At 63.0% G+C, this 51,942-nt stretch carries 55 protein-coding genes and 1 pseudogene; 37 read left to right on the top strand and 19 right to left on the bottom strand.

Going from position 1 to position 51,942, the window contains the following annotated elements; translation table 11 throughout:
* The 5 genes from BV071_RS25890 to BV071_RS25865 all read left to right on the top strand — a co-directional run.
* Positions 1–207, top strand: a 207-nt coding sequence (locus BV071_RS25890) for a hypothetical protein (protein WP_035613504.1), incomplete at its 5' end; no start/stop codon positions are given.
* Positions 208–348: 141 nt separating this feature from the next.
* The gene (locus BV071_RS25885; protein WP_035613502.1) at positions 349–1,392 is read left to right on the top strand and encodes a hypothetical protein; all 1,044 of its coding nucleotides are present in this window, start codon (positions 349–351) and stop codon (positions 1,390–1,392) included.
* Between the two features lie 82 nt (positions 1,393–1,474).
* Positions 1,475–2,584, top strand: coding sequence for a hypothetical protein (locus tag BV071_RS25880; protein WP_035613500.1), 1,110 nt, complete (start codon positions 1,475–1,477; stop codon positions 2,582–2,584).
* A 445-nt stretch (positions 2,585–3,029) separates the two neighbouring features.
* Complete coding sequence (locus tag BV071_RS25875; RefSeq protein ID WP_035613499.1) at positions 3,030–3,575, top strand: hypothetical protein; 546 nt, start codon at positions 3,030–3,032, stop codon at positions 3,573–3,575.
* Positions 3,576–3,909: 334 nt separating this feature from the next.
* Positions 3,910–5,451 carry a hypothetical protein gene (locus BV071_RS25865; RefSeq protein ID WP_265594896.1) on the top strand — a complete coding sequence of 514 codons (1,542 nt, stop codon included), beginning with the start codon at positions 3,910–3,912 and terminating at the stop codon, positions 5,449–5,451.
* 33 nt (positions 5,452–5,484) lie between these two features.
* Here BV071_RS25865 and BV071_RS25860 read toward each other — a convergent pair whose 3' ends face one another.
* The 3 genes from BV071_RS25860 to BV071_RS25850 all read right to left on the bottom strand — a co-directional run bounded on the left by BV071_RS25860 (position 5,485) and on the right by BV071_RS25850 (position 8,852).
* Positions 5,485–6,804, bottom strand: coding sequence for a hypothetical protein (locus BV071_RS25860; RefSeq protein WP_265594895.1), 1,320 nt, complete (start codon positions 6,802–6,804; stop codon positions 5,485–5,487).
* A gap of 8 nt (positions 6,805–6,812) precedes the next feature.
* Positions 6,813–8,327, bottom strand: coding sequence for a hypothetical protein (locus tag BV071_RS25855; protein WP_035613492.1), 1,515 nt, complete (start codon positions 8,325–8,327; stop codon positions 6,813–6,815).
* A gap of 87 nt (positions 8,328–8,414) precedes the next feature.
* Positions 8,415–8,852, bottom strand: a complete 438-nt coding sequence (locus BV071_RS25850) for a hypothetical protein (protein WP_035613490.1) — start codon at positions 8,850–8,852, stop codon at positions 8,415–8,417.
* A 194-nt stretch (positions 8,853–9,046) separates the two neighbouring features.
* On the opposite strand from BV071_RS25850, the gene BV071_RS25845 reads away from it, so the two are divergent.
* Positions 9,047–9,751: a hypothetical protein gene (locus BV071_RS25845; RefSeq protein ID WP_035613488.1), complete on the top strand. Its 705-nt coding sequence runs from the start codon at positions 9,047–9,049 to the stop codon at positions 9,749–9,751.
* A 108-nt stretch (positions 9,752–9,859) separates the two neighbouring features.
* Here BV071_RS25845 and BV071_RS25840 read toward each other — a convergent pair whose 3' ends face one another.
* Positions 9,860–10,426 (bottom strand): hypothetical protein, encoded by a 567-nt coding sequence (locus tag BV071_RS25840; protein ID WP_035613486.1) that lies wholly within the window; start codon positions 10,424–10,426, stop codon positions 9,860–9,862.
* A gap of 419 nt (positions 10,427–10,845) precedes the next feature.
* A complete protein-coding gene (locus BV071_RS25835) occupies positions 10,846–13,338 on the bottom strand; it encodes a hypothetical protein (RefSeq protein WP_035613485.1) in 2,493 nt (830 codons plus the stop codon).
* A 687-nt stretch (positions 13,339–14,025) separates the two neighbouring features.
* Here BV071_RS25835 and BV071_RS25830 point away from each other — a divergent pair.
* A complete protein-coding gene (locus tag BV071_RS25830) occupies positions 14,026–14,661 on the top strand; it encodes an HAD family hydrolase (protein ID WP_052573897.1) in 636 nt (211 codons plus the stop codon).
* 256 nt (positions 14,662–14,917) lie between these two features.
* On the opposite strand, the gene BV071_RS25825 is transcribed toward BV071_RS25830, so the two are convergent.
* Positions 14,918–16,285: a hypothetical protein gene (locus tag BV071_RS25825; protein WP_035613483.1), complete on the bottom strand. Its 1,368-nt coding sequence runs from the start codon at positions 16,283–16,285 to the stop codon at positions 14,918–14,920.
* Entirely contained in the window at positions 16,282–17,784 is a 1,503-nt protein-coding gene (locus BV071_RS25820) for a hypothetical protein (RefSeq protein ID WP_035613482.1), read from the bottom strand. Before BV071_RS25820 ends, BV071_RS25825 begins: the two co-directional genes overlap by 4 nt.
* 221 nt (positions 17,785–18,005) lie before the next feature.
* On the opposite strand from BV071_RS25820, the gene BV071_RS25815 reads away from it, so the two are divergent.
* On the top strand, positions 18,006–18,569 hold the full coding sequence (locus BV071_RS25815) for a PEP-CTERM sorting domain-containing protein (RefSeq protein WP_035613480.1): 564 nt from the start codon (positions 18,006–18,008) through the stop codon (positions 18,567–18,569).
* Positions 18,570–18,690: 121 nt separating this feature from the next.
* Here the strand turns inward: BV071_RS25815 and BV071_RS35780 are convergent, their stop codons facing one another.
* On the bottom strand, positions 18,691–18,978 hold the full coding sequence (locus BV071_RS35780; RefSeq protein WP_265594894.1) for a hypothetical protein: 288 nt from the start codon (positions 18,976–18,978) through the stop codon (positions 18,691–18,693).
* Between the two features lie 973 nt (positions 18,979–19,951).
* Between BV071_RS35780 and BV071_RS25805 the strand changes: the two genes are divergently transcribed.
* The 4 genes from BV071_RS25805 (at position 19,952) to BV071_RS25790 (ending at position 24,446) form a co-directional block, all read left to right on the top strand.
* Entirely contained in the window at positions 19,952–21,745 is a 1,794-nt protein-coding gene (locus BV071_RS25805; protein WP_035613476.1) for a hypothetical protein, read from the top strand.
* A gap of 229 nt (positions 21,746–21,974) precedes the next feature.
* Positions 21,975–23,012 carry a hypothetical protein gene (locus BV071_RS25800; protein WP_035613474.1) on the top strand — a complete coding sequence of 346 codons (1,038 nt, stop codon included), beginning with the start codon at positions 21,975–21,977 and terminating at the stop codon, positions 23,010–23,012.
* Positions 22,978–23,865, top strand: coding sequence for a hypothetical protein (locus tag BV071_RS25795; protein WP_035613472.1), 888 nt, complete (start codon positions 22,978–22,980; stop codon positions 23,863–23,865). Before BV071_RS25800 ends, BV071_RS25795 begins: the two co-directional genes overlap by 35 nt.
* Before the next feature lie 191 nt (positions 23,866–24,056).
* Positions 24,057–24,446, top strand: a complete 390-nt coding sequence (locus BV071_RS25790) for a hypothetical protein (RefSeq protein WP_035613470.1) — start codon at positions 24,057–24,059, stop codon at positions 24,444–24,446.
* Between the two features lie 225 nt (positions 24,447–24,671).
* On the opposite strand, the gene BV071_RS25785 is transcribed toward BV071_RS25790, so the two are convergent.
* A complete protein-coding gene (locus BV071_RS25785) occupies positions 24,672–25,208 on the bottom strand; it encodes a DUF1003 domain-containing protein (protein ID WP_035613468.1) in 537 nt (178 codons plus the stop codon).
* Positions 25,209–25,350: 142 nt separating this feature from the next.
* Between BV071_RS25785 and BV071_RS25780 the strand changes: the two genes are divergently transcribed.
* The 4 genes from BV071_RS25780 to BV071_RS25765 all read left to right on the top strand — a co-directional run bounded on the left by BV071_RS25780 (position 25,351) and on the right by BV071_RS25765 (position 27,244).
* Positions 25,351–25,572: a hypothetical protein gene (locus BV071_RS25780; protein WP_035613467.1), complete on the top strand. Its 222-nt coding sequence runs from the start codon at positions 25,351–25,353 to the stop codon at positions 25,570–25,572.
* Positions 25,573–26,039: 467 nt separating this feature from the next.
* A complete protein-coding gene (locus tag BV071_RS25775; protein WP_035613464.1) occupies positions 26,040–26,366 on the top strand; it encodes a hypothetical protein in 327 nt (108 codons plus the stop codon).
* Between the two features lie 139 nt (positions 26,367–26,505).
* Positions 26,506–26,805, top strand: coding sequence for a hypothetical protein (locus BV071_RS25770; protein WP_265594893.1), 300 nt, complete (start codon positions 26,506–26,508; stop codon positions 26,803–26,805).
* A 73-nt stretch (positions 26,806–26,878) separates the two neighbouring features.
* The gene (locus BV071_RS25765; RefSeq protein ID WP_035613460.1) at positions 26,879–27,244 is read left to right on the top strand and encodes a hypothetical protein; all 366 of its coding nucleotides are present in this window, start codon (positions 26,879–26,881) and stop codon (positions 27,242–27,244) included.
* 21 nt (positions 27,245–27,265) lie between these two features.
* Here BV071_RS25765 and BV071_RS25760 read toward each other — a convergent pair whose 3' ends face one another.
* Positions 27,266–27,574, bottom strand: coding sequence for a hypothetical protein (locus tag BV071_RS25760; RefSeq protein WP_265594892.1), 309 nt, complete (start codon positions 27,572–27,574; stop codon positions 27,266–27,268).
* Between the two features lie 638 nt (positions 27,575–28,212).
* On the opposite strand from BV071_RS25760, the gene BV071_RS25750 reads away from it, so the two are divergent.
* Positions 28,213–28,803, top strand: a complete 591-nt coding sequence (locus BV071_RS25750) for an outer membrane beta-barrel protein (RefSeq protein ID WP_035613454.1) — start codon at positions 28,213–28,215, stop codon at positions 28,801–28,803.
* Positions 28,804–29,007: 204 nt separating this feature from the next.
* Here the strand turns inward: BV071_RS25750 and BV071_RS35775 are convergent, their stop codons facing one another.
* From BV071_RS35775 to BV071_RS35770, 3 genes are all read right to left on the bottom strand, one after another.
* Entirely contained in the window at positions 29,008–29,217 is a 210-nt protein-coding gene (locus BV071_RS35775) for a hypothetical protein (RefSeq protein ID WP_265594891.1), read from the bottom strand.
* Positions 29,218–29,871: 654 nt separating this feature from the next.
* Positions 29,872–30,765: a hypothetical protein gene (locus tag BV071_RS25745; RefSeq protein WP_035613452.1), complete on the bottom strand. Its 894-nt coding sequence runs from the start codon at positions 30,763–30,765 to the stop codon at positions 29,872–29,874.
* Positions 30,762–31,004 carry a hypothetical protein gene (locus BV071_RS35770; RefSeq protein ID WP_265594890.1) on the bottom strand — a complete coding sequence of 81 codons (243 nt, stop codon included), beginning with the start codon at positions 31,002–31,004 and terminating at the stop codon, positions 30,762–30,764. The genes BV071_RS25745 and BV071_RS35770 overlap by 4 nt, the downstream gene beginning before the upstream one ends.
* Positions 31,005–31,514: 510 nt before the next feature.
* Between BV071_RS35770 and BV071_RS25735 the strand changes: the two genes are divergently transcribed.
* Positions 31,515–31,838 carry a hypothetical protein gene (locus BV071_RS25735; protein ID WP_035613448.1) on the top strand — a complete coding sequence of 108 codons (324 nt, stop codon included), beginning with the start codon at positions 31,515–31,517 and terminating at the stop codon, positions 31,836–31,838.
* Between the two features lie 157 nt (positions 31,839–31,995).
* Positions 31,996–32,352: a hypothetical protein gene (locus BV071_RS25730; protein WP_265594889.1), complete on the top strand. Its 357-nt coding sequence runs from the start codon at positions 31,996–31,998 to the stop codon at positions 32,350–32,352.
* Positions 32,353–33,599: 1,247 nt separating this feature from the next.
* Here BV071_RS25730 and BV071_RS25715 read toward each other — a convergent pair.
* Positions 33,600–34,499 carry a YihY/virulence factor BrkB family protein gene (locus BV071_RS25715; protein WP_035613441.1) on the bottom strand — a complete coding sequence of 300 codons (900 nt, stop codon included), beginning with the start codon at positions 34,497–34,499 and terminating at the stop codon, positions 33,600–33,602.
* A gap of 117 nt (positions 34,500–34,616) precedes the next feature.
* Positions 34,617–35,192 (bottom strand): hypothetical protein, encoded by a 576-nt coding sequence (locus BV071_RS25710; protein WP_035613439.1) that lies wholly within the window; start codon positions 35,190–35,192, stop codon positions 34,617–34,619.
* 258 nt (positions 35,193–35,450) lie between these two features.
* Here BV071_RS25710 and BV071_RS25705 point away from each other — a divergent pair, with 258 nt between their 5' ends.
* Positions 35,451–36,131 (top strand): EF-hand domain-containing protein, encoded by a 681-nt coding sequence (locus BV071_RS25705; RefSeq protein ID WP_265594888.1) that lies wholly within the window; start codon positions 35,451–35,453, stop codon positions 36,129–36,131.
* A gap of 673 nt (positions 36,132–36,804) precedes the next feature.
* Here the strand turns inward: BV071_RS25705 and BV071_RS25700 are convergent.
* Both BV071_RS25700 and BV071_RS25695 read right to left on the bottom strand, forming a co-directional pair.
* On the bottom strand, positions 36,805–37,383 hold the full coding sequence (locus tag BV071_RS25700; RefSeq protein ID WP_035613435.1) for a hypothetical protein: 579 nt from the start codon (positions 37,381–37,383) through the stop codon (positions 36,805–36,807).
* A 202-nt stretch (positions 37,384–37,585) separates the two neighbouring features.
* Positions 37,586–37,936 (bottom strand): hypothetical protein, encoded by a 351-nt coding sequence (locus tag BV071_RS25695; RefSeq protein ID WP_035613433.1) that lies wholly within the window; start codon positions 37,934–37,936, stop codon positions 37,586–37,588.
* Between the two features lie 291 nt (positions 37,937–38,227).
* Between BV071_RS25695 and BV071_RS33680 the strand changes: the two genes are divergently transcribed.
* On the top strand, positions 38,228–38,881 hold the full coding sequence (locus BV071_RS33680; protein WP_052573896.1) for a hypothetical protein: 654 nt from the start codon (positions 38,228–38,230) through the stop codon (positions 38,879–38,881).
* Positions 38,882–39,109: 228 nt separating this feature from the next.
* Positions 39,110–39,706, top strand: a complete 597-nt coding sequence (locus BV071_RS25680) for a hypothetical protein (protein ID WP_265594887.1) — start codon at positions 39,110–39,112, stop codon at positions 39,704–39,706.
* A gap of 12 nt (positions 39,707–39,718) precedes the next feature.
* Here the strand turns inward: BV071_RS25680 and BV071_RS25675 are convergent, their stop codons facing one another.
* Positions 39,719–40,312, bottom strand: coding sequence for a hypothetical protein (locus BV071_RS25675; protein WP_035613425.1), 594 nt, complete (start codon positions 40,310–40,312; stop codon positions 39,719–39,721).
* Between the two features lie 112 nt (positions 40,313–40,424).
* Between BV071_RS25675 and BV071_RS35765 the strand changes: the two genes are divergently transcribed.
* Both BV071_RS35765 and BV071_RS25670 read left to right on the top strand, forming a co-directional pair.
* On the top strand, positions 40,425–40,640 hold the full coding sequence (locus tag BV071_RS35765) for a hypothetical protein (RefSeq protein ID WP_265594886.1): 216 nt from the start codon (positions 40,425–40,427) through the stop codon (positions 40,638–40,640).
* Between the two features lie 12 nt (positions 40,641–40,652).
* Positions 40,653–41,096 carry a hypothetical protein gene (locus BV071_RS25670; RefSeq protein WP_035613423.1) on the top strand — a complete coding sequence of 148 codons (444 nt, stop codon included), beginning with the start codon at positions 40,653–40,655 and terminating at the stop codon, positions 41,094–41,096.
* Between the two features lie 141 nt (positions 41,097–41,237).
* Here BV071_RS25670 and BV071_RS35760 read toward each other — a convergent pair whose 3' ends face one another.
* Positions 41,238–41,393, bottom strand: a complete 156-nt coding sequence (locus BV071_RS35760) for a hypothetical protein (protein WP_265594885.1) — start codon at positions 41,391–41,393, stop codon at positions 41,238–41,240.
* 114 nt (positions 41,394–41,507) lie between these two features.
* Between BV071_RS35760 and BV071_RS25660 the strand changes: the two genes are divergently transcribed.
* From BV071_RS25660 to BV071_RS25595, 13 genes and pseudogenes are all read left to right on the top strand, one after another.
* Positions 41,508–41,900, top strand: a complete 393-nt coding sequence (locus BV071_RS25660) for a hypothetical protein (protein WP_035613420.1) — start codon at positions 41,508–41,510, stop codon at positions 41,898–41,900.
* Positions 41,901–41,958: 58 nt separating this feature from the next.
* Positions 41,959–42,369: a hypothetical protein gene (locus tag BV071_RS25655; RefSeq protein ID WP_265594884.1), complete on the top strand. Its 411-nt coding sequence runs from the start codon at positions 41,959–41,961 to the stop codon at positions 42,367–42,369.
* A 47-nt stretch (positions 42,370–42,416) separates the two neighbouring features.
* Positions 42,417–42,914 (top strand): hypothetical protein, encoded by a 498-nt coding sequence (locus BV071_RS25650; RefSeq protein ID WP_265594883.1) that lies wholly within the window; start codon positions 42,417–42,419, stop codon positions 42,912–42,914.
* Entirely contained in the window at positions 42,911–43,633 is a 723-nt protein-coding gene (locus BV071_RS25645; RefSeq protein WP_035613414.1) for a hypothetical protein, read from the top strand. The genes BV071_RS25650 and BV071_RS25645 overlap by 4 nt, the downstream gene beginning before the upstream one ends.
* Before the next feature lie 138 nt (positions 43,634–43,771).
* Positions 43,772–44,041: a hypothetical protein gene (locus BV071_RS25640; RefSeq protein WP_265594882.1), complete on the top strand. Its 270-nt coding sequence runs from the start codon at positions 43,772–43,774 to the stop codon at positions 44,039–44,041.
* A gap of 60 nt (positions 44,042–44,101) precedes the next feature.
* A complete protein-coding gene (locus BV071_RS25635; RefSeq protein ID WP_265594881.1) occupies positions 44,102–44,374 on the top strand; it encodes a hypothetical protein in 273 nt (90 codons plus the stop codon).
* A 1,034-nt stretch (positions 44,375–45,408) separates the two neighbouring features.
* Positions 45,409–45,987 (top strand): NucA/NucB deoxyribonuclease domain-containing protein, encoded by a 579-nt coding sequence (locus BV071_RS35755; protein ID WP_265594880.1) that lies wholly within the window; start codon positions 45,409–45,411, stop codon positions 45,985–45,987.
* A complete protein-coding gene (gene comJ / locus BV071_RS25625) occupies positions 45,984–46,505 on the top strand; it encodes a competence protein ComJ (protein WP_035613408.1) in 522 nt (173 codons plus the stop codon). Before BV071_RS35755 ends, comJ begins: the two co-directional genes overlap by 4 nt.
* 241 nt (positions 46,506–46,746) lie before the next feature.
* A complete protein-coding gene (locus BV071_RS25620) occupies positions 46,747–47,337 on the top strand; it encodes a hypothetical protein (protein WP_035613406.1) in 591 nt (196 codons plus the stop codon).
* A 71-nt stretch (positions 47,338–47,408) separates the two neighbouring features.
* On the top strand, positions 47,409–47,984 hold the full coding sequence (locus tag BV071_RS25615) for a hypothetical protein (protein WP_035613404.1): 576 nt from the start codon (positions 47,409–47,411) through the stop codon (positions 47,982–47,984).
* A gap of 47 nt (positions 47,985–48,031) precedes the next feature.
* Positions 48,032–48,616, top strand: coding sequence for a hypothetical protein (locus BV071_RS25610; RefSeq protein ID WP_035613402.1), 585 nt, complete (start codon positions 48,032–48,034; stop codon positions 48,614–48,616).
* Positions 48,617–49,201: 585 nt separating this feature from the next.
* Positions 49,202–50,020 (top strand): hypothetical protein, encoded by an 819-nt coding sequence (locus tag BV071_RS25605; protein ID WP_265594879.1) that lies wholly within the window; start codon positions 49,202–49,204, stop codon positions 50,018–50,020.
* A gap of 547 nt (positions 50,021–50,567) precedes the next feature.
* Positions 50,568–51,942, top strand: a pseudogene (locus BV071_RS25595) (hypothetical protein); the annotation flags it as partial.

The raw sequence follows: 51,942 nt of genomic DNA, 5'->3' as shown, positions 1-51,942 counted from the left end.
GGCACCCCGGAGCAGCGCAGCATCGTCGCCCAATTGCTTGCCCACGGTGGCATCGCCCCCCGCGAGCAGCGCTTCCAGGCACCCGTGCTCTACCGCATGGGTGCGGACTCCGCCAGCGCAGGCATCCTCCTCGCCCCCTTCGACCCACGGCATCCGGAGACCGCCCGGCAGATGAAGGCAGCACCGCAGCCCGCAGCTCCCCGCTGATGGCGGCAGGCGGCAGGCGGCACCACCCTACGCGATCGCGTAGGCTCCATTCCAAAACCTCTCCGCCTTTCCCATTCTAACATGGACTCCGCCATGAGATAACATCGACCAAATGGGGATACACCCGCCCCACACCCAGCCATGCCCATTCCTTCTCATTGGTCCATTCCCGGAATCGTATCCAGCCCCTCTTTTGACAACCCCGGCATCTGGGATGATGGAGAATGGATCTCTTGGCACGAGATCAATTCCTATCTGGATCCATCCCCCGTCGGCGGACTGCTGGAGGACATGATCGTGACCGCCAAGGCCCATCTCGCTCTCGCCCACCGTCATCTCCCTGTATCCTTCTACGAAGAGATCGCCTTCCAATATGCCGCAGCAAGATCCAGATCTCTCCGCGACACCCCGGGAGAGAAGGACTGGCATGGATGGGCCAAGGGCTCGGCACCAGAGATCCGAGTGCTTCATCCCAGGCCACCACATCGCAGCCGTGTCTCAATCGCCGCCAGCGAGGAATTCGACTCCTTGTTGGTCGTGAAGATTGATCCCGACTTCAAGATCGATGCCTGCCGGATCGACCGCAAGCACCTGCCCAAGGCCAATCAGGGGCATCATGTCCTGACTTGGAAGCAAGCCCGTGCCGCTGCCGCCCTATCCCAAACCTCATCGCAACCGCCCGGTGACTACGATGCAGTTGAGCGCCCTATCGCCGGTGAGTGGATCTCTTGGGAATACATTCGCGAACGCCAGGTGAAGAGCTGGGGCACACGGCAGTTGATCGATGCGATGATCGACCTCGATCGTAAATTCAGCGAGTCACAGTATGAATTCGGCAAGCACATCTCCGGCTTCTACGGCCCCATGGGGGAACTCTACGCCACCCTCCGCTTCGGCATTTTCCTTCACGAAGACCCACACCATCCCGGATCGGATGGCACTCTCGGTGACCTTCGGGTCGAAGTGAAGACCATCGGCCCCGAGGACGGCAATTGGAATGGTCTCGTCACGGTGAAGGAGCGCAAGGACTTCGATGCCCTGGTGATCGTGAAGGTCGACCACGACTACCGAATCGACGCCAAAATGATCCCCCGCAAGCGCCTCCCTGCCGCCGTGGATGGCATCCACACCGTCCCTTGGAAGGACTTCACCTGCGACTACCGCGAACTCGTCCCCCAGCCCTAACGGTAGCTCTCTCTCCCTCTCTTGCCGATCTGCGGGTTTCTGATAGGGATCTTTCCAGGATTCATCCGTCTCCCCCGCCGCCATGTCCGGTTCCTGCTTGTCCTCGCGTTTCCGCTTCCGCCACCGCTCCCTACTCTGCTCTCTGGCTGCTGCCGCCATCACGACGAATCCAGCACGCGCGGAGTGGATCCTCTACTTCCCCTGGAGCGCGGAGGACATCGCCGTCGGGAATGGCCGGATGGTCGCCTGCGGATGGAATACCGCCGGCGTTTATGGTACTGCCGATGGCATCCAATGGACCAGACTCGGCGAGAATTACCAATCCGGCCGCTCGGTCTGCTATGGCAATGGCCAGTTCTGGATCACGACTGCCGGCAGTGAACTCTGGCGCACCGACGGCGTCTCCGCACCGGTGCTAGTCACCAATCAGATCCCCACCAGCAAGATCGCCTTCGGCAAGGGGCGACTGATCCGTGGCAATAGCAGCGGCATCTCCTACTCCACCGATGGCTTGGATTGGCAGACCGCGGTGGTGCCCGTGGCGGGGAGCTACGAGATGGAGATCAAGTGCTTCGGCGAGTTCTTCGTCGCCACCAGCGGCGCCTCCATCATCACCTCTCCCGATGGCGCGATCTGGACCCTGCGGGCGACAGGGACCGGCGCCGCCCCGAAGTATATCGCCTTCGATGGCAGCACCCATGTGGTCATCTCCTCCGGTGGCACACGCCAGTGGCGCTCCACCGATGGCCTGACCTGGACGGAGCTCGCCGCAGGCCCCGGCTTCACCATGGGCGACCTCCACTTCGCGAATGGCCTCTTCTACGCCGTGGGCGCCAATGGCAAGATCTCCACCTCGCCGGATGCGCTGAGCTGGACGCCCCAGAGCAGCGGCGTGGCCGTGACCTTGCAGACGGTGAATTCCATCGCCGGCCAGGTCGTGGTCTCAGGCCCGAATCAATTGCTGCGCCAATCGAGCACCGGCAGCGTGCCGATGCCACCGATCACCATCCACCCCGCCGTCGAGATCGAGTTTCACGCGGAGAACAGCGTGACCTACCGCATCGAGGGCTCCGCGGATCTCAGCTCCTGGACCGCCGTCGAGACTGGCATCCTCGGCCACGGCGCCCCGGTGAAGCGCAAGTATTCCAGCACCGGCCAGCCCTACGGCTACTTCCGCGCGGTGGCGGAGTGAGCGCCCCATCCTCCCTGCCTTCCTCCTGTTCAAAAACAATCGAGCGAAGGCGCGCACAACTGCCCCGGCTCGGCTTGGAAGGCAGGATTTGAACAGGAGAAAGACAAGAGAAGGGCAGGAGGAAGAAGCCCGGCTAGGGTCCACTTCCGTGTGTTCCGTCTATTCCGTGGTTAGCTTCTTCGGCTGTTTAAATTTGCGCCCATTCCCGGTGTGGAAATCGGAACCACGGATTTACACAGATGGACACGGATGAAAGGCAAGGACCGGTGAACCCCAGCCCATTCTTAATCCGTGCTCATCCGTGCAAATCCGTGGTTGGATCTCCTGCCTTTCAAATTCTTCGCCCTTTCGCGTCATCTCGCGGTTAAAAAAGCCCCTGCCAAGCAAGCCAGCACTTGCGCCCGTGTCCGCGCCTGCGGGATCCTTGCTACGGTGCGCGCCGTAGATGAGCACGGAGACCAAGCCCAAGCCACTGTCGCCCCGCCAGGAAAAGTTCGCCCAGCTCGTGGTGGGCGGGATGACCCAAGTCAAAGCCGCGCAGCAAGCCGGCTATGGCAAAGACGGCGCCGGCACGATGCGGCGGAACCTGCGGGTCCAGCAGCGGATCGCGGAGCTGCGTGCCAAGGTCGAGGCCCGTGGCGAGGAACTCGCACTGCTGAGCCTGGAGAAGAAGCGGCGCTTCCTCGCCGAGCTCGTCCTCACCCCCGTCGCGGAAATGGGCCCCGGCTCATGGCTGGCGCTGGAGTGGGAGCGCACGGAGACCCCGGCCCGCAGCGCCGGGATGCCTCCCACCGTAAAGACCAGGATCAAGCTCGCCGACAAGCTCCGCGCCATCGAGCTCGACTCGAAACTCGCGGGCCATTTCCCCGGCAAGGACGACGATAGCACCCAGCCCAAGCCCGCCACCGCGGCCCATGGCATCACGCTCGAGCAGATCCAGGACATCGCCCGCCGCGTGAAGATCGTCTCGCCACTCCTGCACCCCGGCTAGAGAGCGAGCGAAGGGACAGAAGCCATTCGCGATAAGAAACGAAAACCACGGATTTACACAGATGGACACGGATGAAAGGCAAGGATCATGAACCCCAGCCCATTCTTAATCCGTGTTCATCCGTGCAAATCCGTGGTTCCTCTTTGCCTCTCATCCTCGCCCATCCGCGAGATCCGTGGTTAAATCCGGCTGTTCAAATTCCGCGCCCTTCCGCGGTTCCTTGTTCCCATTCGTCAGATTCGCCAGATTCGTGGTGCCTCCCACGGCCTTTCCTCCCCTCCCCGGCAAACTCTCTCCTTCCCCACCAGCAGCCACCGCCCTATCTTCCCCATCGGTGAAGCGTATCCTCCAGAAAAGATGGTTCCGCATTACGGCATGCATCGTACTTGCGGTCGCCGTCATTCTGGCCATCGCCATCCCCATTGTGAACCAGCGCGGTGCCGCCGCCCTCCAGCAGGCCCTGGCTGATGCCCGCGCGGCCGGCGTGCCCCTCACCCGCGCCGAGCTGGATGCCGATATGCCGCCACCGGAGCGCAATGCCGCCCTCCACGGCATCCTCCACGACTGGGACACCGCCATGGCCCGCCCCATGGAACCCGGTGCCGCGGAAATCCTCGCCGCCTTCAAGCCCTTCGATGGCCCGAAGTGGAACGCACCCTGGAGCCCCGGCAAGCCGCCCCACCAGCCCAACTACCGCGCGCGCAAGCTCATCCAGGAGGGCCTGCAGATCGCCGGCCCACCTCCGCCCGACCTGCAAGAGAACTCCGCCCGCTTCTCGCAAATGCCGCCGGGCGATGGCTACGGCGAGGACCCTGCCAGCTTCCTCGCCGAGTTCGAGCGCCGCCACAGCGCCTTCCTCCAGCGGCTCGAACAGGACCTAACAGCTCTGCCCGATGTCCGCCGCCCGACCGCCGCGGGATCATCCCTCCCCAGCGACTACTTCCTCGATCGCCTCAGCGCCCGCTGCTATCCCCTGCTCTCCGCACTCTCCCTCCGCGCGGAGGCCGCCTTGCAGAGCGGCCGGCCCGAACTCGCCGCGCAGACCATCGCCCTCACCTTGAAGCTCGGCACCGCGCTCGGCTCCCGCGGGCCCGCCGGCAGCTCCACCATGGCGATCAGCCTGCGTGCCAGCTTGCGCCCGCTCAAAGCCGGCGTCACCCGCCACCAATGGCGGCCGGAAGACCTCGACCGCATCACCGCCGCGCTCCAGGCCATGGACCTCCGCCGCGCCATCCAGCGCGATGTCGCCGCCACCGCGCTCATGCTCGAGCTCTGGCAGCAGTGGAAGGACGACCGCCACGCCTTCCAGAATCAGGCACAGCTCATCCTCGGCCTCGATGACTTCCAGCCCATCGCCGCCGAGATCATCCGCAATGGCGGCGGCTACCTCGCACCCCGCGGCTGGTTCGATTGGAATGCCGCCGACTTCCTCCGCACCACCCAGGCCTGCCACACACTCGCCCGCGACCTGCCGCCCGCCGCATCCACCGCCCCGCTCCTTCCCACCTACACCGCGGCACGGCGCCTGGATTTCTTCCTCGATGAGGCCAATCCTCCCCGGGCGAGACGAAGCCAGTTCCTCATCTCCTACCCCTTCGCCACGGAACCCCTCATCACCGGCATCCGCGCCATCGTCAATCGCGACCAGATGATCGCCGCATGTGCCCTGGAGAGATACTACGCCGAGCATCGTACTTACCCCGCCGCCCTCCCGCCCGGCGTCCCGCTCGATCCCCTCCTGGCCAAGCCATTCATCTACAAGCCAGCCCAAGCGGACCAGAACTTCGCCCTCTACTCCATGGGCGTGAATGAGCGCGACGACGGCGGCAGCCGTAAGACCAACGGCGGCAAAGGCGACGACTGGGCCTGGTGGTGATGGCACCAGACCCCGCCTCACCTCACCCCGCCCCTACTCGTTCTTCTCGATCCGCTTCCTCACTCTCTCCGCCAGATCCGCATCCCCGATCTCCGCCGCCAGCTTCTCCCGGTCCTCGGGGGCGTAGCGGTCATCTCCCGCCGCCGCGGCGATGAAGCAATCCCGCGCCGCACCCGCCGGGACCTGCGCAGCCGTCTCCAGCACGCTCGCCGCCATCGCACCCCGGGCCAGTGCCGCCAGCGCCGTCTGCCGCAGCTGCGGATCCCCGATCGCCGCCAGCACCTGGAAGCTGCTACTGAGATCCGCACCATCCTGGATCATCACCCCGTGCACCGCCATTTGCACCAGCCCGGCATCCAGCTCCCCGCCGGGCCCGCCCAGCATTCCCTGCCCCGCCATCGCCTCCAGCAGCTCCGCCACCTCGCCGATGTAAGGGCGTTCCGCCACGTCTAACAACTGGCGGCAGGCCGCACCGCGTGCCTCCTCCGGCAGTGCCAGCAAGGCCTGCACCGCCTCTGCCGGTGCCAGCGGTGCGATCTCCTCCTGCGTCCAGTACTTCGTGAAAGTCTGCAGCACCACGGGATCCGTCTCCTGCGTGTAAAACTCCGCCGGCTGTCCGTTCCGGTCCATCAGCAGTTGGACCATCCGCGCCGCATAGCGATCCCGCGTATCCACACCCCTCGCCACCGCCACTCCGCCGAAAGGGTCCTGCACCATGGTCGGGGCCGGCGGCACATCCCGGTAGCGGTCGACCAAGCCGCGCAGCCGTGCCATCTCCTCCGGCTTGCCCTCGGCGAGCAGCGCCGCCACCGCGTCCGCCTGGCAAAATCCCGGCATGCCTGGCAGCAATTCCTCCAGCAGCTCCGATTGACCGCTCCAGCGCATCGCCCGCAACCAATCCTTCGCCACCCCCACCGACTCCGTGCCGAAGCGCCGCGCCGCGATCCAATCCCACACCGTCCGCGACTGCTCTGCCATCGCGATCGTCAGCGCCTTCTTGATCTCGCGGTTGTCCGCACAGGTCTTGTAGCGCTTCCCGTCCAGCGGGCCCAGCAGCCGGTCCATCGCTCCGCCCAGATCCTTGCGGATCCACTCCTGGAAGAGCTCCAGGCGCGCCGTCTGAAAGGCTTCCGCGTCCAGCCCCGAGTGCTCCAGCTCATCTAACAGACGTGCGAAGCCGCGCCCCGCTTCCGCAGTGGAAGTCCCGCGCGCTACCGACTTCGCCGGCACCCGCCATTCCCCGGCCCTGCCTCCGGCCACTTCCCCTGCCGGGCCGACCGCAGCGCGCGCCGCCAGCAGAAATGCCGCCGCATGCGTGCTGGCGAGACCGAGCAGCACCAACAGCAGCTTCACTCCCCGCTTCATCGTGCGCCCGCGCCCTCCTCGCGCTGGGTTTTCTTCTGCGCCACCACCGCCGCGATCATCCCGCTGGCGTGCTCGCGCACCCGCTCATCCGGGAACTTCTCCAGCGCCGCAAGACAGGCCTGCGGATCGCGGCCATGCCAATCCGAAAAGAGCTGGCTCACCGCGGCGATCTCTTCATCACCCTGCAACTGATAGCCGCCGGGATAGCCCTGCAGCACCGCGCTGATCTGCTCGATGCTGAGATGACTCTTGCTCAGGTCGGGATATTTCCCTCGCTCGATCCCCGACTCCTGCAGCCACTCCAGGGTCTCCAGCGGGCGCTCTGGCATAAGCTGCCATGCCAGCAGGACCCGCAGCTCCTCCTCCTGCGCCGCGACCGCCGGCCAGCCCGCACGCGCCCGTGTCATCACCTCCTCCAGCGGTATCCGCCCGTCGCGCGCCGCCTGGCACCACTGGTACATCTCCGGCAGCGCCTTGTACACCGAGGAGGGCAGGCAGCGGTAATTTTCATTCCACCACTGCAGGCCCACCTCCTCGCGCAGTTGATCGGTCAGGCTACCCGTCTTCTGGATCTCCTTCCGCTCATCATCGTGGGTCTTGTCCGCTCCGCTGGACTCCTTCTGCTGCGCTGCGGCGAATTGCTTCTCACACTCCGCCAGCAGGCCGGGCGGGAATCCCGCCGTGCGGATCTCCTCCAGATTTTCTGCAAAGTCCGCCCGGCTCGACAGGCTCTCCAGCAGGATCCGTGCGCCCTGACCCTCTTGCAGCACCGCCAGCATCCCCGCGATCTGCCCGGCCACCGGCTTCTTCCGGTCCAGCAGCTCGTAAACCAGGACCACCCGGTCCTCGAAGCGCGACATCCCCGCCGCCAGATCTAACAGAACCTGCGGGCCTTCCTGCGCCGCCGCCTCTCCGGCGAACTGGCGCAGGGCTCCGGCCGCCTGGGGATACTCCGCGACCAGGCGCGCCAGATCGCGGTAGCGCCCACCCTCCTGCACCCACAGCTTCATCTCATCCCTCACGCGGATCGTGCTGCTGCCATGGTCATTCAGCTCGAACCAGCGCAGTGCCGCCGCAGGATCCTGCTCCAGCCACAACGCATAGGCCGCACAAGTCTCCGCGCTCAGCGGCACCATATCCCAGCCATCTGCTTCCAGCCAGCTCTGCAGATCGGTCCCGACCGGTGCTAATCGCCTCGCCTCCTCCATCCCCTTCTTCACCAGCGCCGCCAGATCCGCGCCCGCCGGGATTTTCGCCCGTGCCGCCGCGACCTGCTCGCGCCAGGGATGCAGCGCCAGCTCATCCGCTGCGGCCTGCTTCTCGGCCGCGCGCTGCCGCACCCGCTCCTGCAGGCCCGCCAGCGTCATCGGCATGGATGCAGAAGAATTCACACTCCCGGCCGCCGCAGCAGCCGCCGTGTTCCTTCCCGCCATCTCATCCTCGCGCGGCCACGACTTCCCCAGCCACGACGCCACGCCATGCGACACCAGCAGCGCGCCAGCGATCCACATAACACGAGCGCCCCCGGTCACAGCCACCCCACCATCAAGCCCGGCCCATTCCATAGGTCAAGGACGCACCGCACTCCGCACTCCGCATCACTTCCCCACGGCTCCGGCCGCGATCTCGCCATCGATCTTGGTCTTGAACTTCGGCGTGCTCACTTGCTCCGCCCACTTCCGCGCCGTGGTCACGTCGCCACTCGCGAGTGCCTGCCGCGCGTAGGCCATGGAGACCGCCTCCGCTTCCGATAAAGCCAGCTTCGGCTTGGCCGCGAGCAAGGCATTCACCTTAGACATCCCATCCGGGCCCGCGATGTTCCGCGCCAGTCCGCGCAGCAGGATCGCCCGGTCGCTATCGGAAAACTCCCCGCCACGCATCCGCGCCAGCATGGCGTCCAGCGGCTCCGGCGACTTCGCGAAGAGCGAGAAGACCAGCGCCTGGCGGTGCTCCCCCTGGCCATAGCGCGCAATCAGCTTCAGCGCCTCATCCCAAGCCCCGGCCTGCGTCAGCCGCTCGAAGGCTGCGTGCCACATCCCGCCGCGATACCTTTCTTGGAGATCCGGGATTTCCCGCTTTTCGGCTGTTCAAATTTCGCGCCTCTTTCGCGTACTTTCGCGGTTAAAATCAAATCGCACCCTAACTCCGCGGCCACACGGAAAGCACGACGTGAAATCCACGAAGTCAGCCTGAAGTAAGCACCATTCCACACAGCCTCTTGGAATCCATCATGTATTCGATCGAAAGATTCTTCGCCGTTTTGCAGGATATCAAAGTTGCTCACTACATCAGCGCAAGCCTCTACCGGGCGGAGGCGAAGGAGAAATGCCTTCAGTGCGACAGAACGATGGCAGGGGGCCGCGACTACACCCGGGCCAATTGTCGGGTTGAGAATCCAACCGGCAATTCGCTGCCCGATTTCGTTGCTCTGTACGGGGGCGGAAACCTCTGGAGTGAGAGGGTGGTCGCACTGGTCCAGTCGAAAGGGCTTACCGGCTATCGGGCCACTGAGATCGAGTTGGTGCCCTTGCTAGGATCCACGCTTCCAGTAGAGCGCCAGCGCTACTACGCGGTCGACTTCACCGGACGGGTGGAAGTTTCGCGTCAACACTTCGATGACAATCTGGGACAAGTTTGTCCTGCCTGCGGCACATGGAGGCCCACGCGCGGGAAAGTCTCATGGGGGGACAAAACCGTAGCCATCCGCACCGACCTCGGCCCACTTCCCGATTTTACAACCGGGGGGAACGTTCGGGTTGGCAACCATCTTTGCAGCCGGGCCTTCGTCGACTTGGTCAGGGATCACTCCTTCACCGGCTTCAGCTTTCGTCCCGCCGCACGCGGCCTGCCCCGCGTCGACCTGGCAAATCCATCTTGGTTTGACACCTTCCGCGAGCAAGCGCGGACCTCATATCCGGAACTGCTAGAAGAATAGCCCGAAGCTGCCACAAACCGCTTCCCGAACCTCCCCTGCCTTCTCCACTGCTCGCTGCTCACTCGGCACAAATGCCTTTCCTGAACACTGAACACTAGCAAACTCACCTCACCTCCCCGAAGCCGGCGGCCCACCCGCACCTGGCACATGTGCCGGATCAGGCCCCGCTTCTTCCTTCTCCTTCGCCCGCTTCACCGCCTCATCCCAGTCCTTCTTCGCCTTCTCCTGCTCCGCCTTCACCGCGGCCAGGTCCAGGTGATCCTTCACTTGCAGCACCTCGCCCACATCGCCGCGGCTGCTGCCATAGGCGACCAGCATGATCGAGCAATGCGCCAGCTCCTCCGGCTCCGCCGAGAAGCTCACCGAGATCACATCCGCCGGCTGCTGATACACCACTGGATTCACTAGCAGCTTCGCCGAGAGCCGATGCTTCCCCGCCGCATCCACCATCTCCAGCTCCGCATAGGTGAACTTCTCCAGGAAATCCGTCTTCTTGAACTCCACCCACACCAGGGTCCCCGCATCCCCATTCGGCCGCGACTTCATCACGATCCCCAGCTTCCCCGCCTCCTCCTTCGACATCGGCCCCACCCCGATCATCCCGAAGCAGGGACTCGCCAGCAGCAGGAGCCACACGAAAAGCAACAAGGCCCGCGAGAGGAAATTCGCCTTCATGTATGACGAGACACGGCAGAGGGGAAATCCTTGGGAAAAAAAGATCCAGTCCCTCCCGGTCGTTCCTTCGCGGTTGAAGATCCAAACCACGGATTTACACAGATGGACACGGATGAAAGGCAAGGATCATGGACCCCAGCCCATTCTTGATCCGTGCTCATCCGTGTAATCCGTGGTTAGCCTCTCCGGCTGTTCAGATTTTCGCGTCCATCCGCGCCCTTTCGCGGTTAAAAACAAAGCTCACCCGGATCCAGCGGCCGCCCCCGGAGAGTAGAGGGTGAACCCTCGCGCTGATTCACGGCAGCAAGGCTGCCTGCCGGAAAGCGGCAGCAGGCTGCGCGCACTCCAAGGCCGCTGCGCGCCGGGAGATCCATCTGCTCTTATTCGTCCGATTCGTCCGATTCGCGGTGCCTCTCACTTCACCTTCCCCGGCGCTTCTCTGCCTTCTTCAGCGCCTCTTCCTGGACCCGCTTGTCTCCGATCGCCGCGAGGATCTTCTCCCGGTATTTCCCGTCCATCTCCGCGAACGCCGCGGGCCCGGACAGCAGCGCATCCCGATCCGGCCCGGCCGGCAAGTTCGGCAACTGCCGGATCAGATCGCCCACGCTCGATGGCTGGTGCAGGCAGTAGGTCCAGTAGAGCAGGATGTGCCGCAGCTCATCGCGCCGCACCGCCAGAGCCTGGACCATGATCTCCGCCGCATCGTGATAGCCCCCGTCCGGCAGCCCGTTGAAGCGCAGCGCCGCGTGCACGATCTCCGGCGTCACATCGCCTGGCTTGTCCGGCACCAGCCCGGCGGCATCCAGCGCATTGAGCAGCCGGGCCGTTTCCGCATAGCCGCCGCGGCGCTTGCCCGCCACCAGATCGTACACCGCGTCCGCCTGCATCTCCTTGGGCAGCTTCAGCAGCGCGGCCACCGCCAGATCCCGCTGCAGCGGTGCGGCCTCATACTTCACCCAGGACTCCTGCAACTGCTCGCGCACATCGTAACCGCCCCGCTCATCCTCCTCTCCATCGAAGAGCCGCGCCGGATCGCCCCCGCACAATTGCACCTTCCGCTTCGCATAGGCCGCCGCCTCCTTTCCCTCCGGATCCCCCAGCCCCCACCGCATCTCTGCCAGCTGCGCTGCATCCGCCTGTGGTGCCAGCCCCACGAAGCACGCCTCCAAGCCGGCTCGCGGCATCCCCGAGCAATTCTCCAACATCTGTGCCGTGCGCCCCTCCGCCAGCAGTGCCTCTGCCCACAGCTCCGCCACCGCACTACTAGAAGACCCGTACTTCCGCGCCACGATCCAACCGATCACCTTCTCCGCATCGCGCAGCATCCCCTCCCGCAGATCCGCCGCCAGCGCCTGCCGCACCGCCTCATAGCGCACCATGTTCCGCGGCGCGTAGAGGAAATCCAACGCCGTCCGCAGGTCCGCGTGCACCCACCTGCGGAAAAGCTCCGCACGCGCCGCGCGGAATTCCTCCAGCCCCAGCCCGGAGTCAGGGCGCTCCAGCGCTGCCAGCGGCTCCTGCCACTCCGGCACCTCCACCGAGCCCTGATCTTTCCTCACGCCCGCATCCTCCCGATGCCAGTCCTCCGAAAGCTTGTTGTCTGCGCGATATTTGAAATCCCCGCCCAGCTGCTCCCGCAGATCCGGGATCGCCTCCAGCAAGTCCACCAGTTGCTCCGGCTTGAGTTCATTCACGCCCTCGTGCAACTCGCGCAAGGCGTCCGGTCCATTCGCCCCCGCCAGCCATTGCAAGCTCGCCACCGGATCGAGATCGAAGACCCGGCGAAACACCAGCACCCGGAGTCTCGCATCCAGCTGCGCCGCCTCCGGCCACGCCGCCTTCACCCGCCGCAGCACTTCCTCCGGCGGTAGCCGCCGCTCCCGCATCTCCGCGCACCAAGTGGCGAATTCCGGCAGCTTCTCCACCAGCGTGGCCAACGGGGTCCGCCACGATTCGCCGGGGTAGCCAATATACTGGAGCCGCACCTCCAGCGGCAGATCACTCAGGTAATTGCCGTTCGTGTGCACAAAGGAAGCGATCACATCCCTCATTTGGTAGCGCTGGATCATGCTCTCCGTGTAGCCCGCTTTCTGCATCAGCTCCTCGACGCTCGGTCCATTGGGCTTCGCTTGCGCTTGTGCTTTGCCCAGCGCCATCAGCATCCGGTCGATCAAGCGGAGATTCTCCATGATCGTCGGGTCCAGGAATGGGCGGACCTCCAGCAGATGATCCTTCACGAAGGCACCATTCGCCAGCACCAGCTCCAGCAGCGCCTGCCGGTCCTCCCGCTGCGGCAGGCTCTGCGCCAGCCGCAGCGCAAACTCCGGGCCGCGCTGCTTCGCCAGGCCCAGCGCCGCATCCAATAGCACATCCGCCAGTGCCGGATAACGCTCTAACAAATCTGCCAGCCGCTCCTTCTTGCCCTCGCCACCCAGCCAGCGCTGCAACTCCCGGCTCAGCTGCATGCAATCCCGGTAGCGCGCCGTGACTGCCAGCCATCCGATCGCCGCGGCCTCATCCCGCTCCAGCCACATCTGGAATGCGGCCCGGCTTTCCGCCTTGCCCAAGTCTTCCTTCCTCTGCGCCGCCACCTCCAGCAGCGCCTTCAAATCCGCATCCGCAGGGATCTTCTCCCGCGCCGCCGCCACTCGCGCCGCGCGCACTTCATCCTTCGCCTCCTCTTCCGCCGCCCGCTTGTCCGCTGCAACCCGCTCCATCCCCGCCCGCACCAACTCGGCAAGCAAGTCCCCCGCCTGATCGCCATTCGCCGCGGGAACCGGTGCCACAGGATTGGGAGTAGGAGCAGCAAGTTCTGCACCCAGCAGCGCCGCATGACTCCACAGCATCGCCATGCCACCAGCACCCAGCCCGCCCAGCCGCGACTTCAAGTTCAAGCTCCTCTTCCGCTTCATATACCCATCAAGCCCGCCCCGCCGCCGGGGTCAAGAACGCAGCAACAACTCTCCCGCTTGCGTGGCACAACTCTTTCATTCCCGGTCTGGAAATTGGAACCACGGATGAACACAGATGGACACGGATGAAAGGCAGGGATCATGAACCCTAGCCCATTCTTAAATCCGTGCTCATCCGTGCAAATCCGTGGTTTGATCTTCGGCTGTTCAGATTTCGCGTCCTTTCGCGGTTCCCCTCCTTGCCTTCCTCCTACCTTCCTCCTGTAAAAAAACAATCAAGGGAGGGCGCGCACAACTGCCCGGCTCGGCTTGAAATGCAGGATTTGAACAGGAGAAAGGCAAGAGAAAGACAAGGAGGAAGAAGCCCGGCCAAGGTCGACTTCCGTGTGTTCCGTGGTTAGCTCTTCTGCCTTTCAAATTTCGCGGTTTTCGCGCCATTTCGCGGTTAAAAACAAAACTCACCCGGATCCAGCGGCCGCCCCAGGAGAGTAGAGGGTGCCCCCTCGCGCTGCTTCACGGCAGCAGGGCTGCCTGCCGGAAAGCGGCAGCAGGCTGCGCGCACTCCAAGGCCGCTGCGCGCCGGGAAATCCATCTGCTCTTATTCGTCGGATTCGTGGTGCCTCCCTCCTGCCTTTCATCCGTGCCATCCGCGCTATCCGTGGTTAAATCTCCGGGTCTCCACCCGCCATGACCACCGCCCTCATCTTCGACCTCGACAACTGCCTGGCCCCCGCCACCGCGATCGGCAGCGATCTCTACACCCCCGCCTTCGACGCGATCCGAGCGACCAACCACGGCCATCTAACAGACGAAGCCCTCGCCCGGGCCTGCCACGACATCTGGCGCCACCCGCTCGATTGGGTCGCCGCCCGGCACCACTTCACCCCCGCCATGCTCGCCGCCGCCTGGCAGGTCTTCACCACCATGGAAGTCACGCAGCCCATGCAGGGCTACGATGACCTCCCCGCCCTCCGCGATCTCCCCGCCGCACGCTTCCTCGTCACCACCGGCTTCCGCCGCCTCCAGGCGAGCAAGATCGCCGCACTCGGCATCGCCCCCTTGTTCACCGAAATCCACATCGATGCCATCGACGAACCCCAGCACCGCCTCGGCAAGGCCGGACTGATGCAACAGATTCTAACAGACCATCAGCTCGCCCCCGCCGAAGTCCTGGTCATCGGCGACAGCGCCCACTCCGAAATCGCCGCCGGCAACCAGCTCGGCATCCGCACCGTCCAGACCCTCCGCCCCGGCGTCCCCCATGCCGACAACGCGACTTTCCACATCCACTCCCTCAGCGAACTCCCCGCGCTCATGAAGTGAACACCCGCCGCACTTCTCAACGCTTCCGTGTGTTCCGTGTATTCCGTGGTTGGCCTCTTCGGCTGTTTAGATCCGCGCCCATTCCCGGTCTGGAAATCGGAACCACGGATGAACACCGATGAAAGGCAAGGATCATGAACCCCAGCCCATTCTAAATCCGTGTTCATCCGTGTAATCCGTGGTTAAATCTTCTGCCTTTCAAATATTCGTCAGATTCGTCCGATTCGTGGTGCCTACATCAGCCTCCCTCCGCCTCTCAAAAATCCGGCACCGGGCCCCTTGGGATACCATCTTCCCCGCTCATCTCCGTCCTCACCTTCTCCCTCAATCTCTCATCCCCCACCCACTCCAGTAACTTCCCCCGCAGCTCCGGCCCCAGATAGCTCAGCCCCGCCATACCCGCCACCAGCGCATCCCGGTCCCCGCCCGCCGGCAAGCCTGGCAGCACCGCTAACAGATCATCCACTCTCGCGTACGCCGGATCCCACATCGCCTGCTGCAGGAAGTAGTGCCGCAGATCATCCCGCTGGATCACCCGCGCCAGCTCCAGCAACTTCGCCGGCGTCCCCTTGTCCCACTCGGGGCGCATCTCCTCGGCCTGTGAATCCTCGATCATCTTCCAGGCCTGATGTCCCTTGATCTCTCCCACCAGCCCCTGCCCATCCAGCGCATCCAGCAACTCCGCCCGCGCCGCATAACCGCCGCGACGCTCCTCCTCCATCATCCCCAGCGCCGACTGCTCGCGCAGCTCTGCCGGGAACTTCATCAGCACCGCCACCGCATCCCGTGGCGGCAGATTCGCCGACTCCCGCACCACCCACATCGTGGCCAGCGCCTCGCGCATCTTCCCGCTCTCCTCACCCGCGAAGATCGCGGCGGGATCATCCTTCCCCAGCCTCAGCTTGCGCTCCGCATACGCGTTCACCACATCCGCCCCGCCGGCATCCTCTCCCAGCAGGTCCAGCCGCGCCCCCACCTGCGCCAGTTGCTCCGCATTCGCTTGCCGGGCCAGGCTGGGCAGGGTCCCGCGCAAGAGCTCCCCGGGCAGCAGGTCCAGGTGCTCCAGCACCACCGCGACCTGCCCCTGCTCCAGCAGCGTCTCGCTCCACTTCATTACTAAACCCATCGTATTTGAGCCGTAGCGCCGCTCCGCGATCCACCCCGCCACTTCATCCGGATGCCGCGAGATCTCCTCCTTGAGCTCGCGGTAAAGCGAGCTTCTCGGCTCCGCATAACGCCACCCGGACTCCGGCCGCCAGAGCACATCCATCGCCGAGACCAGATCACGTCGCAGCCACTCGCGGAAAAGCTCCTCCCGCACGAGCAAGAAGTCCTCCCGCGATAGCCCGCTGCCCGGCTGCTCCAGCTCACCCAGCAAGCGCCGGAAGCCCGCCGGCCCCAGCCCTGCCAGGCGCTTCTCCACATCATCCCGCTCCCGATCCACCGACTTCCCCGGCATCGCCCAGGCCCTCTCAGCCGCATCTGCCACACCCGCATCATTCCCATCGCCACCGCTCCGCCCCAGCGATCTAGCCACCAGATAGGCGCCGAGATGCGTCGCGACTAGCAGCAGCACGATCGCCCCCCACGCCCTTGCCCGGCCCTTCCGCTCAGACTTCATCATTCTCCCTCCGCCTCCTCATCCGGAAGAAATTTACTCCATCCCGCCTGACCCCGCAGCCCGGCGCTCGCCTTCGCATATCCCTGCGGATCGATCTTCTTCCAGCTCGCCAAGCTCGAGCGGCACTTCCCCCCGAAATCCTCACCTGCCAACTCCGCCACATCGGGATACGCCGCCATCAGCTTCAGCACCTGCTCGCCGGCGATCCCGTCCGCGTCCTCGCCGAATAGCCCCTCCAAGTCTCCTCCGCCCTCCTGATACCACTGCATGCTCGCCGCCGGATCCTCCCTGAATATCTCGCGGAAGACCAGCGTGCGGAGCTTTCCCTCCAGCCCTGCCGCTGCCGACTCCGGCCACGCCTCCTTCACCCGTGCCAACACCTCGTCCCCACTCATGCGCCCGTCCGATACCTCATCGCACCAGGTTCGGAACTCCGGCAGGCGCTGCTTGAAATCGGTGGTGTAACTCCGCCACGAACTGCCCTCCGCCGCCATCCCCGCGACTTGCAGTTCCAGCGACGGCGGTGCCTCCGATGCTCGCGAGGCCATTACCTGGTCGAGCTTCCGCTTGAACGCCTCTTCCTCGGCCATTTGGCCCTCCACCTCATGCGCGGCTTCCTCGATCTTCTCACGATACTTCAGCAGCATCGCTTCCGGCAGCCCCGCCTTCCGCATCGCATCCTCCACCTCTTCCGCCGGCCCCGCCCCTATCAGGGCACTGAGGAAGCGCGTCTCCAGCCCGCCCTTCAAGTATGGCCCCAACTCCGCCAGGTGGGCTTTCACGAAGTCCACATCATCCAGCGCCGTGGAGATGAACTCCAACTGCTCCTCCGGATCCTTCAGCGACTTCGCCAGCGCGAAGCTGAACTCCGCACCGCGCTGTTTGGCCAGTTCCTCTGCCGATTCGAACAAGATCCCCTCCGCCGCCGGATAGCGATCCATCAAGGCGGTCAATTGCGCATGCCTGCCACCCTCACCCAGCCAGCGCGAGAGCTCCACCTTTAGCGTTCCCAGCTCCTCATACCCCGCCGTCCCCGCCAGCCATCCCAGCGCCGCCGTGGCATCCCGGTCCAGCCACACCCCGAAGGCCGCCACCACCTTCTCATCGCCGATTGCATTCGTCGGCGCATTCTCCACCAGCGCCTTCACATCCGCATCCGCCGGGATCTTCTCCCGCTCTGCCGCCACCACCTTCGCCCAATTCGCCTCCCGATACTCCAGCAGTCCCCCACGCCGATTCTCCTCCTCCGCCCGCACCAGCGCCCGCCGCTTCAGCTCATCGATCATCGCGCGCTGCTCCCGCTGGATCTTCGACTCCAGCGGCAAGGTGCCGACTCCACCTCCCTCCTCTTTCGACGTTCGAGCTTCGGCCTTCGAGGTTCGAGCTTCGCCTCTGCTCTCCTTTCCCGCCGCCAATCCCATCCACACCACCAGCCTATGGCTCAGCAGCAGACCGGCCACGGCAGCAAGGAGCGGGATGAGCGGCGGCTTTCGACCGGGCATGAGCTTCAGCGGGCAGGATGCAAAAGCGCGGACCCATTTGGAAAGGACATAACTGCCGCCCCGCGGGATGAGCGGAAATCACCGCAGGGCCCGCACAGGCGTCCGGGCCCCTACGCGATCAGGTGTATTTAGGGGAAGTTAATTGATTCCCCATCACCTGCCCCCTAGACCTCCCGCCCGCTCCGGCGGCACACCCACACACACTCCCGATCTAACAAAAGATGAGATCCCCGGCCCTGCTCTGCACCCTCGCCCTTCCCTTGCTCGCCTGCGCTCCCAGCGCGGAGGCAGCCGTGACCCTCGACACCTCCGGCGGCAGTGGCGCGCCGGTGACGGTGACGCTGCTCTCGCCCATCACCTTCACCATCACCGTCCAGCAAGGGGTGTCTGCACCCATCTTCGTCTTCGATGGCTTCGGGGCGGACTTCGGGGGATCGGTCACTGGCTCCATCACCTATTCCGTGAATGGCGGCCCGGCAAAAGCGATCAATTACATGGGCTATGGCTACGCCAACAACGACATGACCGAGGATGACATGTACCTCTACGGGGATTTCGTGGCCCTGAACCTTGGAGACACCGTGGTCCTCAGCGCTGGCAGCCTCACCACGAGCGATATCATGGAGAGCTCCGTGCCCACTGACACCTCGTCCAGCGTCTTCATCGCCCAAGACTTCGGTGTCAGGATCAGCGACACCGCCGCCGTCGTTCCCGAGCCCAGCTCGGCATTGCTCCTCGGGCTTGGTGGCGCCGGCTTCTTCCTGCGCCGCCGCCGCGCCGCTTGAGCCAGCCAATTGATCATCATTCCCACCCTCCGGCAGGCGGTCCAGTGCGGCCGCTTGCCGGAGGGCCTGCGTTCACTGTTAGAATCGGGGGCGATCCATTTCAGGGACGTCCTCCACAGATTCACCGCCTCCCGCGTGGATCGTGGCCCATCACCTCCGCCGGGTCCATCCTTGGGTCTCCCGGGCCCGGGTCCAGTCCCTTCACCCCGCCCTGCTGCTCCACCGGCCCGGACTGCCCCCTGAGCTCCACCGGCCCCGACCTCACCACCAGCCACACGATCGCGATCAGCATCGCGGTCAGGACCATCATCGCCAGCAAGGTCGGATCAAAGCGCCTTTCCTCTGCCGGGGCATAGGAGCGGGCTTCAAAGTGGAAATCAGTCCCCAAGGAGTCGCGATGCTTCATCATATATACGTGTGCAGGTAAGAGTGAGTTGGCCGCTCCCTTCGCACGCCGCGTGCCGCCCTTCCTGGCCGCGCGGATCCGCCAAAATCCGGCGAATCCCCCGCCCGGGTGCCCGCCACGCCATGCACTCTGCCGCAGCCTCCCATGCAGCTTGCAGAGCGAGCTGCCTTCCGTGCATTCAAAATTCGTTGGAATCGCGCCTTTGCCAGCTTCGGTCGCGGATTCCCGGCCAAGCATTTTTCCCTGCTCACGGCGGTGATCTAACAGATCGAATCAAGCTGGATCCTCCTTCCCGCCTGCATCCGCTACGCACGCGCCATCCCGAACGCCGTTCCATCCCTCGGCTCCGCCAAGGGCTTGGCAAGCAACCCTGGCACCGCCCCTGCTAAAAGGACGACCGCACCCGCCGGCTTGGATCGCATCCGCGGCGGGCACCGCATTCGCTCGCTCACCCGACCCACCCCACCCGCCACGTGTCACCCGATTGAATTGAATTGATGGACCACAGCCAGATTTCTTGTCCGCGGATCTATTCACGCTTTCCGACTGCGCCTCTCATTTGCTCGGCGGATAGCCCTCGGATCAGCGGACAAGCACCCGGCTGCCCCCCTCCTCAAATCGGAGCATATCGGATCGATTCCCCCCTCCGCTTGCGCGCCTCCCGATGACTCCTTCCGTCATCCATCTACAAATGGATGGATGACTGACCGCAGTCACAACCCAACCGCGCACGCGACGGATTGATCCTTGCTTCGATCCCCCTACTTCCATCGTTTGGCACGTGGCGTACCCTTTCGCCACAGCCCCCGCGTCCACCTACTTTCCCCCCGCAAACGAACCGGACCCGCACCCCACGGACCTAGCCGGAGCATCCCCACTCTCCTGGAGATGCTCCGGCTATTTCGTTTATGGATATGGGAGAAAGGGTGACTTGCGCCCGTGTCCGGGAGGAGCATCCGCGCCGTACCCTGCCCGGATGCCTGCCGCGCAGCCCGACCTGACCGCCGCCCTCTCCCACCTGCCCGAGGGCGAGCAGCTCGCCCTCGCGATGATCTCGCCCGCAGTCCACTTCGCGACCTGCGTGACGATCAAGGACCGCAACAACCAGCCGCTGCAGAATCCGCCGCCGAATGTGCTGCAGCGCCGGATGAGCACCGCCTTCGAGACGCTGATGGAGCGCGGGGTGGGCAAGATCCGCATGATCGTGGTGAAGCCGCGGCAGGTCGGTTGCAGCACCTTCGCCCAGCACATCATGTATCACTTCGGCCAGCGGCGCGCGGTGGAGGGCATCGTGATCTCCGATGTGAAGGAGCACTCGGAGGAGTTGCTGCAGAAGCTCAAGAGCTACGGCCACAGCGACCGCTTCCCCTGGGGCCGGCGGATGGGCGGGACCAAGCGCACCGTGACCTGGGACCACGGCACGAACTGGACGGTCGATAGCGCGGAGAATCCGGATGCCGGTGTGGGCGGCACGCGCCAAGCCGCGCACTTCTCGGAGGTGGCCAAATGGCCGGCCACCGCGGTGAAGAACGCGGAACGTACGATGGCAGCCGTACTTCCCTCGCTCGGCGGCTCGCCCTCGGTGGTGATCGCGGAGAGCACGCCGGAGGGTGCCTTCGGCTGGTTCTTCGATACCTATGCGGCGGCGTTGCGGCTGGAGGAGTTGCTCGCGCTGTTAGACTCGAGCTGCGCGCCGGAGGAGGTGTGGGTGAAGGTCTTCGCCGCGTGGTGGGAATTCCCCGAGCACCGCCGCGGCAAGGCGGTGAGCGCGGGCGAGATCGGGCGGATCAGGGAGACGCTCTCACCCAGCGAGGAGCAGGGCATCGAGCGCCATGCCTGGGACTGGGAGCAGATCGCATGGCGCCGCGATACCATCGACGCAAAGTGCAATGGCTCGGAGAAGATCTTCGACTGCTACTACCCGGAGGACGATGTCTCCTGCTGGGCCGCCAGCGGTGCGCCACGCTTTGAGATGAGCGTGCTGATGGATATGGATGCCCGCGCGCGACAAGCGATGTCCGAGACCGGTTGGCTGGTCGCGCAGGAGACCGGCGGCGTCGCCTTCTCCCCGCAGCGCGATGGCAAGGGCGAGCTGCAAGTCTGGGAGCGGCCGCGCGAGGGCATGCGCTATGTGATCGCCTGCGATCCTGCGACCGGCGAGAGCCAGACGATCGGCGCGGACCCGGATCGCACCTCGATCCAAGTCTGGCGCGCTCGTTACTTCGATACCGGCCTGGACCGGGCGATTCCGGCCCGGCTGGTGGCCCGGATCCGCCCCCCTTTCACCGGGGATGACGATGTGGCGGCCGGCCACGTGACCCGCCTGAGCCAGTGGTATGGCCATGCGCTCGTGGCGCTGGAGGTGAACCAGGGGTTGCAAGTACTACGTCTCCTGAAGGACGCCGGGGTCCCGCTCTACAAGCGGGTGGTGGAGAGCGCGCGCACGAAATCGCGGGAGGAGCAGTATGGCTTCAAGCTCACCGATGACAACCAGCGCCGGATGGTGATCGAGGGACTCGCCGCCGCAATCCGCAACCGCGAGGTGGAAGTCCTCTGCCGCGACTGGATCCACGAGGCGATGGTCTTCATCACCAAGTCCAACGGCCGCAGCGAGGCGGCACCCGGCGAGCACGATGACGATGTGATGGCCGCCGCGATGGCTTGGGAGGTCTTGCCGAGTGCCGGGGAGTTCTGCATGAGAAGAGCCCGCGGCACCGAACCCGGAGACCGCGGCAACGGCGGCTGGGAAAGGGTGAGTGCTTGGAAGTAAGCTCGATAGAGCCTGAGAATTTCCCCAAATCTCCATTTTCCCCATTGGGAAATGGGTCCTTTTAGGAAAAACGTGTCGCTTTTTTCTCAAAAATACCTATTTTCCCGCGGAGGAAAATAGCTCTTTGAAGCAAATAACTGAAAATAAGTTGCTTTCGTTAGTCGAGCCCGGGGGGATAATTCTCGGATGCTTGCATGTGCTGGCGTCGACCTCTCATTGCGAGCCCTTCATGGGTGACCCCACGGTAGAACTTTCTTGGCGCTCGCTGGGAGAAACGGACGAGATCTTCCAATTTGTGGTGGAGGCAAAGTCGCGAAGCACTCCCGAAGCAATAGAGAGGGCAATTGCCAAAGCGAGTGCCACGGGAGGGGCTCCTCTGATTCTCGTCCCTTATCTTTCCGACAAGCGCTTGGATGAATTGGAACAAAGAAGGGTAAGCGGGATCGATGCCTGCGGAAATGGCCTGATCATCTCGCCGGGCAAACTGCTTGTCAGCCGTCGTGGCAACCCCAACCTCTATCCGGACAGCCGCAGCTTGAACAAGCCGTTCAACGGTCGCTCGGCGATGGTCGGAAGGATGTTGCTGGCGCAGGGCAGGTGGCCTTCCCTTAACGCACTGCACCAAGCACTGGCAACCAACGGTGCCGTCGATGAGATCGGGAAGCCGCTGTCGCTCTCACAAGTTTCAAAGGCGGTGAGTGCCCTGGTGGAGGAACGCATCGTCCGAAAGGCAGGTGGATCGATCATCCTTACAGAGCCGTTGCTGCTGCTGGAGGAACTGGCGAAAGCTTGGAAGATGCCAGGGGATCCAGTGACGTATTTTGCCAATGTCGAGGACGGCTTAAATATCGCCGACTGCTTGTCCAGCCTGTCACTCTCCACGCCGGTTGCCGGCTATCAGCGCCTGCTCCGCTGGGGTGTGACCGGGGAATCGTCGGTATCTCTCCACTCGGCACTACCACGTCACGGCCCCCTGAAGATCGCCGTTTCGAACATCTTGATGGCACTCAATGCCATGGGTCGCCGAATCACCAAGGCAGTCACTCCGGGCTTCGCAGACGTGCAGTTCATCGAGACCAAGGAAAGCGGCTTCTACTTCGGGAACATCGTCGGCACTGACGGGCTGCGCTGGGCCAGCCTGCTACAAACCTGGCTGGAGCTCCAGGCGGGCGATGCCCGGCAGCAAGAGAGTGCCCGGGATTTGAAAAAGCGATTGATCGAGGAGATAACAAATGAATCCGGCGTCCCAAGATACCCTGAAGCTTGAGTTCCTTGCACTGTGGAACCACTTGGCAGGCGCAGGTACTCCGCCGCTGGCTATTGCTGGAGGCTATGGCTTGCTCTTGAAGCAGGAAATGCTGCTGGAGCGTGGCGGACAAGGAATCCTGATTCCCTTGGAAAGGTGGAGCCAAGCGGCACCGCGCACGACCAAGGATCTGGACTTCGTGATTGACCTGGCCTTCATCCGCAACGCCGCGGATCAGAAGTCGATGGTAGATGCCCTTGATGCCTGCGGCTTCAAAGTCACGGCACGGAATCCACGCTGGCAGTTTGAGAAATCTGCCGGCGGAGGATCGGTAGTCATCGAGTTTCACGCGGTGACCCCTCCGGAGGGAGAGGCAGAACTCTCCTTCAAGGATCATCGAATCAAGCATAAGCCTTCCCTTGGCAGTGATGGAATCCATGCGCGACACAATCACGAGGCAGGAGGCTGCGAATTGCATCCCCAGACTCTCGATGTGGATGGCATCGGGATCCAGATCCCGAATGCAGTCACCTGGTGCGTGATGAAGTTGACGGCAATGGCTGACCGCCACCAAAGATCCGGGAGATCTGACCTCACGGAAGAGCAACGCCGCTACTCGCGCTCGCAGGCGGAAAAGCATGCGGTGGATGTCTGCCGCATCGTCGCCATGAGCTCCCGGGATGAAGGCAGGCAAGCGATGGAGGTGAAAGCCAAGCTCGAAGGAAGCACGGTCTTCTCCCTCGCCAGACAGATTGCCCACGAGTATTTTGCAGACGAAGATAGCTGGGGCGCGGTCGTCATCGAACGCTTTTGGTCGATGGAGGATCGGCGTGCGATCAGGACCTTGCTGGCGATCTGGTTCCAGCCCGGGTAGCGAGCACTCTCCCATCAATCGGCTGCTCTTCCGGGAAGAGCATTACCGCCCGCGTGGAGGCCCACACTTTGATTGACGAAAATCAAGGCACCGGTGGCTCCGGAGCCGAGTTTGATGGAACGGTGAAATGCGCGTGAATGGTCGGGATGCCATTGAGATGCAGGCGGCCTTGGTTAGGATGAGCGCTTTCCATGCGTCTGCGCACCAAAGTCATCGGCGTCTCGCTTTGCTTCCTGCTAGGGTGCGTCTACCAGTTTTTCACTCTGTGGTTTTGCATGTGGGCTTCCTATCCCGAGCCCGGGGCGGACCGCCTGGAGATGGTGAGCAACCCGAAAGCGGAACTGGGGGAGCAGATGGCGAAGCCCATCACGGTGCCGATGATGTGGCTCATCGGGGTCACGCGCCCGACCACAAACGATTGGGGCATCCTCGGCGGGTGCGTGGCGGTGATCCTCCTGATCTTGGGCTGGCTGCTGCTCTCGCTCGCCTATGGGACGGCGATCTTTGCCAGCGGCAGATTGCTGCTGTGGATCTGCCAGAAACCCGCGCGGGATACGAGCGACGGCTGGTATGATGACTGAATCCCGGGGAGTGGGTGGAATTTGGTTTTAACCGCGGAAGGACGCGAAATCTGAAAGGCAGAAGATCTAACCACGGATTTGCACGGATGAACACAGATTTAGAATGGACTGGGGTCACAGGTCCTTGCCTTTCATTCGTGTCCATCGGTGTTCATTCGTGGTTCAGATGCCTAAGCCGCAAACGGACGAAATTTGAGCGGCCGGAGATCGCATCAGCCGACCCGCTCAGGCGCGGGTCTTGCTCCCGGAACTGCCGGCTTCGATCTCGCCGAGGAGCTTCTCGGGGTCGACGTCTTGCATGAGTTCGGCGAGTTCTTCGTCTTCGTGGATACTGATGCCGAGCTTGTCGCTGATGCGGGTGATGAGGTGCATGAGGCGGGTGTTCTCGCGTTCTTCCAGTAGGCTGATGTGGAGGGTGAGGTTCGCGCGCATCTCCGCGAGGTCCTGCATGCGCTTCTGGGCGATGAGGACGAAGGTGGCGATGAAGATCGATTCCAGGGCCAGGATGAGGGCCAGGATCCTGAGCTCGGGATCGAAGCCGCGGATGGGCAGCAGGCCGCGGGCGGCCAGGACCCAGAGGCCGAAGAGCAGGAGGTGGAGGTAGACGGACCAAATGGTCGCAAGGGACGTGGTGGCGCGGGCGATGAAGCGCTCCGCGAGGGAATGCCGCAGCCGGGCGTCGTGGCGGCGCTTGAGGAGCGCGACGATGTTTCCCACGGATTGCGATTGGCCGGGAGCGGCGGCTTCATCTTCGTTCTGCATCCGCCATCCCTAGCACGAGAGGGGCCGGGTGGAGCGGTCCGCGCGCGGATGAAGAGGGAAACGGCACGGCGAATGCGTTAGATGCGAAATGCGCGGGGAGCGGTAAGCTCCCTTCGTGAACGTCAACCCAAACCACAAATCCATGAAGACCTACCTCATTGCCGCAGCCGCGATCGCACTACTGGCCGCCTGCGAAAGAAAAGAACAGACCACGATCAATCCTCCTGCCGAGAAGAAGGAGACCGTGATCGTGACGCCGCCAGCGGGCGGGACCAAGACGGAGAAGAAGACGGAGACCGAGAAGACCGTGACTCCCAACGGCACCACCACCGAGAAGAAGGAGACCACGGAGGAGAAGAAGTGAAGTAAGGGCAGCGGCAATCCCCTAGCCCGCCAGAAAAGAACCAAGCCGCGATCCGCCAGGGTCGCGGCTTGGTCTTTTTCTTGGGTTTGGGTCGGGGAGATGATTCGGATCAGGGGCTCGCCCGGTGTTGCCGCGGCTGGTCGCCTCACCAGCCGCGGCAGCCGTGGCAGTCCATCATGCCGTGTTCCTGGAGATTGTTGAGCGGCGGGTCCGGTGGCTGGGGCACCATCGGCCCCGCCGCATTTCGGGGGGTGGGTTTGGGTCTACTGAGAATTGCCGGGCGGGAGCCTTGTTGCAGGGGCCGCGCCAAGACTGGGGCACTCCAAAACTACGATGCTTCTAGGAGATCCCCCTGCGGCAGGCTGGCGCAGCGTTGCAGGGTGCAGTCGAGCCCATGCAATTTGCGGTCAATTGTCATTGCTAGCGGTCAATTGACAAATGCACAGGACTGCCGATTTTGCGGGGTCATGACAAAATCTTCCCGAGCTCCCCTCTCCGCCATCCGGATCGCGATCCGGACGTCCAGTTGCATCCGCTTTGAATTCGAGGGCGAGGATTGGATGGTAGAGCCGCACGAGATGTCGCAGAACCGCCGCGCGGCGCTGGTGCTGATGGCGTGGGTGCGGGAGGGACCGGTGGCCGGGCACTGGGTGGTATTCCGCTACGCCCACCTGCGCGGGTTTGAAGCCCTGGGTGCCACCTTCGCGCGGCGTGAGATTCCATCGCTGCTGATGGATTGGCGCGGTCCGCAGAAGGAGCCCGGTCTTGTTAGAGCGGCTGGCCTGGCGCGCTAGCGGAGTGCGCCCGGGCGATGCGGTGCCCAGGGGCGGCGGCTTGGCACGTGACGCGCAAAAGGGTGGCCAGCGGGTCGAGCTGCTGCATCTGCGCCTCTCCCGCATCACCCCACCCTTACTTCTCATCTTACCCTACTCCGTGAAAATCCTGCTCCACCTGGAAGTGGCGGCATCCTGCATGCCTGACGCCTTGGATGAACTCTTCGACCGGCTTCGGATCATCGGCTTCACCGCGCAGGGCGGATCCGGTGCGCTGCTGGAATGCCGGACGCACGACTACGAGAACCTATCCTCCGCACGGCGGGCGGTGGGCGAGGTGGTGGTGGCCTCCGGGGTGCCGGTTTTGGATTCGCGGGTATTCTGCCCGCCGCGCCGGACTCCCACCAGAAGCGGGCCGGGGCGCCGGAAACGCCACGCGACCCGGCCACCAGCCCGCTAACTGACAGCAGGCTGGAGAAAAGGACTGTAACCGCGGTCCCCCCGGATGCGTCAGCAAGGCGAGGGCTTGCTGCATGACGATCGAAGAGGCGGAAGGTTACATCGCACTGAATCTGTTCCAGGATGCCTGGGTCGCACTGGATGCACTGCCAGAGCTCCAGCAGACGGGCTCGGAAGTGCTACGCCTCAGGATCCTCTGCATGATCGGGCTACGGGCGTGGAGCCAGGGTGAAGCGATCGCGCTGATGCTGGCGCAGGGAAACGAACAGGACCGTGAGATCGCCGCGGCCTTCTTTCACGAAGGGGCGGTGTGGCACGCGGCCCACACCGGCCTGGCGCTGGCGCGGCACTGGATCAGTGCAGCGATCGAGGCGCGCCCGGAGCAGCGGATCCTGATGCTGCAGGACCACCGCTTCCCGGAAGGCTTGGTGCGCGGGTGAGTGGGGATTGGCCCAGACCCGTTAGAGTCCGCGCGAAGTTTTGTTAGGCCGGGCGACGGGAACGAATTCAGGTAGATCCGTGCGGCGGTCGAAGAATTCATCCCGCAACTGCAGGCCGCGAATCTCGGCGAAACGATAGAAGCGCCATGGACCCATCCGGTCACTGGGCTTGCACGCAGCGAGGACGAGCGCGTGGGTTTTCGCGGCCTGCAAGAGGGCGTGCGGCTCGATCTCGATTTCTTCTCCCTGGTGCCAGACCACGATCACTCTCTGCGCGGCGATGGCGGCCCGCAGCTCAGACATCGGCACGGGCGATGGTAGCTTGGGCATCTTCAGCGGAGGAGTTGCGGCACTATTGCCAGGAGAAAGGACAGTAGCCCGATCAGCAGGGCAGCTTCCCACCAGAGGGGACTGAAGGGCCGCCGCGCAAAATAGCGGTAGTTGTGTTTGATGAGGAGGAATGATTCGAAAACCCACCTGACGCCGGTGGCGGCGGAACTCGCCACGGGGAGGCCAGCCATTGCACCCTGCCACAATGAGAAGCGCGTGCGAGGGAAATCCGGCACGCAAGCGTACGCGGATTACTTAGTCTAACGTAGTCGTCCGCGGGTCCGCATCGTCGTTCCGCTGCATTGATTACTTAGCTTAGTATTACATCCCTAGTAGAAAACATGAGGCCTCCGCTTCGCATTTGGACGATGGATTCATGCGTGGACGGGCGGCGTGGTGTCGCTTGCCGGACTGCTGCTGGCTTAGCGAGCGGTCGGGAAAAATGACGCATGCACTTTGCAGCGGCTACAGGTTCAGGCAGTGCATTTGTCCGTTTTCTAGCGGTCCCTTGCCTAGCCGGACCAGATGGCAAATCATTGATGGACATAGGATTATCGATCAAAACGAAGGAGAGGCATGCACTTTGCTGAGCGAACTGGACGATGAGAATCTTTTCTCACCACACGCAGCTACTGACCATGAAAACTACGATTGCCATCAGCACAGCCCTCCTCATGGGCGCAGCGGTTTCCCAGGCGGGAGACTATACCCAGACGACGACCACGCAGCAGACCACGCCATCGTATTCCTCGGTGAGTGATCCGCACTGGTTCCTCGGTGGTGGAGTGGACTATATGTTCGATGCGGAGGAAGCCTTTTACAACGGCCACTTCGGTTACGACTTCGGCAACGGCTCCGCGCTGTTCCTGGAATCCGGCTGGATGGGTGAAGAGCAGACCACCTTCCCCTTCCTGGTGAACATCGACATCGACATCGTGCCGATCACCCTGAACTACAAGTACACGCACATGTTCAACGACAAGTTCGGCGCCTATGCTGGTCTCGGCCTGGGTGCATCGAGCGTGGACCTGAGCGCCGGTCTGGCTAGCGATGACGACTGGGTCTTCACCGCTCAGGCCTTCGCCGGGGTGGTTTATAAGTTCAGCCCGAGCTTCGAGACTTACGCCGGTGTCCGCTACATGTGGATGGACGACGTGAGCCTCTTCGGCGCGAAGCTCGACAACCTCGACGACGTGGGCTTGGGAGCAGGCATCCGCTTCAACTTCTAAGCGAAGTCACACGGCTCTAGTAATTCGGTTGATTTCCTAGCGCATCGACAAAAAAACGCCATTTGCAGTGGCAGCCATCCCCTATCGTGGGGATGGCTTTTTTTGTGAGCGGTAGGCGGCAGGAGGGGGCCTGGAGCGGGGACGCGGGATGGGTTCGCACGAATGTCCAAGCGGCTTGAAGAGCCGCGCTGCCGATCCGGTGGACTACTTCGCCGCGGGGCCGGTGGCGCTGCGACGGCGCTGGAGTTCTTCCTTGAGACGGCGGACTTCGCGCAGGCTAGCGAGGAAGTCCCCTAGGAGCTGGTCGAATTGCGCCGAGCTCAGGGATAGGAGCGAGTCGCACGGGCTCGCGCTTCGGCCTGCCGTAGGAGCGGTAGAGGCCGAGGGGTTTTGGGATGGCCAGTGGGAAGCCATATGGAAAGAGATGGGTGAAGTGTAGCGTCGGGAAAGATGCACCCGAAATTGTTAGCCGTCAAATCGGCGGCGGAAGGTATTTTTGGAATGCCGGATCAGGAAGGAATCGGGGAGCTCGCGCGAGGCCGTATAATAGCCCGGCAGGCGGAAGACTTCCGATGCTCCCTTGCACAAAGTCCGATACTCGTTTGACCCGCAGCCGGGGCCCCCGGCGCGGACAAATGAAGAATGCGGAATTCCCGGATGTGGAATGAAGTGTTAGAGAGGCCTCAGATGAAGCCCGCGCTGCACCGCTCGATCACCTTCTGGGCCGGGCGCTCCAGCGGATGCCGAATCCAGGGAGCGTCCTATGGAGTGCGGTGGCACGACACCGCTTTGGCTGCGGGAGCGCTGGCATTCTTCAATTCCCGGCCCTTCCCCGCAGCGTGAACGAAGCGCCCACCGCCAAGCTCACTCCCGGGCAATCCGGAGCCGTTTGCCACAACATCACCAACCCGGAGCCAAAGCGGTGTCGTGCCACCGCACTCCACATAGCGCTCTCGGTAGTCGTAGACCGGTCTTAACTCCGCGCCATTCGAGGCGGCCTCCAAGGGTTCGTTCGCACGACCGTCCAAGCGGGGCGGAGCCGCCGCGCTCCCAGGAAGAGATGCGAGCTCACGGGCCGCTGGGCAGACGAGACTGGAGGTGCGGGATGAGCGGAGAGTCGGGGTGCTTGTCGATCCACTCGCGGACGGCGACGCGGTCGCCATCGCCGCTCATGGTATTCATGACGGCGGAGGCGAGGGAGGGCAGCTCGAGCTCGGTGCCGGAGATGCCGGTGCGGACGGTCTCGAGGATGTTCAGCTTCTCGGACATGGCGTACCAGCGGTACTTGCGGATCAACGCGCCGGTGAGTTCATTTGGGTCGCGGCCATACTGGGCGAGCTTGAGCACGACATCGCAGCCTTGCTGGACATCGCGGGCGTGGTCGGCCTGCCAGAGGAGCTTCTCGCTGGTCTCGTAGAAGAGTTCGTCGGCGAGCTTCTTGTTGTCGGAGTCCGTGGCGTCGAGGGTGGAGGCATACTTGAGCACGGAATCGAGCGCCGGGGTGCCGCCATTCTGGACGACATTCCAGACCAGGTTGCCGGCGCAGTTCTTGCGCATGGCGGCAGGGATTTCTTCTAACAGCTTGAGCGCGGCCTGGGGATCGCTGAGGGCGGTGCCGGAGATGATGGCACCGTAATGGCCGGGGCTGGATGGGTGACCGGTGGCCTCGGCCTTCTTGACCCAATCGAGCGCAGCGTGGGGATCCTTCGAGGCCCAGCCGTAGAGGGTCTGCCAGCAGGGGGTTCCGGCCTTGGGGAAGTTCTCATTCAGGAAGCTATCCATGGCCTCGGCACCGGCGACCTGACCGGAGCGGAAGAGCGAGAGCTTCCACGCATCCGCGGGATCGCGGCCGCTCTCGATGGAGATCTTGTTGAAGGTGGCGATGACATCGCGCCAGTTCTCCGCGGTCATGTGGAGCAGGCACTCGGAGAGGAGGCGCTGGATCTCCACGGGATCGCTCATGGTCGCGGCCTGCTCGGTGAGGCCCGCAAGCTCGCCGGGCTCTGCCTGGCGGATGGTGGCGACGCCGGGGTGGAGGGAGGCAGGGGCGCTGCGGGTGGACTTGGCGGCGCGGCCTCCGCATCGGCGGATGCGGCGGCGCCGTCCTTCGCCTGGCCGGCGGAGGACATCGGGCCCTTGCCGAGGAGGATGCCGAGGGCGAGGCTGCCAAGCGCAAGGCCGGCAGCAGATAGGGGTTTCATACAGAGGGATGAGATAGGGGAAACAGGAGAGGTGTAAAGGCGGGAACTCGCGGGCAAGGCAAGTGGCGGCACCACGGATCAGGCGAATCCAACGAATGGGGAGAAGAAGGAACCGCGAAAGGCCGCGAAATCTGAGCAGCAGAAGATCAAACCACGGATGTCGCGGATGAGCACGGATTTAGAATGGGCTGGGTTTCATGATCCTTGCCTTTCATCCGTGTCCATCTGTGTTCATCCGTGGTTCCCATTTCCAGACCGGGAACGGGCACGGATCTAAACAGCCGGAGAGGGTAACCACGGAATACTCGGAATACACGGAAGTGATGGCGTCGGTGGTTTCCGGACTAGGGTGAGCTTGGGAGGTTTGGGCGGACAGGAGTGTCCGCCCTCCGCAGGGCCTTAGGGTACTGTGGGGCTGCCCGGCGGGGGGCTGGACATCGGGAGGGCGATGGTGGAGAAGGGGGCGAGGATTTGATCTATCACGCTATGAATGGAATTGGACCGGTTCGAATGATCATTGTCGCGGGGCTGGTGTTGCTGGCCTTGCATAGCTTCCAGCCGCCGCGGCTGAGCACGGGGGATCAGCCGGAGGATCTGGGCCGGGCATCGGTCTTCTCGGATACTTTCAATCGCGTGGAGAATGTGCCGGTGCAGGTCCAACTCATGATCGATGGCAGGCCGACGATGACGCGCCAATTGTACTCAGGACCAGCCGTGATGGATGTGGGGAACTATGCGGCGGAGGCAGTCTTGATCGGGAGTGTCACGGCGGCGGCAGCGTTGCTGGCAGCCGCGCGGCCAGTGCGGAAGGATGAGGATGGCGAGGAGGCTTGAGCGGTGAAGGATGGGATCTCGGATTTCAAATTTGAGATTGGATTTGAGATCGGGGAGGCGGCGGTGAGCCGGTGATTCCAAACTGGGAGCTGGTTTGGACGCTGGCTCCCGTGCTTCAGTGGGTGCGAAAGGAAGGAAAGGAGCAGCCATGGGAAGCATGAAGATGGAAGGCGACTATGCGACCCATTGGGAGCAGTGGACCCATCGGATCGCTTCGCTGATGGTGGTGGGGGCCTACTATCTCTACCTCTACCTGCAGAATCACCACGGCTGGCCACCGGTGCTGACGGGGCACGACGAGATAGGTTACGCCGGGCTGTTCCCGATCTGGTGCGCGGACTTGCTGAGCCGCAGTGCCTCGGCGGAGGCGCGGTGGAAGCCGGAGGGACCCTTCGACCGGGTCTATCGCGGCGAGATCGGGGCACGCTTTATCCGCTGCTTGGGGTGGCTCATCCTGGTGCTGCCGCTGCTGATGTCCTGGCTTTCTGACTGGATGGAAGGGAAGTGGGGCTGAGCGGGTACTCCCCTGCCCTGCGGCCGTGGCAGATAACTCAAATCGCATTGATTCCGCGGTGGAGTCGCGCAGGATGCGGGGGATGCGATTGCACCGCTCGCTGGGATTTTGGCTGGGGCTGATGCCAGCGGCGTTCCTGCTGTGGGTGTGGGTGGATTCGCGTTACCATGAGACCTATTGGCGGCGGAGTATGGGAGTTCCCGCTATGAAGTCCGTGGGGTTGATCATCGCGAAGTGCGAAGTCCGCGGCTACGAGAGGGAATACGTTCCGAAGCCGGGACCTACGTTCGGCGCGGGGTTCAGCTTTGCAGGGACGCGGCCGTGGGGGGCCTTCAAGCGCAGTCCGGTCCCGAAGTCTGGTCTGCCATGCCAGTGGTTCCCCGCAGCGAGTAGCACGAGCACGAGTGATCCTTTCACCAGGTTCGACGGGGACGTCATCTCCACGATTGATACGCGTGGGTTCACATTCCCGCTTTGGCCGGCGCTGGCGGGCTATTTGGTTTTGTGGATCAGGGGGATGATTTGGTGGGGGAGGAGGAAGCGGAGACTGGCGGTCGTGATGGTGGATGAGAATGCCGGAGAAGCATCGCCATGATGAAGCTGCGCGTCCACCGCTCGCTGGGATTTTGGCTGGGGCTGATGCCGGCGGTGTTCCTGCTCTGGGTGTGGGGGGATTCGCGTTACCATGAGACCTATTGGCAGCGGAGTGTGGGAGTTCCCGCTTTGAAGTCCGTGGGGTTGATCATCGCGAAGTGCGAAGTCCGCGGCTACGAGAGGGTTTACGTTGTGAAGCCGGGATCCGGGTACGGCGCGGGATTCAGCTTTGCAGGGACGCGGCCGTGGGGGGCCTTTAAGCGCAGTCCGGTCTCGAGCTCGGATATGCGCTGCCCGTGGTTTCCCGCAGTGAGCAGTTCGATGACGAGTGTGCCATTCAGCAGACGCAACGAAGAGGTCCTCTCCACGATTGATACTCGTGGGTTCACATTCCCACTTTGGCCGGCACTGGCGGGCTATCTGGTTTTGTGGATCGGGGGGATGATGTGGCGGGGGCGGAGACGCCGGCGGCTTGAGAGTTGCCTGGCGCTGCGCCTGACCGTTGAAGCAGGTTAAGGAACGGAGTTCCCATTGGACCGTCCTTGGTGGCGGGCTGTTAGGGACCGTTCTGCGGGGCGGAGCCTCCGCGCTCCCAGCAGCCTGGCATGGGGCGGTCCCCTGGAACTGCTTCGTCCGCACACAGCTTGTGCGGACTACTTTTCCGGGCCGGCTACTTCCGGTTCGCGCTCGCGGGCGTTGGGGGTGGGTTCGATCTTCTTGCCGCGGCGGCCGGCGCGGACTTGGGTGAACTCGGCGCCGAAGAGGAGGATGATAGCGGAGTAGTAGACCCATAGTAGCACCAGGGCGAGGGCGCCGGCGGAGCCGTAGGGCGAGGCGGTGGATTCGCGGCCGAGGTACCAGCCGATGGCGGTCTTGCCAGCGACGAAAAGGAAGGCGGTGAAGGCGGCACCGGTGATCACGTCGCGGTAGCCGAGTTTGACATCGGGCATGACCTTGAAGATGGCGGCGAAGAGGCCGGTGATGATGGCAAAAGAGGATGCCAGATTGGCGAGGTACCAGAGCTGGGGCGCGACCGGGAGGTGGGAGGCAGCGTACTTGCTGGCGGCATCGATCGCGGCGGTGAGGAGCATGGAGGTGAGCAGCAGGAAGCCGGTGCCGAGGACCATGGCGTAGGAGATGAAGCGGTCCTTGAGGATGCGGACGAAGCCCTGGCCGGGCTTGGCCTTCACGCCCCAGACGGTATTGAGCGCTTCCTGCAGCTGGCCGAAGACGCCGCCCGCGCCGAAGAGCAACATGATGACACCGATGACGGCGGACCAGGCATTGCGATCCTTTTGCCAAGCGTGCGCGATCATATCCTCCACGACCAGCGCACCGGTGGGACCGAGGCTGGAGCGGAGCTCTGTGGAGAGACTGCCGCGCACCGCTTCATCGCCCGCGACCATGCCGGCCACCGCGATGGCGATGAGCAGGATCGGGGCGATGGAGAAGGCGGAGTAGTAAGCCAGCGCGGCGCTGAGACGCAGGGCATTGTCCTCCTGGAACTCCGTGAAGGTCTGCCGGAGGGTGAGCCACTCTTCGCGTGGGTTCATGGGAAGGCAGAGTGCCGAGTGATCGGTGAGCGGTGGAAAGGCCGATTTGAAATTTCAGATTTCAAATTTGAGATTGAGATCCCTTTCCCGACGAGCCGGGTGGCGGGTGCGTTGCTGTCAGCCGCAGGAGACCTGCCATGCTTCGCGGATGGCGGCTTGAGCGACCTGGGCGGCGGCGGGGTTGGCCAGTGGGGCATCCGCGCTGAGTTCTTGGGCGACGATCACCGGCAGCAGTCCGGTGAGGGCGACGATGATGGGCGGGCAATCCTTGAGACCCTCCTCCGCGAGGATGGCGGTGCCAGCATGCCCGGCGGCCAGGCCGAGGGTGAGAAGCATGGAGTAGCTGATGGCGAGGACGTCCAAGGCGGCAATATCATCCCGCACCATGCGGGAGAGCGGGTGCTGGCGGAACTTGTCATAGACGCCGGCGAGGCTGCCGGTGACGGCGGTCACCCCTTCCTTGATGGTGGCACCGAGCTGGCCGCCTTCTTCCTTCGAGAGCTCCTTGAGGCGGGCGATGCGAGACTCCGCGCCGGTGACGATGCGGTCGAGCAGGGCGCTGAGTTCGATATGGCCTTGCACGCGGTCATCGCCGAGCTGGCCGCGCACGGCATTCGCGATGTCGCGCTCCACGGCGATCATGTCATTGAGGTAGAGGCGAAGGCTGTCGTTGTGGGCTTGGGTCGTGGTCATGGCGGTTAATGAGGTTGGTTTGTTGGAATTCGATTAAACTCCTTCGCAATTGCCGTGCCGCCGCGCAGGCTGCCCGCATTTCCGCGAAAAGGCGGATGTGGATGCGCAAGCTGCAAACCATGGGCTCGCAATTCGCATCGCCATCGGAGAGTGCGCGATGGGCGGCAAGGCCTTGGAATGCCTGCAATTGCAGGGTTTGTTAGATCCGCGGGGGCTATTCCTGGCTCAGGGCACGACCGTTGCTAAAGGGGTCCCACCATGAAACCACGATACCCATACACCACGATCCTGTCATCGATCCTCGCCCCGCTGGGCCTGATGCTCGCCACGACTGCCACCTCCACGGCAGTTGTATTCGACACCACCATCTTCACGACGGCGGATGTGGATGCGAGCGGCAGCCTGGACAAGGCGGAGTTCAGCACGACGCTGGAGGCCGGCCTGAACCTGAAGGCGCAGAATCGCCGCTTCGCACTGGCGGATGCGAATGTGAACGGTACGGTCCAGCTCAATGAATTCCTGATCTACAACGGCACGCTGAGCTTCAACAACAAGCTGGAGCGGCAATTCCTGATCGCGGAGGCCTCGCTGGACAGCTCGCTGAGCTTCGATGAGTTCGTGACCGTGAACGGGCTGCGGACCTCGATGGTGAACATCCGGAGGAACTTCCTGCGTGCGGACCTGGATGAGAGCGGGTCGATCACGCTGGAGGAGTATCTCGCCTATCGCCACGGGCAGACGCCGCGGGTGACCTTCAGCATCCGCGAGCTGGCGGACTTCGATAACAACGGGATCATCACCCAGGCGGAGTTTGCCTTCTGGTTGAAGCGCGGGACATCAGACCTGAAGGTTGCGGCGAAGTTCGCGCGCTTCGATGTGAACCTGGATGGGACGCTGAGCATCTCGGAGTGGAATCCGGGAGTGCGGCAGAACTTCTAACAGCGAAGGGATTTTTGGGGCGTTAATTCACCCCTCCAAGGCTCCGAACGGTGGCTAATGGGCTTACCACCGTCCGGGGCCGTTGTTTTTGGAAGATGGGAGGCACCACGAATCAGGCGAATCTGACGAATGGAGGAAGGGTTGGGGTGGAGTTCTTGGATTTCCAAGGGTGCTCGCTGGGATGGAGTGAGCTTTAGTTTGACCGCGAAAGGCGCGAAATTTAACAGCCGAAGAAGCTAACCACGGAATACACGGAACACAGGGAAGTTGTTAGAGGCTGTCTGAAAATTAACTCCAAACCTTTGTTGAGCTGTACCTTTCCAATTGGAGTCCGCAGAAGCCGGGATGCCCGGCTACCCCAGCAGTCTGTCCGATCCGGAATGGGAGGCGCTTCGTCCGCTTCTGCTCCCTGCGCCCTCGGCAATGCGAGTGCCAAGATGAGGTCCACGTGGATCGCACGCGGCGGCCTGAGGCCAGGGCCGCCCTACCAAGAGCCGTGATGCCACTGCGCCCGGTAGGTCTCTCGACCGGTAGGGCGCGCTGGCCTCAGCGCGCCGCGGGCGATGTGGGGGTCACCTTCAGGCATCGGAGCCGCTTGAGGTCCGCGGGGATCGAAGGCGGCGGCCTGAGGCCAGGGCCGCCCTACCGGAGGTTTCCCTGCAGTGCTTCGCCGCTACTTCGCGCTGGCGGACTGCTGGGACTTGTTGAGCACGGCTTGCCACTCGGCGTCTTCCTTGGCGAGGCGCTGGCGGTAGGCGTCGATGTCGCGCTCGGTCTCCGCGAGGTCGGACTGACGGGTGTCGTCGCTGGCGTAGAGTTCGGCGGCGATGCTCTTGGTGCGGATCTCTTCGCGCAGGTTGGAGCGGCGCAGGTAGGCGGCCACTTGGGCGCGCTCGAAGTCGGTCCCTTGGTAGAAGCTATCGACGGTGCGGCGCATGGCCATCTTGGCCTCCGCGGCCTGGGCGCGGGCCTCGAGCGCTTGCTGCTCACGGACCTGAAGAAGGTCGGACTCCGCGGCGGGCGAAGTTTCCTTCAGGGCATGGCGGGCGCGCGTGGCGCTGCGGGCGGCCTCATGCTTCTCCAGGAAGGTGGCGTAGGCGTCTTCCGCCTGGCGGATCATGGTGACGACCTGCGGCTCGGCATCGCCCTGTCGGGTTTCCGGGGGTCGCGCACTAGCCGCCTTGTTGTCGTCGCGGCAAGCTGCCACGAGGCTGAGAAGAAGCAATCCGCCGAGGAGGGTTCTGCACTTCATTGCAATAGAGTCTGGGTGTGGTGAACATGGCATAATGGCCATAAGACTGCAAGAAAGAGGCGTCGTGCTTACAAAGATTTCACCAAGCGTTCATCAAGTGGCGCGTTAATCGGTGAAACTGCGGAAGAAGCCGGATCGCCTTGTCGGGTGGAGGCACCGATGAGCGCGCCGCATCCTAACAACGAGTCTGACCAAGAAGGGATCAATCCCCGACTTTCGGACCGTCGGCATCGTCCTGATGCTGGGGTGCGGCTTCCTTCTCCAACTCGGGTGTGAGGGGATCGCCGGCAGCCTTTCCCGCGATGGCACCGGCGGCGGCTCCGACGAGTGCGCCGATGGCCATGCCGGCAGGTCCGGCGAAGCCACCCACGGCAGCTCCAGCCGCGGCACCGGTGGTAGTGCCCACGGCGGTGCCGACCGCGCCGCCGAGGCCTTCCTTGCGGACGAGGGTGCTGGTGCCGTGCTCGGATGGGGATGGGTGCTCGGTCTTGGCATCGGCCTGGAGCTCTTCCTGGTAGTCGCGGTCTCCGTCGCTATCGCTGTGCGTGATCATCGGCGCGCTCCTTCGCAGGGGATGTGCCAGCGGGGAATACACGGTGGTGCCGGGGTGCCGCCGAGGCAGGGAGAAGCGGAATGCACGGGCGGGCCTTGCAGGATGCCCCGGGGGGCGGAGGAAGGCACCACGAATCCTGCGGATCCGGCGAACCTTGAGTGGCAGATGAAGATATCGTGGCGAGATTGCGCTCAGCTCCCCCCGCCTGCCGGGCTCGGCCGCCGCTGCCTTTCATCTTCCTTTTCAAATTCCAGCTCTCATCGTTCCAGTTTCCGATTTCACCCTGCTGCCATGGATCCGTCCCCTGACCCCCAAGTGCCTGAAGATTCCTCCGAGCGCCTGCATGCCTACGATGCGGGGATCGAGGCGATCCTGAAGGAGAAGCTGGGGCCACGCTGGCGCTTCGCGAAGCAGGAGGAGGAGAATGCGGTGCTGACGCCACGGCAGGTGATGTGGCAGAGCCTGCGCTACTTCTACGAGGCCTCGATCGTGAACAGCGCGGATCTCTTCGCCTACCTGCCGATGGTGTATGCGGAGCCGGAGATGTTTCGCGAGATCGGCGCGGTGAAGACGCTGGCGGCGGCGGAGGCGCTGCGCGGGATGCACGAGCACTACCAGCAGCTGGTGGCACCGGAGGAGCAGTATGCCTATACGAAGCAGACGGAGGCGGAGCGCGCGGCGATCGAGGAGCAGGCGGAGGACATGGATGAATTCGCGGCGCTGATGATCGCCTATGCGGAGGCGCATCCGGAGGACTTCCCGATGGCGGAGCCGGTGGACCCGATCGCGAACATGGTGGATGTCTTCACGGACATGCGGCGCGAGGCGGAATCGCAGGGCGGGATGGACGAGGCGAAGAAGGCGACGATGGAGGCCGCGGAGCAGGCGATGAAGGATTTCCAAGCGATCTTCCAGGGCCTGCGGGAGCCGGAGATCGAGAAGTGAGGATGGAGAAGGAACCACGGATTTACACGGATGAACACGGATTTAGAGCGGGCATGGGTTCACGATCCTTGGGTTTTCATTCATGTCCATCCGTGTTCATTCGTGGTTTGAATTTCCGAGCCGAAGGGACGTGGAATCTGAGAGGGCGGTGCTTGCGATGCTGGCTTGCGTGACGGAGCTGGACGAGAGATGGTGGAAGGGTAGCGAAACCGAAGCCCTCATCATCCCATGAATGCGAGATGGTCCCTAGCGCTAGTGATCGTGGTGGCCTCGGGCGCGGCCTTGAGCACAGTCTTCTGTGAGGAGCCCGCCGGGGCACCGCGGGTGCGGCAGGTGGCGGTGGAGGCGAAGCCGGAATTCCGGACGGAGCCGTATGGGCTGCAGCTCGGGGTCACGGCGGGCAGTGGGGAGAAGATCTGGGTGCGCTGGCCGGAGAATGCGCCGAAGCCGGAAAGCCTGTCGAAGGAACGCAGCTACAGCATCGAGGTGACGGGTGAGCAGAGCCCGGCGCTACCGGAGGGCAAGGGGCCGACGATCAATGCGGAGCTGGTCCGGGTGCGTGATGGGGCGACGCTGCTCTACGATGCCTCCCGCTGCGCGGTGCATGGCACCACGATGGAGCGGAAGGCGGTGCCGCTGATCTGGGGACTGATCGGCGGTGTCCCGCAGGAGGCGCAGGCGCGGGCGCAGGGCTTCCCGAATACCGGGCTGGCCAGCGGCGGATGCATGCCGATGCCGGATCGCATGCTGGCGTGGAAGTGGGTCTGCCCGACTTGCAAGGAGAAGGAAGCGGAGTTCAAGAAGAGTCAGCCGGCGAAGGAGTGAGGGCTGGCGCCCCTACTCGATCAAGCGGTAGCGGCCGGCGATGGCGTCGCGGCCAGCAGCGTAATCGCCAGGAGCACTGAGCTTGCCGGGGCGGGAGGAGAAGAAGCCGGGGAGCGCGGCGAAGCGGACGCGGATCATCATGAAGGCGGCGGCGTTGTCGCCCTCGTGGAGGGCATTTTCCACGGCGCGGGAGGTGAGTTCGGAAAGCTCGATAATGGCGTAGGGCACGCGGCTGGGCATTGGCAGCACGGAGTCGAAGCCATCCGGGCTGGCGAGCCAGTGCTGAATGCCGGGATCATGGAGAATCTCGACACGGGGGTAGTGACAGGCCGAGAGCCGACCGCTGCGGGTGGTGACGCGGAGATAGGTGCAGTCCTCCAGGCGGATCGCGCCGCCATCCCGCTCGGCGCAGACATGCGGGGCGATGAGGATGGAGACGACCGGTCCGGCTTCTAGGAGCACCACCAGGGTCTGCTCCATCGCAACCGCGCAGGCAGGCAGCCGATCGATGCGCCGGGGCGCCGTCTTCGAGGGCGCGGTCTTTCTGGAAGGCTCAGCCTTGGTGACCTTGGACCCGGGAGGCTTGGGCCTGGAGGATTTGGCCATAGGTATCGCGCATATCACTTCGCAGAGCCGGGTTCAAGGATACAGACGGTGCGAAGCCTCCTTTCGGTTTCCCATGGCGTGGCTCACGCCTTTCCGGCATGCATGGAGCTACATGAAAGCACCAAGCAAGACTTGCCGGAATTGTGGTGGCAGCGGGTTTTACTCGCGGATGACGAGCTTCAATGGGATGGGCAATCTGGTGATGCCGATCGGGCTGAGGAGTCCGGAGTGCAAGGTCCGGGTCTGCGGGGATTGCGGGCTGGTGGAGTGGTTTGCCAGCGAGGAGTATCTGCAGATGATCCGGGAGAATTATGCGCTGGAGAGCTAAGATGCGGAGAGAATGAGAAGCCGGGAGATCAATCGCTGGGTGCTGGGGCTATCGCTGCTGGGCGTGGTGCCGGGAGCGGTGATGGCGCTGCTCCTGCTGCCGGTGGCGCTCGACCGGGGCGTGAGGTCGGGATTCTACACGAGTGATGCCGCCCCGCTCACGATGCTAGCGCTGCCGCTGCTGCTGGCGATTGCCGGGGTGGGCTTGTGGGTGAAGATGGGCTCGGGATATTCGGCGGGGCTGCGCCGGGTCCTGCTGGTCTATCAGCTGGTCATGTTGGTTTACGGCGGATGCTACTTGTTCTTCGCGACGGTGAGCCGCGATGGAGGGGAACAGCTCCCGAGGTTCAGGCCCGTGGACCAGGTGCTGTGCCTGGGCTTGCTGGCAATCCCAGCGCTGGTGGTGGTGATCACGAAGCCGGAGCCGCGGGATGAGAGTGTGGCGTGGCGCTTGTAGCCGCTTCCACAATCGCGCAGCGATTCCCATGGCGGAGGAGCGGGTGCTCCCCCACCCTTCCGGTGGTATGAAGCCACCTAGCAAGACGTGCCGGAACTGTGGGGGAAATGAGTTTTACTCGCGGGACTCGACTTTCGAGGGCTACTGCAAGGGGATCATGAACACGGGATTCTTCAATCCATCGCAGGCCATGGTGCGGGTCTGCGGGGACTGTGGGCAGGTGGAGTGGTTCGTGACAGAGGAGACGCTGGCAGCGGTGAAGCGGAAGTTCACGCGGACGACTGGGAGTTGAGCCATGGCTGGCAGGGCGGACATGAGTGTCCGCCCTCCGCAGGCGCTAGCGCGTGGCTGCCAGCGCTTTTGCTTTCGCGTTGGCTTGGTTTGCAGGTTGCCGTTAGGCTGAGCCGCAGCATGCCTGAGCAAGAACCTGACATCCCGCTGGCGGAGCTGGAGGGCTACGCGGAAGTCGCCGGGATCATCGCGCGGCGGCCGCTGTATCATTTCAGTTGGGTCCACTCGTTTTGCTACCATTCCCAGCAAGAGGATGAACTGGGCAACCACTGGCGCGACATCGAGCTGGTGATGGGGGAGTCTAAAGCACCGTCTGCCCGGATCGGCATCCGCTTTCACCGGGTGGACCATGTGGCCTTCTCCGGCTTCGGCGAGATCGAAGGCCTTTTCTTCCGGAGCATCAAGAAGCGAAACTGGGAGAAGCTCCGCTACGAGGTGGGCGACTACGAGGAGTCCAAGATCTCGCTCTTCTGTCATGGCATTGCTTTGTTCGATCCCGGGAGGGAAGTGTGAGCGCATCGCTGGCGCGTGGCTCTTGCTTTCTCCATGTCGTGGGGCAGGCTGTGAGGCCATGAGAATGCTCGGCTTCCTCGGTCTGGTCTTTGCCTTCAGCGCGCAGCTCCATGCGGAGCCGGAGCCTGAGAAGAAGCCTGCACCAGAGGCCGCGCTGAAGGAGGAGGATCAAGCCGCGCTGGAGATCGGCCGGGCGGTGATGGCGGTGGACCGGGCGCTGGAATACAAGCTGCCGGAATCTCCGACGCCGGAGCAGAAGGCGGAAGCGGAGCGGCACACGGAGGCGATGGTGGGTGCGGGGCAGCTCACGCGGCTGTATCCCTGGGTTCGCTCGCGGATCGATCTGGAGATCAAGGTGACGGAGAGCCTGCTGCGGGACACGAATCCAGACGCGGCGCGCACGCGGGAGCTGAAGGCGCGGATCGAGTATCTGGGCAGGGTGAGGTTGAGGATCGATGCGCCGCGGTAGGATCTTGAGTTTGCGGGCAGAGGGGATTCACTGGAGAATTAACGCCAATGAGGAAGGCAACACGCCGGTCCGTCCGCGGGGTATTGGGGAACTTCATCGCGACGCTCAGCAGCCGCTATGCGGACTATGATGGCTACTGGGTCTACGGCTTCCTGGTCGCGGAGCTGGAGACGATGAGGATGGATCTGCTGGAGCAGGTGGAGGCTCAGACCGATGAGTCGACGCCGGAGGGCTATGTGCGGAGCCTGGCGCTACGGAAGTTCCGCGAACAGGTGGCGAAGGGCAGGCTGACAACGGAGTGGATGCGGGAGGCGACGCTGGTGATTTCCAAGTCGCCCGGGCTCTATTGGCGCGGGCACGGCTTCCACCCCGGCTGCGGGTATGATGTGATCTTCCATGCGCGGGTGCTCACGGATACTGGTGTGAGCTACGAATCGGAGAGCTCGCTCTTCGTGGCGATGCACGATCCGAAGCATGAGCGGAGGAGCACGCGGCGGTGCATCCTCCATGGCTTCCCGATGGAGCGGGTCTTGAAGCCACGATGAACTCGATGAGGCTGCGCGCGCTGAGTCTGTGCCTATGTGCCATTGCCATCGCGACGGCGATCGCGTGCATCGTGCTGCCGGTGATCGGGGCACAGGGGTTCTTTGCCGAGTTCCACAAGCCCTATTCGGCGGTGGAGCATTTCAAGCTGGTGGCGGAGCAATCGGCCGGACCGGTTTACACCCTGCTAAGCGTCTTGGGGCTCGCTGGTTTGATCTTTCAGGGCAAGCGGGTTCCTTGGGAGAGCTGCCTGCTCGCGCTGGTGGGGCCAGTTTGCACCGCTCTCAACTCGGGGATGGTGTCGCATGATTTCAGCCATGTGGTCTTCCAGGAATGCAGCGATATCTACGGCCAGTGGATCGATGGCTTGAATGTCGCAGCGGGGGTAGCCTTGGGCACGCTGGCCCGCGTGAGCGTGCGCATGCAGAGCGTGCAGGAACCGGGATCAAGCCCCGTGCGCGGGATCTTCTTCCGCGTGGCCATGCCGGTGGGAGCAATGCCGTTGGGCATCGCGGCGATCGCCGAGGGTTGGTATTTGCAAGCTTACACTTCGATGATCGGCACTCCGAGGATCCTCTACGGCGCGGCCTGTGTGACGCTTGGTATGGCCTGCATCGGGCTGCCGGGGGTGGGCAGGAAGCTGCGACGCGCGGAGAAGGTGCGGCTGTATCTCGGTCTGGCCTTGAGTGCAGTGCTGCTGATCAGCGCCTTCGTCTGGTGAATGGGTGGAGGCACACAAAGTGGCGGCGCTCCGCTAGTGGTTCCAGGATCTCACGGCAGGCGGCGAGGGCGAGGTTTACGAGGTAGCGGAGGTTGCGCCCGTGGATTTCTTGTGGCGCAGGGCGGGATGATGCAGGGCATGACGAAATTCGAGATCTTGAACGAAGCGGAGCGGCGGACGAGCGACAGCGCGATGGATGCGGTGATGGTGGACTACAGCGGCGGGGATCACGATTTCGGGCGCTGCACGCGCTGGCTGTGGACGGGTGGCGGTGGGAGCCTGGTGGCGCGGATGGCATCGGGGAAGGTGCTGGATTTCCAGGGCCTGCAGGAGTGCCGGATGATGCCGATCTCGATCTCGGCGGTGCTCACGGGTTCATCGGCGACTCCGATGGTCGCGTTCTTCTGAGTGCGCGCGTGAGGCGATGCGCCCGTGGCGTGAGCTGGCGGCGGGCTGCATCATGCGCGGATGAGGAGTTTCGACATGAAGAATCAGGCCGCCGCGCGGATCACCGATAGCCCGGTGGATGCGGAGATCGTGAGTCTCGCCGGCGGTGATCATGAGTTCGGGCGTGCCACGCGCTGGCTCTTCATCGGCCAGGCGGGATCGGTGCGGGTGCGGATGGCTTCGGGCGCGGTGGTGGATCTGAACTATGCGTTCGATGGCACGCAGTTGCCGATCGCGGTGACGGCGGTCTATCAAGCGGGGACGACTGCGGGGTATATTCGGGGGATGTTTTGAGGGAGGTAAGAAGAGAGAAGAGAGAAGAGAGAAGAGAGCGATGCGGGCGGGTGCGGGGGTGATGGGTCCCCTGCCCCGCCCGCTCTATTTTCAGGGAGCTGTTAGGAGGGGTGTGAGTTGCGCCCGTGACGCGGGCGGCGGTGCCTCGGGGACGATGGCCCGCTATGGTCAGATACCGGGGAGGTGTGCGGGTATGGGCAGGGCCACTGTCGCAGCAGTCGGTGGTACCATCGGCCTTGCCTCAGGGGCAGATACAGGCGCAGGGACAAACGCCGGCAACGGCGGGTGATCCGCTCGCGCATGCCAAGCTGGAGGAGCAAGCAGGGCTGCGAGAGCAGGAGCGCCTAGCCCAAGAGGCGGAGCGGCAGCGCCGGGAGCAGGAGGAACAGCAGCGGGATCTGCTGCGGCTTCATCAGCAGGAAGCAGAACACGCACGACAGACGCAGGAAGCGGAACAGCAGCGTCAGAGGGATGCCATACGCGATGCCGCCCTCCGTGATCTGCGGGATGCGGAGGCCCAGGCAGATCCACAGCTTCCCCCTGGCTCCACGCCAGTCGCCTTTCCGCTAGCGGCATCCTCAACGGAAGCCGCCGCGTATGAATCCCAAGCCAGCAACGCGGAGGCCGAGACTGTGGGCCGCGGTGCACAGGAAAACCTCGATTCTGACCCCTCGCGCGAGGATCTAACACAGGAGGAGGACATCCCCCGCCGCAGGAGCCCTAGGGCTGCGATCCCCACCCGGGTAGCGGCAGCGGCGGAGCGAGTGAAGCAAACGGAGGCCGCCTTCAAATCGCACGTCAGCGATCTGGTTCAGGCCTCGCGGGGTGCTCTGCCATCGACTTCAGCACCAAGCAGGGGAGCAGCGGAGAGGCAAAGTGATCCAGTTCCTTACCCAAAGCCCCAGGCTTCTCCCCAGAGTGCCAAGACCGCTGCGGGGTCGTCGCCAGGCATCTCGCCGAGTCCTGCCCAAGCGCAAGAGGAAGAGGCCGGGACGAAGCAAGACGCCGCCCCCATCGATGTCCACGCGGCTGCGATGGGCAAGGGAGCCAGGAAGCTCCTCGGGTACGTCAAAGTCGGTCGCAAGATCGCGTTGGAGGTCTACCGCCACTACAGCGGGAAGCTGAAGAAGCACGGTAGTCTGGATGCTGCCGAGCAAGTCCAGTTCGACGATGCACGCAGGGCTCTAGCCACTGCACTGTCAAGCAGCACCCCGGCTGCAAAAGCAGCAAGCAATGCGGAGCAGACGGCAGGAGGTACTTCCAACGAAGATACGAAGCTCCCGGAAATCTATTTTTCTCTGAGCGCGCTCCCCGAACTGGCCTCGAATATTTATCACGCGATACAGGCGGGCCACCCTGACGTATTGACTTACCTGGGAGATGAAAAGAAGAAGAGAGCTAATCGCCGTCTAGCCTTGCGGGACGTCCTTCAGATTGCAGGATTCAGCCGCGACGAGTATCCCTTCGCATCATCCAGGGAGGGTGGCAAAGGAGCTTGGGTGGGCCATGTTCCGGCAGACCAGCAATCAGCCCAAGGATTCCTCATCTCGGAACTCGTTAGAAATCACAAACTCAAACCCGGCGACAAGTATCGCGTAGTAATCATCAAATGAACTACAATTCCTCCGAACCGCTGTTTCACGACCTGTATTTTTCTTACAGCATGTTTGCTATCTTTGACAACGCTGTGGGACTTCCCAGAGTCAATTTCACGAAGATTCACATAGCCCAAGGATTCGGCCGGAATGAATCGGGGGCCTGGTTCCACACGCCGGAAGAATATGGAATGGCCTACCTACGGGTGGCGGTGGGGCCTTTTGAGCCGACAGGCGAGTATGACCGAGCCGTCTCGGTCCCGTTTCGTTGCGTCTCAGGACAGGTCACACTTGCTGGCCCGGACGAAGGAGAAGGCGATGATTGGACCATCGAGTTAGCCCCCGGTGACTACCTGCTCACCGTGGCGCAGCGCATCACGCAGCCTGAGGATGAAGATCACGAGGCGGAAGAGGAGATCGATCTTTTCTTCGAGCCGCTGGCACAGCCTGCCAGCCGGAGTGAAATCCTGATCGCGGATGAGAAGATGGAGCCTCCAGCTGTTCTGCAAGAAGATGGCGGCATCGCCGGGAAATAGCTCATATCCGCTTACCCGGGAACCGGCAATCGGGCTCCTGTCGAAGACCAGATCAGCCATGAGCGCTTCAATAACAAGCGGCGAACATTGAATCCGGATGAAACATGAGCCAAAACATCTGGCTACAAGGGGATATCAATCCTGACGAATTCGCCCCCGGATCCTCAGCTTCATCTGGAGCCGCGTCCTAAATTAAAAACAGCTTTGACGTCATCACGTGCAAATAGAGTATTCTTTACCCATGGAATCCCTCGTTAGAGTAATCGTAGAGAACTGGCTCACCTACACTCGGCTGTCCGATCCAAGGGTCGATGACGATGATGCCTGCAGGCAAATCGAAATGGTCAACAGGCATATCGTGCACGCGGATCTAGAGATGAACGAACTGTTTCTGCGGGTCATGCAGGAGATGGCCGACGAATCACGTGATGGCGACGATGAGGAGCGGACCGATATGCTCGATGCAATGCCGGCCGAGATCGGAGTCAGCCTCAACGAGGATGAGATCGAGGAAGAGAAAGACGATCCCACGAATCCAGCTTATCACCCGGAGCTGCGCCCCCGACTGGAAGATCCCTTGGGCTATCTTCTCGGGATGATTGCGGAAGATTTGCTATTCTATTCAATCTTCGACGTTGAACCAAACTATGCCCGGGAACAATGGAAACGGATCGGCTACCAGCTTCGTCAGGAGCCTGCCGCGACCATCCAGGCATTTGTTGCATTCACTCGCAGGATGGCCGATGGAATCAGCGAGCAAAGATTCCAGCAGTCGAAGGACTTGCTCCTTTCGATGCCTTACGATCTGGGCTTGTTAGCCGATCCAAGATAAGTCGCAGCCAACAGCAAAGCCCAGCACCAGCCATGCCTTCATCCCCCATGAAATCTCTTGTCAGGATCCTTGTGGAAAGCCGCATCGGCCACAGCCTCTTCGACGACGATCAGATCGATTGCGACACCGCGCTCGATCATCATCTAGCGACCCGGATGCATCTTGTTAAGGCCGATGTGGAGACTATCGAGCTATTCCTCGAGGTCATCGGGGAAATGGCAGAAGAATCGCGTGGAGGATCCGATGAGATGCTAACCACCCTCCTTGAAGAGATGCCGGGCGACATGGGAATTGTCCCCGGTGAGGATCAAATGGAGGACGTGGAAGATCCCGAGTTCGCCGACGATCCGGAACTTCATCCTGAGTTGCGTCCGGAACTGGAGAACCGCTTGGACTTCCTGTTGCAGGTCCTGGTGGATGACATCCTGTTCTTCGGGCTTTTCAACATCGACCCTGACTATGCCCGCGAGCAGGTGACAAAGATCGGTGCCCTGCTCAGGCGGGAGCCTCCTGAAACCATCAAGGCCTTCGTCTCTCTGACCCGCAAGTTGGCCAGCGAAGTGGGCCCCGATCCAATCTATCAACCAGAGAAGAACCTGCTTCTCAACATGCCATACGATTTGGGCTTGCTGGCTGATCCGAGGTAGGTCGCCGCCCACAGCAAAGCCCAGCACCAGCCATGCCTTCATCCCCCATGAAATCCCTTGTCAGGCTCGTCGTCGAAAGCCGTCTCACCCTGGACTTGGCCGAGGAGCCGATGATCGAAGGCGACTGTGTAATCAAACACGATGAGGAAACCGTATGCCTCCTGCGAGAGGCAGACGAGCAAACCGTCGACCTGATCATGGAGGTCATCGAGGAAATGACCGAAGAGTCGCGCGAAGGCATGGACCCGATGCGGGAGCCTATTCTTGAGGACCTTCCCGTATGTTGGGGTTTAGCTTTCAGCGAGGATGATCTCGAATCCTATGATCCCGAGGATCCCCGGGACAATCCAGCGTTGCGGCCCAAGCTGGAGAATCGCCTGGACCTTTTTGTTAGAGTCCTCGTGGAGCTGGTTCTATTCTATTGGCAGTTTCGCGTGGATCCGGAATTCTCCCGCCAGCAGTTCGTTCGGATCGGCCATCAGCTAAAGCAGGAGTCGCCTGAGACCATTGAGGCGTTTCTCGCATCGATCCGTAGTCAGGCGGAGGAGGTTACCGGGGTGGAGTATCGGGAGTATAAGGAGGCGCTTCTCGTCATTCCCTGTAATCTGGGCCTCGTCCCGGATCCAAGGTAGAGCCGCCGCGAAGGTGTGAGATGCGCCCGTGACGCGGCAGGGGTGCGGGCGCGGATGATCCGGGGCTACCCTTTGCCCCGGCGAACTGGCTGCGGGCCCGCCAAACTCGCCTCGGAACTCCACGGCGAGAAGATCTGGCCAATTGAGTTCGGTTGGCATGCCGCTGAACGTCGTGGGAAGTAGGAGTAGGGGAAACCCGAAACCTTCGCCTTCCTCGACTTCACGCAAACCTGTGGCCGGGCCAAGCACGGTAGTTTCCGTATATTCCGGCGCACCGCCCGCCGGCGACCTGTGAGGGGTGGCGAAGAAACCCTGGTCACTACGGCGACCCGTAAGCGCAACAGCATGCACGGCTTACTTTTCACTTGATTGGGACTCGGATAGTGGCTTGGATGATAGATGCATGAAAGAGAAGTTTGTGATCCCCACCCGGAAAGAAAGCCAAGGTGATTGATGCGAGTTGCGCCTGCGGCATCATATCTATAACCCTTGAGTTTTCGATGTCTAGTCTTGATGATGGGCCTGTTGCAGGATACATTATTCCACTAACCCTTACAGCCTGTTAGGATGAAAAGACGTTCTTTGATGGCTCTTGTTCTCGTTGTGATGGCGATTGCTACGCTTTCTATATTTTTTTCCGCTCGAGATCATTCCCACGGGGCCAGCAACGCGGGGTCAAAAAACAGACCAAAAGACGCTGGATTTGGAGCTAATGAAGATCAGACGGAAAACCAGGGTGCTTCCAAAAGCAGATCAAAGGAGGAGGCGGCTATTAGGATGCGAATTCAACAAAGGGAAAACCATCTCCGCGAGCTAGGAATAATCGAAGCTAAGAACGCACCTCATTTTGTTTTGGTGGGAGAGGACGGATTGCTAACCGAGGAGGCCAAAACGAATGTCGGGCTAACGGCTGCTCAAGCGGAAGAAATTCAGGGCGTCGTTGACCAGGCCTTCGCTAAGGTTGCCGCAATTGTGGAAAAACAGACCCGATACGATCCATCTGCCTCTGATCCCAAAAAGGGAGTATACAACTACAAGATAAACTCCTTCAAGGAATCTGGGGAGACTATCATTCAAGAACTTCAACAAGATCTCGGTCGCATCCATCCGGCTAAATCCGAGCTATTGGCATCAGCCTTCAATCCTGCAATATATGCCATGGGTTTTGGAAAATATCAGGCCGACATCACGACAGTGAAAGATATCTCGTCGGAGGCGCAAAGCATCTCAAAGGCAAGTTATAACTTTGCAGATCCCACCTCGGGCATGCTAATTAGACGGGGCGAAACAACGCCGCGTTTCTTTAAGAAGTATTTTGGGTCGACTCTGGAGCAATTGCCGACCCCACCAGCCGAGACCGCCGTCACGCCGGAGCTGAGATGGCGCGCGAGGGAGCCGAGGTAGTCGTAATGGACAATTCCCGTGTGGGACAAAAGCCCGTAGAAAGGGACATTGGCTTGTTGGAGAATCTGCGCTATCTCCCGGCGCATGAACCAGCCAAGGGAACGCACGCCCGAAGAGAAGCTGCCCCTCGGTCAACTGAGCGACGAGGAGAGGTTAGCGGTGATCTCGAAGGCCTTCGAAGAGTCGTTCCGCAAGATGGGCGAAAGATTCCAGCAGGAGGCGCCCGCAAGGAGATGGAGTTCCAGCAATGGATGGCAGAGAGAGGCCTGCTCCTAGTCGAGAGCCCCTGGAAGCGGAAGTGGCGACTCGCATGGAGGAAGGCCGGGCGATGGTGGAGCGGTACTGGCGGGAAGGAAAGCTAACGGCTGCTGAGGCCAAGGCATTCCTGGGTTGGAGGTGTTGAGGTAGCGGAGGGGTATTTCTTGAGATCGGAAAGGCAGCCGCCTGCGCTCCCGGCTGGAGCGGAGATGCGCCCGTGACGCGGCATGGGCGCGGGCGCGGATGATCCGGAGCTATGGCAGGCTACCGGCGACAATCCGCGGCGGAGATGGAAGTTCAGGATTACTTGGCCAAGGCGCAGGCGGGCTTGGCGGGGGTGAATCCGCAGGCGCAGACGCTGGCGCGCTCGGGAGGGAATGCGCAGGCGCAGCAGTATGGGCAGGAGCTGGTAGCGCGGCAGTTGCAGGAGAATGCGGCGCGTCGTGAGGCGCAGGCGCAAGCGGCGGCGGAGCGTGCGAGGCAAGAGGCACTGGCGGCTGAGCAGCGTCGGCAGGAGACTCTGCGGGCGCAGGAGCTGGGGCGACAGCAACAGCAGGCGCAGCGGGATGCGGAGTTCCAGAGCAAGGCGGATCAATGGGGCGCGGTGACTTTCCGCGATCCCAACACGGGACGGCTGGGCCTGAAGAGGCATGCGGATGGCGCGCAGGTCTTCACACCGGGGCCTGTGGGCGAGCCGCGGATGGTGCCGAAGGTGCAGGAGACGACGCTGGTGGATCCGGCGAACCCGGAGCGGCAGATTCCGACCTGGTTGCCGGTGGGAGATGATGGCGGGGTGCTGGGAGCCACGAGCTTCGCGGACCGGAAGGTGGAGCAGGAGTGGTACCAGGACTATCGCGATGAGCGCGGGCAGACCACAGCGGTGAAGCTGGAGCAGAAGACGGATCCGCGGACGGCGGAGACCTACTACGAGAAGCCTAGTAAGATTGCGGGCGGAGCGCCGGAGCGGGTGGTGACGGGGATCGACCGGCGGGTGAGGCGCTTGCAAGAACTGGACCGCGATGGCGTGGCGCTGGGGGTGAGGATGAATGAGGTCCAGCGCCGCTGCGAGACACGGGCGCAGAAGCAGGCACCGCTGCAGGCGGAGTATGAGGCGGCGAAGAAGGAGCTGGAGGCGTGGCGCGGGAATGGCTGGCAGCTCGCGGGTGGCGATGGCCGGCCGACCTACTGGGTGCGCTGGGACGCGCAGGGAAATCGACTGACGCCCCCTACCCCGGCGGAGGTGCAGGCGCACGAGCAGGCGGGCAGCGCGCTGCGCAAGCGATTCGTGCAGGCGAAGCGCGCGCTGGAGGAGCGTCGCCCGGAGGATGAGGAGCTGGCGCGGAGCAAGGAGCAGCATGAGGACCAGCTCCGCGATCTAACACGCCGCCGCGAGCTGGTGGACAAGGGCCAGCCGGAGCTGAGCCGCGAGCAGGACAAGTGGGCGAAGCAGCAGGAGCAAAGCCGGCACGCGGAGGAGGAAGAAGCAAAGCGCGTGGCAGCGATCCGGCCGCCGGAGCCGCCGAAGCTGATGGACCCGGCGAAGTCCCCGGCAGCGGGCGATCCGGACGGGCGGGCGACGGTGGCGCTGGCCTTCGGCCCGAATGCAAAGCACGCTGACCTGAGCGCGGAGGCGACCGACTATTCCGGCTTCCACATCAATCGCG

It is taken from the genome of Haloferula sp. BvORR071 (assembly GCF_000739615.1).
Taxonomy (GTDB): Bacteria; Verrucomicrobiota; Verrucomicrobiia; order Verrucomicrobiales; family Akkermansiaceae; genus Haloferula.
This window is presented reverse-complemented; position numbering and strand designations above follow the sequence as displayed.

Coding starts and splice junctions, on each gene's coding strand:
- BV071_RS25765 (WP_035613460.1), top strand. CDS start 26,879: ATGACGATCGAAGAGGCGGAAGGTTACATCGCACTGAATCTGTTCCAG.
- BV071_RS25825 (WP_035613483.1), bottom strand. CDS start 16,285: ATGATGAAGTCTGAGCGGAAGGGCCGGGCAAGGGCGTGGGGGGCGATC.
- BV071_RS25660 (WP_035613420.1), top strand. CDS start 41,508: ATGCCTGAGCAAGAACCTGACATCCCGCTGGCGGAGCTGGAGGGCTAC.
- BV071_RS25885 (WP_035613502.1), top strand. CDS start 349: ATGCCCATTCCTTCTCATTGGTCCATTCCCGGAATCGTATCCAGCCCC.
- BV071_RS25850 (WP_035613490.1), bottom strand. CDS start 8,852: ATGTGGCACGCAGCCTTCGAGCGGCTGACGCAGGCCGGGGCTTGGGAT.
- BV071_RS25815 (WP_035613480.1), top strand. CDS start 18,006: ATGAGATCCCCGGCCCTGCTCTGCACCCTCGCCCTTCCCTTGCTCGCC.
- BV071_RS25855 (WP_035613492.1), bottom strand. CDS start 8,327: ATGTGGATCGCTGGCGCGCTGCTGGTGTCGCATGGCGTGGCGTCGTGG.
- BV071_RS25750 (WP_035613454.1), top strand. CDS start 28,213: ATGAAAACTACGATTGCCATCAGCACAGCCCTCCTCATGGGCGCAGCG.
- BV071_RS35765 (WP_265594886.1), top strand. CDS start 40,425: ATGAAAGCACCAAGCAAGACTTGCCGGAATTGTGGTGGCAGCGGGTTT.
- BV071_RS25715 (WP_035613441.1), bottom strand. CDS start 34,499: ATGAACCCACGCGAAGAGTGGCTCACCCTCCGGCAGACCTTCACGGAG.
- BV071_RS25635 (WP_265594881.1), top strand. CDS start 44,102: ATGAGGAGTTTCGACATGAAGAATCAGGCCGCCGCGCGGATCACCGAT.
- BV071_RS25675 (WP_035613425.1), bottom strand. CDS start 40,312: ATGGCCAAATCCTCCAGGCCCAAGCCTCCCGGGTCCAAGGTCACCAAG.
- BV071_RS25805 (WP_035613476.1), top strand. CDS start 19,952: ATGCCTGCCGCGCAGCCCGACCTGACCGCCGCCCTCTCCCACCTGCCC.
- BV071_RS25620 (WP_035613406.1), top strand. CDS start 46,747: ATGGAATCCCTCGTTAGAGTAATCGTAGAGAACTGGCTCACCTACACT.
- BV071_RS25830 (WP_052573897.1), top strand. CDS start 14,026: ATGACCACCGCCCTCATCTTCGACCTCGACAACTGCCTGGCCCCCGCC.
- BV071_RS25695 (WP_035613433.1), bottom strand. CDS start 37,936: ATGATCACGCACAGCGATAGCGACGGAGACCGCGACTACCAGGAAGAG.
- BV071_RS25745 (WP_035613452.1), bottom strand. CDS start 30,765: ATGAGCGATCCCGTGGAGATCCAGCGCCTCCTCTCCGAGTGCCTGCTC.
- BV071_RS35775 (WP_265594891.1), bottom strand. CDS start 29,217: ATGGCTTCCCACTGGCCATCCCAAAACCCCTCGGCCTCTACCGCTCCT.
- BV071_RS25705 (WP_265594888.1), top strand. CDS start 35,451: ATGAAACCACGATACCCATACACCACGATCCTGTCATCGATCCTCGCC.
- BV071_RS25680 (WP_265594887.1), top strand. CDS start 39,110: ATGAATGCGAGATGGTCCCTAGCGCTAGTGATCGTGGTGGCCTCGGGC.
- BV071_RS25835 (WP_035613485.1), bottom strand. CDS start 13,338: ATGAAGCGGAAGAGGAGCTTGAACTTGAAGTCGCGGCTGGGCGGGCTG.
- BV071_RS25790 (WP_035613470.1), top strand. CDS start 24,057: ATGCGTCTGCGCACCAAAGTCATCGGCGTCTCGCTTTGCTTCCTGCTA.
- BV071_RS25785 (WP_035613468.1), bottom strand. CDS start 25,208: ATGCAGAACGAAGATGAAGCCGCCGCTCCCGGCCAATCGCAATCCGTG.
- BV071_RS25775 (WP_035613464.1), top strand. CDS start 26,040: ATGACAAAATCTTCCCGAGCTCCCCTCTCCGCCATCCGGATCGCGATC.
- BV071_RS33680 (WP_052573896.1), top strand. CDS start 38,228: ATGGATCCGTCCCCTGACCCCCAAGTGCCTGAAGATTCCTCCGAGCGC.
- BV071_RS25820 (WP_035613482.1), bottom strand. CDS start 17,784: ATGCCCGGTCGAAAGCCGCCGCTCATCCCGCTCCTTGCTGCCGTGGCC.
- BV071_RS35755 (WP_265594880.1), top strand. CDS start 45,409: ATGGGCAAGGGAGCCAGGAAGCTCCTCGGGTACGTCAAAGTCGGTCGC.
- BV071_RS25610 (WP_035613402.1), top strand. CDS start 48,032: ATGAAATCCCTTGTCAGGCTCGTCGTCGAAAGCCGTCTCACCCTGGAC.
- BV071_RS25710 (WP_035613439.1), bottom strand. CDS start 35,192: ATGACCACGACCCAAGCCCACAACGACAGCCTTCGCCTCTACCTCAAT.
- BV071_RS25800 (WP_035613474.1), top strand. CDS start 21,975: ATGGGTGACCCCACGGTAGAACTTTCTTGGCGCTCGCTGGGAGAAACG.
- BV071_RS25730 (WP_265594889.1), top strand. CDS start 31,996: ATGAAGATGGAAGGCGACTATGCGACCCATTGGGAGCAGTGGACCCAT.
- BV071_RS25795 (WP_035613472.1), top strand. CDS start 22,978: ATGAATCCGGCGTCCCAAGATACCCTGAAGCTTGAGTTCCTTGCACTG.
- BV071_RS25650 (WP_265594883.1), top strand. CDS start 42,417: ATGAGGAAGGCAACACGCCGGTCCGTCCGCGGGGTATTGGGGAACTTC.
- BV071_RS25670 (WP_035613423.1), top strand. CDS start 40,653: ATGAGAAGCCGGGAGATCAATCGCTGGGTGCTGGGGCTATCGCTGCTG.
- BV071_RS25875 (WP_035613499.1), top strand. CDS start 3,030: ATGAGCACGGAGACCAAGCCCAAGCCACTGTCGCCCCGCCAGGAAAAG.
- comJ (WP_035613408.1), top strand. CDS start 45,984: ATGAACTACAATTCCTCCGAACCGCTGTTTCACGACCTGTATTTTTCT.
- BV071_RS25605 (WP_265594879.1), top strand. CDS start 49,202: ATGGCTCTTGTTCTCGTTGTGATGGCGATTGCTACGCTTTCTATATTT.
- BV071_RS35770 (WP_265594890.1), bottom strand. CDS start 31,004: ATGAAACCCCTATCTGCTGCCGGCCTTGCGCTTGGCAGCCTCGCCCTC.
- BV071_RS25780 (WP_035613467.1), top strand. CDS start 25,351: ATGAAGACCTACCTCATTGCCGCAGCCGCGATCGCACTACTGGCCGCC.
- BV071_RS25640 (WP_265594882.1), top strand. CDS start 43,772: ATGACGAAATTCGAGATCTTGAACGAAGCGGAGCGGCGGACGAGCGAC.
- BV071_RS25840 (WP_035613486.1), bottom strand. CDS start 10,426: ATGAAGGCGAATTTCCTCTCGCGGGCCTTGTTGCTTTTCGTGTGGCTC.
- BV071_RS25700 (WP_035613435.1), bottom strand. CDS start 37,383: ATGAAGTGCAGAACCCTCCTCGGCGGATTGCTTCTTCTCAGCCTCGTG.
- BV071_RS35760 (WP_265594885.1), bottom strand. CDS start 41,393: ATGGCTCAACTCCCAGTCGTCCGCGTGAACTTCCGCTTCACCGCTGCC.
- BV071_RS35780 (WP_265594894.1), bottom strand. CDS start 18,978: ATGATGAAGCATCGCGACTCCTTGGGGACTGATTTCCACTTTGAAGCC.
- BV071_RS25655 (WP_265594884.1), top strand. CDS start 41,959: ATGAGAATGCTCGGCTTCCTCGGTCTGGTCTTTGCCTTCAGCGCGCAG.
- BV071_RS25735 (WP_035613448.1), top strand. CDS start 31,515: ATGATCATTGTCGCGGGGCTGGTGTTGCTGGCCTTGCATAGCTTCCAG.
- BV071_RS25645 (WP_035613414.1), top strand. CDS start 42,911: ATGAACTCGATGAGGCTGCGCGCGCTGAGTCTGTGCCTATGTGCCATT.
- BV071_RS25880 (WP_035613500.1), top strand. CDS start 1,475: ATGTCCGGTTCCTGCTTGTCCTCGCGTTTCCGCTTCCGCCACCGCTCC.
- BV071_RS25845 (WP_035613488.1), top strand. CDS start 9,047: ATGTATTCGATCGAAAGATTCTTCGCCGTTTTGCAGGATATCAAAGTT.
- BV071_RS25760 (WP_265594892.1), bottom strand. CDS start 27,574: ATGCCCAAGCTACCATCGCCCGTGCCGATGTCTGAGCTGCGGGCCGCC.